The sequence below is a fragment of the Helicobacter pylori genome (genome assembly GCF_015904775.1).
In the GTDB taxonomy this organism is placed as follows: Bacteria; Campylobacterota; Campylobacteria; order Campylobacterales; family Helicobacteraceae; genus Helicobacter; species Helicobacter pylori_DM.
Map to the genome: position 1 here is coordinate 1 of NZ_JADZNC010000010.1, position 52,878 is coordinate 52,878.

Here is a 52,878-nt window from a genome sequence, read left to right on the forward strand (position 1 = left end):
GACACGATTTATCACGATAACCCTTTTGTTTTCTATCGTGATTTGCATGAGCCGTTAATATCTATTGATGATTTGAGAGCCGATTATAATAATTTGAGAGCTGATTATAATAATTTGAGAGCTGATTACGATCGGCTTTTACAAAACGCCTCGCTTTTGTTGGAACTCTCTCAAAACACCACTTTTAAAATCTATTACAAAGCTTATCAAAAATCCTTACCCTTGCTATGCACCATAAGGAGATGGGTTAAGAAATTGGGTTTGTAAAATTAGGGGTAATCAAACCCCTTGCGCTATCATCGCAGACGCCACTTTTCTAAAACCAGCGATATTAGCCCCTAAAACAAAATTAGTAGGGTCTTTAAACTCTTTAGCGGTTTGAGAAACATTCTTATAAATCTCTTTCATAATATGGTGTAATTTCGCATCCACCACTTCAAAACTCCAAGGGTGCATGCTCGCGTTTTGCGCCATTTCCAAGCCGCTCACGCTCACCCCCCCAGCATTAGCCGCCTTGCCTATGCCATAAGAAATCTTAGCCTGCAAAAACAATTCAATCGCTTCATTGCTTGAGGGCATGTTCGCCCCTTCAGCCACGCATTTGCACCCGTTAGAAAGGAGGGTTTTAGCGTCTAAAACGCTCAATTCATTCTCAGTCGCGCTAGGAAAAGCCGCAAAACAAGGCACATGCCACACCGCATTCCCTCCTTTGGGGTAATTTTCTGTTGGGGTGTATTTCGTGCTCTTTTTTTCTAAAGCGTATTCTTTGATCCTCCCACGACGGATTTCTTTAATTTCTTTCAAAAGCTCTAAATCAATGCCGTCTTTATCATAAATCATGCCATTAGAATCGCTCGCCGTTACCGGTTTGGCGCCTATTTGAAGCAATTTTTCAATGGTATAAATAGCGACATTCCCGCTCCCAGAAACGCTGCAAACCTTACCCTCTAAAGAGCTGTTCCTTTCTTGTAACATTTCTTCCGCAAAATACACGCACCCATAGCCGGTAGCTTCTTTTCTGCACAAGCTCCCCCCATAAGTGAGTCCTTTACCGGTCAATACGCCCTCAAAACGATTGACTAATTTTTTGTATTGCCCAAACAGATAACCAATCTCTCTTTCGCCCACTCCAATATCCCCGGCTGGCACATCAGTCGTGGCTCCAATGTGGCGGTATAATTCATTCATGAACGCCTGGCAAAAATGCATGATCTCATGCTCGCTCTTCCCTTTAGGGTCAAAATCGCTCCCCCCCTTAGCGCCCCCCATAGCCAAAGTGGTGAGTGAATTTTTCAACACTTGCTCAAAGCCTAAAAACTTGATCACGCTTTCATTCACGCTAGGGTGGAATCTCAAGCCCCCTTTATAAGGGCCAATAGCCGAATTGAATTCAACCCTACACCCCCGATTGACTTGGATTTGATGGTTATCATCTAGCCAACACACCCTAAAAAAAATCTCCCTTTCAGGCTCAATCAAACGCTCTAAAATCGCATGCTTTTCATAGCTTTTATCGCTGTCTAAAAGGGGTTTTAACGAAGTGATAGCTTCATAGACGGCTTGATGGAACTCTTTTTGATAAGGGTATTTTTTCTGTAAAGATTGGAGAATTTTTTCAACATACATGAGCGACATCCTTTATTGTTTTAAGTGTTTTTATTGTAACACTAAAAGGGTAATTAAGTTTTAATTTATCTTAAAAACTTTTTAAAACGCCCACAAACCCTCTATCAAAGCCGCTCAAATCCTTGTAAAACTCTGCATCATAACCGCAAAATTCCAAGCATTCTTTCAAGCTTTTTAACTGGTCATACCCCATTTCACAAGCCAAAAAAGGGATTTTTAATTTAGCGGCTAAAAAAACGATTTCTTTTAAGATCTCATCGCCTTTAACCCCCCCAAAAAGGGCTTCGTGCGGTTCTTTGAGAACGGATTTTTCCAAAGGATAATTTCTAGCGATATAGGGCGGGTTAGAGACAAGCATTTCTATCATGGGCATATGATCCCAAAGGCGCGTTTGTTTTAAAAAAACACGCTCTTTTAAATTAAAGCGTTCAATATTTTTTAACGCCACTTCTAAAGCTTTGGGTGAAATATCGCTCGCATAAATACAAAGTTTAGGGTTTTCTAAAGCCAAACTCACAGACACGCATCCGCTCCCTATGCCGATTTCGCCTATTTCTTTTAAATGGTATTGAGAAATAATATCAAGGGCTTTTTGGACTAAAATCTCGGTTTCAGGCCGTGGGATTAAAACATGCTCATTCACAAAAAAAGAACGCCTATAAAAATCACAGCTTCCTAATAAATACTCTATGGGGCAGTCATTCAAACGCTTTCCTACCAATTCAAAAAAGCGTGCCTCTTCTTTGTGGGTTAATTCCAAATGCTCATGCGTGTGCAAAAAAACCCTTTCTTTTTGCAAGACAAAGCCTAATAAAATTTCAGATTCTAATCCCCCCCTAAAGCCTTTTGGCGATAATTCTTTTTTGGCTTTATTTAGGGCTTGTGAAAGGGTCATTCATTTTCATAATCCAAAGCTTTCAAGCGTTCTAATAGCGGCGGGTGGGTGAAATGCAAGAAAACATAAAAAGGGTGCGAATAGGGGAACGCTTTATTCTCGCTCACAATGGACACTAACGCTTTGGCTAAAACCTCTTTAGAGCTTAAACTCGCCCCAAACTTGTCCGCATTGTATTCGTTCTTTCGGCTAAAAAACCCGATCAAAGGCATGGCGTAAAAGGAAAACACCGGCAAAAACAAGAGTAAAATCGCAATCAAACTCGCTGGCGTTTGCGAGACATTGAAGCCTTCAAAAACCAACGGTGGCAAATGAGCGATCAGAGCAAAAACAAGAGCGAGCAAGCCTCCCATAATCCCTAAACTTTTCAACAAATCCTTATTTTTGAAATGCCCTAACTCATGCCCTAAAATGGCTAAAAGCCCTTCTGTCCCAACTTTAGAGATCAAAGTGTCAAACAACACCACCCGCTTGTTTTTGCCCAAGCCTCCAAAATACGCGTTCAAACGCCCATCCCTCTTGCTAGCGTCCATCACAAAGATGCCTTCGGATTTAAAACCCACCTTATCCATCATGCTTTCAATTTGACTTTCCAAATCCCGGTTATTCAAGGGGGTGAATTGGTTGAAAAGCTGAGCGATTTTAGGGTAAAAAAGATTAGCCAATATCATAAAAACAAACACGACAAAAAACGAGCTAATCTCCCAATGTTCCACATGTTCAATGATCATAATGAGGGTGTAAATCAACAACAATCCCACGCCTAAAGTGAGCGATAACCCTTTGAAAAAATCCTTAAAAACAACGATAAGCTCACCTTAGAAAAGCCAAATTCCTTATCCAAATGCATGGTGGTGTAGTAGCTAATGGGTAAAGCTAAAACGCTTTGAATCGCTAAAAACAACAAGGCAAACACCAAGTAGCCTAGCGTTTCAGGAAGGTTTAAATAATGCGTGAGATCTTCTAAATGCGTCAAACCAAAAAAGACCCAACTAGCAAAGATGATCCCGTCTAAAATTTGAGAAATAATGGATAATTGCATTTTCCTAATGACATAATTTCCCGCTTCTTCATAATCCTTTTGTGGGAGTAAAACAGGCTTCTCGCAGAGCTTTTGGCGGATAAATTTCAATTGCAAAATATCGCCTACAATGTAAGGAGTCGTAAAAAAGAGCAAATAGAAAATACAAATTATCATATCTATCCATATATCAAGCATATTCCAAACCCCTTTTTTAATCAATTTGCCAATAAAAGTGTAGGAATTATAACAATTTTTCAAAAATTTACCATAAAATTAAATAAGTATGGTAGAAAAAAGAGGCTGTTTTTGAGCGTTTTTAATCCAATCATAAAAAAGCTGTGTTATCCAACCCGCTATCAATAAAAAGGTCCGTCATGCCCTATTCTTTTAAAAAGCGTTTTTTAATCATTTATACCCTTTCTACCTTGCTTTTAGTGGGGGTTTTGTTAGCGTTATTTTTCTTTTATGCAAAAAATAACCTTTTGGAAAACACCCAAATACGCATGCAATACACCGCTGATGCGATCGCTAAAAGCCTTTTAGAATTAAATAATGCCTCTTCTTTAGAGCCTTTAAAAATCTTAGAAGAACGATTCAAAAACACCCCCTTTGTCTTATTAGATGCGGATAACAAAGTCAAGTTTTCTAATATCGGGGCGTTTGTGGCCTCTTTTAAAAATGACGCCTTGATCAAAACCCCTTATTTTGCGCTTAAAAAACAGGGCTTTTATCTCACAGACAGCGCCCCAACTAACCGCTTAGGGGTTTCTAAAATCATTATTGCAGAAGAAGAAATTCAAAAAAATTTTATCCCCCTTTATAAAATGATAGGCTATGTGTTTTTGGGCACGAGTTTGTTTGTCGCGCTAATAGCCATGTGGCTTTATCAAATCCAATCAAACTATAAATTTATTTTCAAATAAGGATAGTTAAAACGATTACTTTTCCACCAACGCAGGCTTATTTTTAAAGCTTTTAGTTGCATTTTCAAGCTGTTTTAGGGCTTCTTCTTTCGTTTTATAAGGGCCAATCAAATAATGCGTGAGGGAGTCTTTTTTCTTTATTTGGTAAGGGAAAGTTTTGAGCGTTTGCAAAAAATCCTTACTGGGCGCGTTCAAAAAAGCCCCAATTTGCAAGTAATACCCTTTAGGGATACTCGTATCTTTTAAGTTAGGTTTTACTAAGCTTTTTTTATTCTCGTTCTTGGGTGGCTCTTTTGTTAGGGGCTGGGATTGATTAATAGCGGTCTCTTGCTTATGGGCTTTTTTGATTTTTCTTTTCACCTTTTTGCTTTCTATATAAAAATCATATAAATCATGGATTCTTTGCTTCACATAAGCTTCATAGCAATTCTTATAAATCGGGCTATTTTCAATAGAAACTTTGGGACTTATTAGCATAACCAACGCCACGCATTCTTCATGGGCGACTTTGAGCCATTCTTCTTCGCTTTGCTCTAGGATTTCTTTGATTTTAGGGAACTCATATTGCGTGCTTTTTCCCATATTATCTAACATTTTGATAAGATCTTCATGGGCTTGGTCAAGCCTTAATTGGATAGGGGGTAAATTTTTGGGCGTATTTTGAACGCTTTTAAGATCCGCTTTTTTGTCCTCTAAACCAACAGCGTTTCTTAAAAAGAGGAAAACCAACAACAGAGTCATTTTTAATATACTTTTTTGCATTTAACACTCCCATGTCAAGCTTTCTATCTTGTTGCTTTATGGTAATCAAAAATACCAAATACCACAATAAGAATGGTTTAAAACATGGGGTTTTAGTTACTTTATTTAAGGGGATAGGGGTATTTTGCGATAATTTAATAGCTTTGATATAATAACTTTCAAAAACCATGAAAGGCTTATGATGCAATCTTTAAGTTTATTGAACCAGTTGGGTGCTAAAATTGATGAATTGATTGAAAAAATCAAAAAACAAGAAGAAGAGTTGAACGCTTTACGCCAAGCAAACACCACCCTGAATGCGCAAAATGAAGAAAAAGACATTCAGATCGCTATTTTATACGATGAATTGAGCGCTAAAGATAAGGGCATTCAAGGTCTTTATGACAAAATCTCTGATTTATTGTCATAAACCATTAAAAACATGTCTTTAGAAAACGATAGCTTAGAAATCACTTATTTAGGAAAACGCTATAAAATCTCTCTCAATAACACCTTTAGCGATGAGATGAAACGCACCCTAAAGGAGCGTTTCCATAACCAAGAATTAAACGCCTTAGAGCTTTTAAAGGATTATTTGCATGAAAGTTGTCAAAACGAGTATTTGCATAATGAACTCCAAAAGCTTTTAGAAAAAATCTCATCATGTTCTATCACTTAATCGCTCCTTTAAAAAATAAAACCCCCCCTTTAACTTACTTTTCTAAAGAGCGACACCTTAAAGGAGCGTTAGTCAATATCCCTTTAAGGAGTAAAACGCTTTTGGGCGTCGTTCTTGAAGAAGTTTCAAAACCCTCTTTTGAATGCCTAGAGTTAGAAAAAACCCCTTATTTTTTACTCCCCTTTCAAATAGAGCTCGCTCTATTTATCGCTCAATATTACTCGGCTAATCTTTCTTCAGTCTTAAGCCTTTTTACTCCTTTTAAAGAATGTGATGGAATGGGGTTAGAAAAAATTGAGCCTGTTCTTAATATATTAAGCCAAACGCAAACAAACGCTTTAAAAGAATTGCAAAAACATCCAGCAAGCTTGCTCTTTGGCGATACGGGTAGCGGGAAAACCGAAATTTATATGCATGCAATCGCTCAAACTTTAGAGCAAAAAAAAAGCGCTTTATTGTTAGTGCCAGAAATCGCTCTCACCCCTCAAATGCAACAACGCCTTAAAAGGGTCTTTAAAGAAAATTTAGGCTTGTGGCATAGCAAACTCTCTCAAAATCAAAAAAAACAATTTTTAGAAAAGCTTTATTCACAAGAAATCAAATTAGTGGTAGGCACACGAAGCGCGTTGTTTTTACCCCTTAAGGATTTGGGTTTAATCGTTGTAGATGAAGAGCATGACTTTTCTTATAAGTCTCATCAAAGCCCTATGTATAACGCTAGGGATTTATGCTTGTATTTATCCCATAAATTCCCTATTCAAGTGATCTTAGGCTCTGCTACGCCAAGTTTGAATAGTTACCAACGCTTTAAAGATAAGGCTTTAGTGCGCTTAAAGGGGCGCTACACCCCCACGCAAAAAAACATTATTTTTGAAAAAACCGAGCGTTTTATCACGCCCAAACTCCTAGAAGCGCTCAAACAAGTGATAGACAAAAACGAGCAAGCCATTATTTTTGTGCCTACAAGGGCTAATTTTAAAACCTTGCTGTGCCAAAGTTGTTACAAAAGCGTTCAATGCCCCTTTTGCAGCGTGAATATGAGCTTGCATTTAAAAACCAACAAACTCATGTGCCATTATTGCCATTTTTCAAGCCCTATCCCTAAAATTTGCAGCGCATGCCAAAGCGAAGTTTTAGTGGGTAAAAGGATAGGCACCATGCAAGTGTTGAACGAATTAGAAGGCCTTTTGAAAGGCGCTAAAATAGCGATTTTAGATAAAGATCACACCAGCACGCCAAAAAAACTCCACAATATTTTAAACGATTTCAACGCTCAAAAAACGAATATCTTAATCGGCACTCAAATGATAAGCAAAGGGCATGATTACGCTAAAGTGAGTTTAGCGGTTGTTTTAGGCATAGACAATATCATTAAATCTAATAGTTACAGGGCTTTAGAAGAAGGCGTGTCGTTACTTTATCAAATTGCTGGGAGGAGCGCTAGGCAAATTTCTGGCCAAGTGTTCATTCAAAGCACTGAAACGGATCTGTTAGAAAATTTCTTAGAAGATTATGAAGATTTTTTACAATACGAATTGCAAGAAAGGTGCGAACTCTACCCGCCTTTTTCAAGGCTGTGTTTGTTAGAGTTCAAGCATAAAAACGAAGAAAAAGCCCAACAATTGAGCCTAAAAGCCTCCCAAACCCTTTCTTTGTGTTTAGAAAAGGGCGTAACGCTCTCCAATTTCAAAGCCCCCATTGAAAAAATCGCCTCTTCTTACCGCTACCTTATTTTATTGCGTTCTAAAGACCCTTTAAGCCTAATCAAAAGCGTGCATGCGTTTTTAAAATCCGCCCCTAGTATCCCTTGCAGCGTGAACATGGATCCTATAGATATTTTTTAAAACACTTAAGTTTTCTATATTCTTTAAAAAACTTAAGTCTTCTATATTCTTTAAAAAACTCAAGCCTTCTGTATTATTTTAAAAAACTCATGTTTTTCTGGCGGCTAACAGCGTGAAATTCACCCATTTAAACAGCGCTTCCACATGTTTAAACCCCACGCTTTCCAAAAGCGCGATATTTTCTTTCAAGCTATAAGGCACAAGCACATTTTCTAACGCTTCTCTTTTGAAAGCGATTTCATTGTGGCTGTAGCCTTGATTTTGTTTATAAAGGTAGTATAGTTCTATCATTTGCTTGTCCAATATCCGATCCTCGCTCATGATCTTTTCGCCCACCAATAAAACCCCATTCAACGCAAGGCTGTTATAAATCTTTTTGAGCAACACCTCTCTTTGCATGGGGCGGACAAATTGCAACACAAAAAGCAATGAAAACGCGCTCGCTTCTTTAAACTCAACCTCTAAAAAATCCATGCATTCAAAACGGACATTGTTAAAATCTTTTAATTTTTCTTGCGCTTTTTTGAGCATGGGCATGGAATTGTCAATCCCTACAAGCTCAATATCTTGTTGGATTTGTTGGTTAAGCGCGATAAAAAAGTTTCCGGTAGAACAGCCCAAATCATAAATCAAGGGCTTAGGCAAGGACTTAGGATAGATATTTTCTTTTAAATTTTGAGCGATAAAATACACCCCCAGATTCAACATTTCATGATAGTAAGGAATGGAACGCTCCAGCATGTCGTCAAAAACATGAGCGACTTTCTCATCAAAGCAAAAGCGTTTGTTTAGAGATTGATTAAACAGAGTGTCTTTCATTCAAAAAAGAAGCGTGGTTTAAAAATCTTTAAACCACAATAGCCGTAACACTTAAGCTTTTTTATGCACCAACTCATTGATGTAATAATCCACTGAGCCTAAGCCTTCTTTTTTCGCCCACTCATAGCATTGAGAGACAAAATGCCAATTGATATGCCCATAGAACTTTTCCAAATACACAGGGCGCGCGTTTTTGTGATCAATATAATAAGCATGCTCCCACACATCCACCACTAAAAGCGGCACTTTTTTATCCGTAACCGGGGTTTGAGCGTTGCTCGTTTGAATGATTTCAATTTTTTGAGTGTCTAAATTATACGCTGCCCAATTCCAGCCAGAGCCAAACAGAGTGGTCGCGCTCTTAATGAAGTCCTCTTTAAATTTTTCTAGTGAGCCGAAATCTTTTTCTAAAGCCCCTTTTAACTCATCGCTTAAGGCAGTCGCTTTGGGGCTTAGGCAATCCCAATAAAAATCGTGGTTGTAAATTTGAGCGGCGTTATTGAACACGCCTCCGCTAGACTTCGTCAAAATATCAAACAAAGAACTTTTCTCAAAATCCGTGCCTTTGATTAAGTTATTCAAATTATTCACATAAGCTTGATGGTGTTTCCCATGGTGGAAATCAAACGCCACAGGGCTTAAAAAATCTCCCATGCTGTCTTTAGCAAAAGGCAACTCTCGTAATGTAAACATGTTTTCTCCTTGTGATCAGATAGCCGTATTGTAATCATTTTTTAATACTTTTTGGTAAATCTTTTCTTAAAAATGGATCGTTATGCAAATTTTGTAGATTTTAAGGGGTTTTTTAAAATGAAAACGACTTTTTAAACAAATTTTTTTTAAATTTTTTGAAAGTTAATCTTAATGGACTATTATTCTAACGCAATATAATATAGCAATTCATTAGAAAGGATTTAACCATGCAAAAAGTTACTTTTAAAGAAGAAACATATCAATTAGAAGGGAAAACCTTAAAGGTGGGCGATAAAGCTCCTGATGTGAAATTGGTCAATGGCGATTTGCAAGAAGTCAATTTGTTGAAGCAAGGCGTGCGTTTTCAGGTCGTTAGCACGCTTCCTAGTTTAACCGGATCGGTTTGCTTGCTCCAAGCCAAACACTTCAATGAGCAAGCCGGCAAACTGCCTTCTGTGAGTTTTAGCGTTATTTCTATGGACTTGCCTTTTTCTCAAGGGCAAATTTGCGGCGCTGAAGGCATTAAGGACTTAAGAATTTTAAGCGATTTTAGGTATAAGGCTTTTGGGGAAAATTATGGCGTGCTGTTGGGCAAAGGCTCTTTTCAAGGCTTGCTCGCTCGATCGGTGTTTGTTCTTGATGATAAGGGAGTGGTTATCTATAAAGAAATCGTTCAAAACATTTTAGAAGAGCCCAATTATGAAGCGCTTTTAAAAGTGTTGGAATAGGAAATCCTTAAAAGGAGGGGGCTACAATTTAGTGAATCTCAACGCAAAAAGCCCCACTTGTTAAAAAGCGTTGGTGATAAAAACTAAAAAGTTCTTTTTAATCCACTTAAAAAATTTTCACGCTACTTTTAAAAGAAAAGATTGAAAAAGACTCTGTTTTTAGTGCATTACAAGAGATGCTTTATTTTAATCAAGCTTTTAATGGAATAAATCTTTCACAAAACCCATAAGGGTTTGATAGAAAAGGTTTTTAGAAGTCTTTTTTTAAGATTTCTTCCACTCTTAAAATGGTTACGAGTCTGTCGTTTTGTTTCCCAATGCCATAAGTTAAATTATTGTTATCGCTCAAAGTTTCTGGCACCGGGTCAATATCCGTTTGCTTGATGCGAATGGCTTCAGTTAAGCGATCAATGAAAAACCCAGCGATCTGATCGTTGTGTCGCACCACCAAATAACGAGTGTCTTTATTTTGTTTTTCAGCCTTCAAGCCAAACTTTAAACGCAAGCTAATCAACGGGAAGACATTGCCCCTTAAATTGAACACGCCAAGCACATAGTTTGGGGTTTCAGGGACTCGTGTGTAACCAATGGGTTTGACGATTTCTAAAATATTCAAAATAGGAATGGCGTATTCTTCATCGCCAATAATAAAACCGATGAATTGCAAAATTTCTTCATTGTCTTCTTGTTTAGAGCCTGCATTAGCTTCTTTTTGTCTTTCAAATAAATCTTTTAATTGGTTGCTCACGATTCGCCTCCTTCTAATTTAATGCTGCGCTTCACTACGGTGGTTAAATACTCACCGCTATAAGGTTTGGTGATGTATTCAGTCATGCCGGATTCAACGCCACGCATCCTATCGGTTTTAGTTACCCGACTGGTTACTGCAATCAAAGGCAGGTTTTTGAATTTATTGTATTTACGCACTTCAGAAGCGAAAGTGTAGCCGTCCATCTTGGGCATTTCAATATCCACTAAAATAGCGTCTGGAATCTTATCGCCATTTTTAAGCATTTCTAAGCCCTCTAACCCGTTAGTGGCCTCTAAAAGCGTGATGCCTAATGGTTTTAAACATTTGCGGATAATCGCTCTGTCCGTGCTGCTGTCATCAATCGCTAAGACAATATAATCGCTAGGAGAATTTTTACTCTTCGTGTTCTCGGATTCGTTCATTAAGGTAGTGATATTGACCTTGATGCTTTTTGCCATATCCATCATCGCTCCCACATCTACAATAAGAGTGATTTTCCCATCGCCTCTCACCGTAGCGCCAGCAATGCCTCTAGTGTTTTTAAGATAGTAACCTAAAGACTTGATGACCACTTCTTCTTGACCGATCAAATAATCCACGATCACGCCAATTTTTTGATCAGCCAAGCCAATGATAACCACATACACATCTGAGTTGGATTCCAAAATAGCATCTACTTTAAAAATATCAGAAAGGCGCACCAAAGAAAGCACCTCATCTCTCAAACGCAACACGCTCTTGCCATCAACGGTGTAGATTTCATCTTGGCTGATACGCACGGTTTCTAAAACTGAAGAAAGCGGGATAGCGTAATATTCTTCTTGAACGCCCACGAGTAAAGCTTGAATGATAGCTAGAGTGAGAGGGATTTTAAGCTTTTGAGTCGTGCCTACCCCCACTTCTGAATCAATTTCAATGATCCCATTGAGCTTTTCAATATTGGTTTTCACCACATCCATGCCAACGCCCCTGCCTGAGACATTGGAAACGACTTTTGCGGTAGAAAAGCCTGGCTTGAAAATGAGGTTAAACGCTTCCCTATCGCTCATGCCTTCAGCGTCTCTTTCGCTAATCACCCCTTTTTCAATCGCTTTTTCTTTAAGTATCACAGGGTCTAACCCCTTGCCATCATCAGAGATTTTAATCACAATATGATTACCCTCATTATACGCGCTCAATTGCACTTTACCGGTTTCAGGCTTGTTAAGCCTTCGTCTTTCTTCTAAAGGCTCAATCCCATGATCGCATGAGTTGCGGATAATGTGGATGAGCGGATCGCCAATCTCTTCTACAATGGATTTGTCTAATTCGGTTTCTTCGCCCTCAATGATTAATTCAATGCTCTTGCCTAATTCCCGGCTCAAATCCCTTACCATGCGAGGGAATTTATTGAACACTTTGCCCACTGGTTGCATCCTAGTTTTCATCACCGCAAGCTGCAAGTCTGTCGTTACCGCTGAAATAGAAGAAACCACCTGGTTTAATTCCTCTAAAAACTTTTCCCCATCATAGCGTTCTTCCACATCGCTATAAATCCTGATCAAGCGATTTTTTCCTAAAACAAGCTCACCGATTAAATTCATCAAGTGATCCAAGCGGCGCACATCCACCCTAACGGTTTGCTCCACGCCAATAGAAGGGGCTTTATTTTCTTCAGTATCGGCTTTAGCCTTAGCTTTAGTTTCTGTTTTGGGAGTTTCTTTTGTTGGGGTAACTTCTTGTTTAGGTTTGGCTTCTTGCTTTTTTTGAGCTCTTCGTTCTTTATCGGCTTCTTGGCGTTTGTTAAGTAGGCGTTCAATTTCCGCTTCCACTTCTTCAGCGCTCATGTTAGCATAATCCAAATCCGGCTCATCGGCTAGCGGGTTATCGCTTGCGGGATTTTCTGCAGTAGGGGCTTTTGCCTTGTTTTCTTTCGCTTCTCCTTTCGCTTCTTCTTTCGCTTCTTCTTTATTTTCTTCTTTCACTTCTTTTTCTGGGGCTTCTTTAGTCCCTGAAGTTTCTTTAGCGCCCTCTAAATTTTGACTCGTGATGGCTTGAAGCTGTTTGACCGCTTCTTCAATCTCGTTTTCCTTGCCGTTATTAGTATCTGATCCGGTATCTCTAATCGTTACGAGCAAGGTTTTCATCAAATCAATGGAGCGCAACACGACATCCATAATATCAGGCGTGATTTTGATTTCGCCCTTTCTGGCGCGATTCAAGACATCTTCCATGTTGTGCGTGAGGTGCGTGAGAATGTTGAGATTCAAAAACGAGCTAGAGCCTTTAATGGTGTGAGCGACTCTAAAAATGCGATTGAGCAAGTCCAAATCCTCAGGGTTATGCTCCAATTCCACTAAATCCTGATCCAATTGCTCATTCATTTCAAAGGCTTCAATCAAGAAGTCTTCCATTATTTCTTGCAAATCATCCATTTAAAACCCTTTTTAGCGTTTGAGATAAGAGTATTTTACAATTTTATAAAAAGAATTATGCATTCTTATCTAAAATCTTAGAAATTTCTTCGGTGAATTTCTCTGCGTCAAACTTGACTAAATACGCTACAGCCCCCATTTCTTTAGCCCTTTCAGCGCTGTAATTATCGCAAATAGAAGAATTAAAAATCACAGGAATATAAGCAAACCTGGGGTCTTTTTGGAGCTTAAATAAGAAATGATAGCCATCCATTTTAGGCATTTCAACATCTGAAATAATGAATTTCAAATGTTTCCTTAAATCGTCCCCGTATTTTTTGAACAACATTTCTAATTTGTTCAACCCGTCTTCCCCATCCACAGCTTCCGTGATGCTAAAACCCAATTTACTCAAATGGTTTTTTAAGGTTTTTCTCGCCGTTCTGCTATCGTCTAAAAACAACACTTCGCCTTCAAAACGCTCTTTAGGGGTATCTTTAGCGCTTTTAGCGTCTTCATTAAGCTTTAAATCGTCTAAAATGCTTTCTAAATCCAAAATGAGTAGGGTTTTGTCGTTTTCAATGCGGGTCGTGCCGGTGATATTTTCTTTATTGATGCTATTAGAGGCGCTAAAGGATGCAGGTTCTACATCTTTCCAGCTAATGCGCCTGATACGCCTAGCGGAATGGACTAAAAAGCCCAATTTGACATTATTAAATTCCGTGATAATGACGATTTTTTCGTTTTCCTTGCTTTTATCTGGGACAATCCCTATCCATTTAGCCAAGTCTATAAGCGGAATGATCGTGGAGCGCAAATCAAACACGCCGATAATGTAATCCAAATTCGTGGGGTATTCAAAAAGGGTGGGCATGGGGATAATCTCTTGGACTTTAGCCACATTAATGCCATAAATCCCCTCATAAGGGACGCTCTCTTGCATGCCATAAATACGAAAATCCACGAGTTCTATCTCACTTAGTTTTAAATCGTTAGCTGTTTTTTCTGCCATGATTTAGGCGTCCTTATTTTGAGATGATTCTAAAATGCTTGATGATACCTTAAAAAGGCTTTGTTCGTAATAAAAGGAAGGCAGTGGGCAATAAATAGGTGCATTCAAGGGGATTTTTGCGCCGCTTTTGAGGTGAAAATGCCCCTCTATAATGCCATCAATCCTACCAATGTTAAGATCTTTAATGTAGTTTTGATAGGCTTTTAGGCGCTTTTCAATAAAGGCTTTTAATTCTTTTGGATCTAATTCCCAAAGGCGGATGGGCTTTTGATAGATGCGTTTTTTCAAAAAAGGGTATAAGGTTTTAAAACTTAATAAATTTAAAAAAGTTAAAAAAAATCTAGCCCAAGTGGAAGTGAGTTGCGTGATGTAAAATTCATACGCTTTAGTGATGAATAAATCCCCATGGGCTAGCAAAAAGCGTTTGTTATCATATTGGAATAATACGGGTTGGTTTTGGCGCTCAAAAACCACCACTTTAGAATTGAATACAAAACGCATGGAAAAATCATGGTTGCCTTCAAAATAAAAGACTTGTGAAATTTCGCTTAACGCGTTGATGAGATCAATGATTTTTTGTTGCTCTTTGTCTAGGGGCAAGTAGCCCACAAGAACATGGAAAATATCGCCCATGAAAAAGACTTGTGGGGGTTTGGCGCTTAAAAGTTCTTTAAGCGTGTTGATTAAATGAGGGCTTTTGGGCAAAAAATGCGCATCAGAGATAAAAACAGCCCCATTTTTAAGCGCATAAGTTTCTAGCATCTCACTCTTTGAACAAAAAAGAGCCAATCCTTAAAAGATTCGCCCCGCAAGCAATCGCTAATTCAAAATCATCACTCATGCCCATTGAAAGAACGCTCGCGTTCTTTATTTGGTCAAAAAGTTTTTTGGTGGTGGTGAAGGATTTTTCAATCTTCTTTTCATCATCGGTGTGCGCCCCTATACACATCAGCCCCTTAAGCTTGAGACGCTTGCAAGTTTCACTGATTTGAGAATAAGTTTCTAGCGCTTCTTCAGGCACCACCCCGCTTTTACTTTCCTCATACGCGCTATTAACCTGTAAAAGAGCGTTTAAATTGACGCCCAATATTTCGCAACGCTTTTCTATTTTCAAAGCGAGTTTTAAAGAGTCTAAAGAATGCAAAAGGGCGGGCTTTAAACTCAAAAGCGCATTGATTTTATTTTCTTGTAAAGAGCCTATCATGTGCCATTCAAGGGGCAAATGCTCTAAAGAATGCATTTTAATTTTTAAATCTTGAACTTTATTTTCTCCAAAAGCCCTTTGAGAGCAGTTGTAGTAATGTTGGATAGCTTCTAGGGAAGCGTTTTTTGAAACAGCCACGATTTTGACAATATGGTGCCTTGAATAGGCGGTGCGAGCCTTTTCTATTTTGGTGATGAGGGTATCAATTTTTTGGCGGTAATCTAACATAATCCTTCTTTATGGCTATTCTTTATAGATCTTCTTTGTGCGTGCTGAAAGAATGCGTGAGGTGGAATTTTTGATTTAAAGTTTCAAAATCTTTTAAAAGCCCTTTCTTTTTCAAATTTTCTATGACTTCCATGGAGCAATTGGTTTCGGTGGGCCATTCTCTAAAATGTTTATCCATAACGCCCTTATTGGTAGCGTCTATAAAAAAACAATGTTTAGAGGTGAGGATATCACGCCTGGCATCAATATTATTAACGATGCGCCATAACAGCATGTAAGGGTTGTTCAAATCGTTGCTGGTATGCTCTACAAAGACGACAATGCGTAAATGCTCTTCAAAACCGAGCAAGTTTTTAGCCAATTCAATGACGCTTTTGTCTTTCTTTTCCACGCTAATGACGCAAATGGGGTTACGAGTGTGCGGGTAATATTGCTTCAAAAGAACGATATTTTGCATTTTATCTTGTAAAAGCGCCAATAAGGCACTATCGTTTAAAAGCGTGGGGTAGGGGGTATTGCTTTTAGAAGTCGCATCAATACCGAGTTTCCCCCCCATAGCGTATTCAGGGCTTGCATGATCTAAGGCGTCGCATACGCCTTGAGAGATGAGCGCGTTTTCTTTAGAAAAATTCTCTAGTATATACTCAATGATAGCGTTGGTGTCCCTTAGATTAGGGGCGTCTTCATTGACAAAAATCGCATGCTTGACAAAACTCATCTGCCCCACGCCCCAAAAAGCATGCATGACTTGCTTGGCATGAGCGTTATAGCGCGTGTGTATTTTGGCTAAAATCAAATTATGAAACACCCCATTTTCTGGCATGTAATAATCTATGAGATTGGGGGCATGCGTTTGAAGCAAGGGCAAGAACAAGCGTTCAGTCAAATACCCCATGTATTTGTCTTCTAAAGGAGGCTTACCCACCACAGTGGCTAAGTAAATGGAATCTTTTTTATAGCTAATGGTTTTGACTTCTAAAACAGGGTAAGGCTCAATGGGGGTGTAATAGCCAGTGTGATCCCCAAAAGGCCCTTCAAGCTCTAATTTCTCGCAATCCACAAACCCTTCTATCACAATATCGCAATCGCTTGGCACGCTCAAAGGATTGCTCAAGCATGGCATCACGCGCGCTTTTTTCTCCCTAATAAACCCATAGAGCATGAGTTCATAAATCCCATAAGGTAAGGGGGCTGTCGCGCACCATGTGTAGAGCAAATCCCCACCAATAGCGATACTGACAGGCATTTTGACTTTAGCCTTAGCGTATTCGTGGAAAAAGAGTTGGGAGTCTTTATGGATTTGCCAGTGCAAGCCTAAATGGTTTTTATCATAAACTTGCAAGCGGTACATGCCTAAATTCTTTTTTTTATGATCCAAGCTTTGGGTATAGACTTGCCCCATAGTGATAAAAGACCCGCCATCTTTTTCCCAAGTTTTTAAAACGGGTAGATCCCACAAATTGACTTCTTTGTCTTGCTTGATGATGAGGTCTTTAGGGCGAGTGGTTTTTTTAGGGAAAATGTGTCTTAAATCCCATAAATCTTTTAAGACTTTCAAACCCTCAGTGAAATTTTTAGGAGCACTAAAGTGTAAGAACGCTTGCATGCGTTGTTGCAGGCTTTCTATGGGGGTTTTTAACAAAAGATCCAAGCGCTTGAAAGAGCCAAAAGCGTTCATTAAAACTGGCATGCCAAAGGTTTTGATCTGGTCATGCTCTTTTCTTATGGGTTGCGTGAATAAAAGGGCTTTGCCCCCATTAGGTTTTTTCGCTTCTATATAAGCCAGATGAGCGATTTCTAAATCCACTTCAAGGGGGGTGTCAATGACTTCTAATTCATCATGCTTTTTTAAAAGCTTTAAAAAATCTCGCATCCAACTACCTTAAATAACCACATAATGAACGCTTAAGCACGCAGGAATGTTTTTAAGCTCTTCTAAAACTTCCAAAGAAACTTCTTCATCTACAATAATGAGCGCTAAGGCTTCTTTTTGCGTGTTACGCCCCAAACGAAAATCAGCGATGTTAATGCCATGCCTAGCGAACGCATTCCCCACACTCCCAATAACGCCTGGAATATCCGTATTCCTGAATAAAAGCATCTTGCCCTTTGGCTCTATATCAATATGAAACCCATCAATCTCAGTGAGTTTTAAAATATCTTCTTCAAACACCGTGCCGCTCACGCTGATTGAACCATTGGCCGCATTTAGAGTTAAAGAGAGCATGTTTTTATAGGGCGAAGCGCTTTCTTTAAGGCTAACCTTAATCTCAATGCCTCTTTCTTTAGCCACAAAGGGGGCGTTAATGTAATTGATTTTATCCCCTACAACAGGTTTTAACACCCCAACTAGCGCAAAGGCTACAAGGGCGTCTTTAAATTGGTTGATCTCCCCACAAAGACTGAGCTCAATTTTTTGGCACACGCCCTTATGGATTTGACTGGAAAAATAACCCAGTTTTTGCGCTAAATTCAAGTAGGCTTTCGCGCTTGCATCAAAAGCTTGCATGGGCAAATTCAAAGCATGCGGGTGGCTTGAACCCCTTAAAGATTCCATAACCCCTTGAGCGGCTTGTTTGGAAATTTCTTCTTGGGACTCTAAAGTGTTCGCACCAATATGGGGGGTCGCATAAACATTGGGCAAGTCTAAAAGCTTGTTATGAACGCCAGGCTCTTTAGAAAAGACATCAATGCCAAGCCAACGCACTTTTTTGGTTTCTAAAGCTTCATAAAGAGCGTCTTCATTATAAAGCCCCCCTCTAGCGCAATTAATTAAAATAACCCCTTTTTTCATGCGTTCAATCTCTTTAGCGCCTATCATGTTAATGGTTTCTTTATTTTTAGGGGTGTGGATAGTGATCATATCGCATTGTAAAATGTCTTCAAAATTCTTTGTGTAAATGACCCCTAAATCAGTGGCTTTTGAAGAAGGGATATAAGGATCATAGGCTAAAACTTCCATTTCAAAAGCTTTTGCTCTAATGCCCACCCTAGAGCCAATGTTTCCAAAACCAATGATGCCCAGCTTTTTATTTTTCAATTCCGTGCCATACCAATCTTCTCTTTTCCATAACCTTTGGTGTTTGATTTGATCGTTCGCGCAAGGGAATGAGCGCACTGCATTGATCAAATGCGCCATGGTCAATTCCACGGCGGCAATCGTGTTAGCGGTAGGGATATTCATCACTACAATCCCTTTTTGAGAGCAGCTTTCTAAATCAATATTATCCACTCCCACGCCCGCTCTCACGATGGATTTTAAGTGGGTTAGGGGCTTTAAAAAATCGCTTGTGATAGGGGTCATGCTGCGAGTGATGAGTGCATCCATGGGGGTGAGTTTTTCTAAAAGCTCCTTTTTGGGGCATTTGGAATAATCATGCAAGACAATGTCTTTTTGGGCTTCTAAAATTTGAATGCCTTTAGCATGGATGGGGTCGCAAATGGCTACTTGATACATTTTTATCCTTTGAATTTAAAAAACAGCATGATAGCGTATTTTATAATAGTCTAAATCAGCTAAAAAGCGTTCTTTTTTGTTTTTGTCTAAATAGATGATGAGATTGGGTTGGTTTTTGGTGCTATCGTAAGCGTAATCAATTTGTTCTTTTTTGAGGATTTCTTTTAAACACCACCATTGATAGTCCTTTAAATCCTTAATGATAAGCTTTGAATACTCCCTTTTTTTTTCTTCAAAAGGGATTTCAAAATGATGCTCTATAACGGGGTAATTGATAGATTCTTGCACATCAAGGTTTTGAGAAAGGGCGTTATTGCGATTTTCTTCGTTATGGGAGGCTTTTTCATCGTTAGGGGTATTAGGATTATTGGGGCTTTCTTCTAGGTTGATTTCATGGCTTTTTGCATCTGTTTGAGAGAGGCCTTCATTGGTTTGAGAGATCGCATGTGTTTGAGAGATCGCATGAGAAGCAGTGGGCATTTCTTTTTTAACGCTTAAAAACAAATAGGCTAAAACGCCAAGAGCGATAGCTATGGAAATAAAAGCAACAACACCCTTAAATCTCATGCCATTCTCATGCTTTTAAAATCACTCTTTAGAGTTTTTCTTTAAGAATATCCCCTAAAGTCATTTTATCATCGCTCGTGTTAAAGGCTTGCAATTCTTCTTTTTCTTTTTTGCGCTCTAACCTGTGCACAGAAGCGCGCACCTTGTTGTTAGACTTTTCAATCGCAACCACCACGCAAGTGATTTCTTGGCCTATTTTGATTTCATCTTTTTTCAAGGGGTTCAAATCTTCATTTTTGATCAGCACATCAATGCCATCAGCATTAATGAAAACGCCAAAATCCTTAATACTCACCACTTTGCCTTGAATCACGCTATCTGTTTTATGCTTTTGAGCGAATTCTTCTGTAGGGGAAGTCACCAAGTGCTTCGCGCTCAAAGAAATCTTTTTATCTTTTTTGTTGATTTTAAGGATTTTCACTTTGATCATATCGCCAATTTTATAGTGGTCTTTGCATTTTTTATCTTTATCCCAAAAAGCGTCGTGATTGTGGAGCAAACCATCCACCCCACCCAGATTCAAAAACGCCCCAAAATCCGTTAAAGTCGCCACTTTGCCCTCTACAATATCCCCCACTTGGTGTTTAGATTCAAAAACATCAAAAGGCCTGTTAGTGAGTTGTTTTAAAGAAACCCTTAAGCGGCGGTTTTTAGGATCAATGTCAATGATCTTCACATCAATCTCTTGCCCCACGCTCAAGTAATGGCTAGGGTGGCTGACATTTTTATCCCAAGAGATTTCAGAAACATGCAAAAAGCCTTCAATATCATTACCAATATCCACAAACACCCCATAATGTTCAATATTGCTCACCACCACCTTAATGGCGTATCCGGGTTTTAGCTTGTCTTGGATCTCTTCCCATGGGTCTTCTATGGTCGCTTTTATGGAGAGCGAAAGGCGTCTTTTTTCTGCATCATAAGCGATGGCTTTGACATAGACTTCATTGCCCTCTTTGTAGTATTTTTCAGGGTTGACTGGTCCTTTATGGCTGATTTCAGAATAATGGACCAAGCCCTCAATCCCCTTAGCTTCTACAAAAATGCCAAAAGGGGTGATCTGTCTCACAACCCCTAATACCGGCTCTGTGGCTTCTAACAATTCTTTAGAAACCTCAAGCTGTCGTTTGTCATTGACTTCAAAGAATCGTTTGCGAGAAATATTGATAGAATGGTTTTCCTTATCCACACGAATGATACACGCTTTAATGCATTTGCCGATATGGTTTGCATCATTCTTTAAAGAAGAGTGCGAGCGGGAGAGGAAATACTCCACGCCTTGAGACTCCACGATATAACCCCCTTTATTCTTGCCTACAATCTTGCCTTCAATAATGGCGTTTTCATAGTTTTCGCCTAATTCTTCAATTTTAGCCTGAATCTTTTGTTGGGAAATGGCCTTTTTGTAGGAAACGCTAGGGTGTTCACCTTTTTCGGACACATGCACGATAATGGGGTCATTTTTTTGATACAGCAACCGCCCCTTTTCATCGGTGATCTCGCTTAAAGCCAAACGGCCTTCTGTCTTACCGCCCACGCTCACCATGGCATAACCATCATTCTCATTGATGGAAACGATTAGCCCTTCTTTGATAGTGCCCTTTTCTAGGGTTTCTTCTTTTTCTAATTCTTTTTTAAAGAGTTTTGCGAAGTTTTCCTCCTCGTCATTAAAGTTCTGATCATCTGCTATCTTGCTCATTGACTGCCTTACTATAAAATAAATATAAAATCCTTAAGGGCATTGTATCCTTTTTTGGCTTACAAAATCGTTTAAAAACTAACAATTAGCGGTTTTTTTAAAGAAAATTTTCAAAATGTGTTAAATCGTGCTGATTTTTTGCTTGACATTTTCTATAATCCAATCCGGCGTGGAAGCCCCAGCGGTAATCCCGCACAATTTTTTATCCTTAAACCACACCAACTCTAATTCGTTTTCATCTTCTACCAAGTAGCTGTCTTTGCAATGCTGTTTGGCGATGCTTAAGAGCTGTTTGGTGTTTGAAGAAGTTTTACCGCCCACGACTATCATAATATCCACTTCCTTACTCAAATCCAAAGCGGCTTTTTGGTTGTAGGAAGTAGCGTTACAAATCGTGTTAAAAATACGCACTTCAGTGCATCTTTCCACCAAATAAGAAGCGATTTGCAAGAGTTTTGGGGTTTGTTTGGTGGTTTGAGAAACTAAAGCCACTTTCCGTTGCAATTTTTTTTCTTGCAATTCTTCTAACGAATTGACGACTAAAGCTTGGTTAGTGGCATAGCTTATCACGCCCTTGACTTCAGGGTGGTTAATGTCCCCAAAAAGCACGATTTGATACCCTTCTTTGCTCATGGATTCCACAATCTGCTGAGGTTTGATCACATACGGGCAAGTCGCATCAGTGATTTTGACCCCCTTGTTTTTCAAGTATTCTAAATCCTGCTTAGGAATGCCATGGGTTCTTATGATCACGCTTTTGTTTTTAGGGATTTTTTTAGGATCTTCTTCAATTTTCACATTGAAGTTTTTTTCCAAACGATTGATTTCTTTAGCGTTATGAATGAGCGAGCCAAAAATCAAGCTGTTTTGATTTTTTTCAGCGATTTGTATCGCTCTTTTGACGCCAAAACAAAAACCATAATCTTTAGCCATTTTAATTTCCATTAAGATTCCTTTTTTTGAATTTATTGAGTAGGTGTTTGAATTGCGGGAAAGAAATGTTTGCGCATTCTAAATTATCAATTTCTAAAGGCAACGCTAAAGTTAAAACAGCAAAACTCATCGCAATCCTGTGATCATTGAAGCTTTTGATAAGGGGGGGTTTTTTTTGAGAAAGGTGCTGTTTTAATGGGCTTATATATTCTAATCCCTCTACATAAAACCCGTCTTCAAACTCTTCGCACTCAATCCCTAAAGCTTTGAAATTAGAAATAACCGCTTTAATCCTATCGCTTTCTTTGGCTCGTAAATCTTTAGCGTTTTTAACCATGCTTTTGCCTTTTGCAAAAAGCATAGCGATACTCAAAGCGGGGATTTCATCAATAAGACTAGCGATATTTTGATCAATACTGATCGCTTTTAAAGGGGCATGCTCTATATAAATATCGCCAATCATTTCTAAATCTTTGGACTGAATCGCATACTCTATGGAAGCGCCCATTTTTTTCAAAACCTCAAACGCTTCTATGCGAGTGGGGTTGAGCAAGACATTTTTTAAAAGAAGGCGGCTTTTTGGCGTAATCGCGCAAGCGAGAGCGAAAAAAAACGCGCTAGACGGATCATTGGCTATCGTAAAATCAAAAGCTTCTAGGGGTTTTTCTAGGGGTGAAATTTTTAAAACGCCGTCTTGATTGTGAATGTTAGCCCCCAAACTTTTAAGCATGATTTCTGTGTGGTTACGGCTAAGCTCATTTTCTTTATAGGTGCTTGCGCCTTGAGCTTGCAAAGCGCTTAAAATAAAAGCGCTTTTGACTTGAGCTGAAGCGATAGGGCTTTCATAATTACAAGCTTTTAAAGGATTCCCTAAGATCACTAAGGGGGCGAAATGGTTATCCTCTCTCCCTAAAATCCTTGCCCCAAAAGCTTTCAAAGGTTCAATGATTCTTTTCATGGGGCGTGCGTTTAGGGAATTGTCCCCGCTTAAAACAAAAAGCCCTTTTTGAGCGCTTAAAAGCCCGCTGTATAAACGCATGCTAGTGCCAGAATTGTTGCAATTTAAGATCTTGTTAGGCTCTTTTATAGCCGTTGGGGGCGTGATTTTAAAAGAATTTTTAGCGGTATTTTCCACTTTAGCCCCTAAATTTTGAGCGATTTCTAAAGAGCTTAAACAATCTTCTCCCATTAAAAAATTCCGCACGAAACAAGGCTTTTGAGCGAGTAGGCTAAAAATAACGGCTCTGTGTGAGAGCGATTTATCGCTAGCGTTAATGTCAAGCTCTATCACAATTATCCTTTATATTATCCCTTAAGGCGGGCGTTAAATTCTTTTTCTAAAATTTCAAGCGCTTTTTGCACGGCTGAATTGACCTCTTCATCATTTAAGGTTTTTTCTAAAGAATGGATCACGCAACGCAGACTTAAGGCTATGGTATTATCGCTTTCTTTAAAAACATCAAGGGGTAGAATTTCGCTTAAATTAGGGATTTGAGCGTCTTTTAGGGCTTTTTTAATCCTGCTAAAAGCGGTGTTTTCATCAATAATGAGAGTCAAATCCCTCACACTGCTAGGGTAAATGCTAAAGGGTTTTAATAGCATGGCGGGGCGTTTGAGTTTAGAAGCGTCTATCTCAGCGTAATAGCTTTCAAACAAATCTAATTCCTGGATCACTTTAGGGTGGATTTTAGCGATCACGCCTATGATTTCATTGTTTTGAATGATTTTAGCGCTCTGGTAGGGGTGGTTAATGGGGGTTTGAATGGTTAGTTTTTCCAAGCTGAAATCCCCTATAACTTTTGAAACGCATTCAGCGAAAGAGTAAAAATCCCAAGTCTTGCCTTTAGCGTCAGGGTAGCTTTCTTTTTTTTGTAAGCCGCTTACTAAAAAGCCTAGTTTTTGGATCTCTTCTCTTTTAGAGTTATACACGCTCCCTTTTTCATAAAGGGCGATGCTTTTAAACCCTAAATTTTTATTCCTTAAACTAGCGTCTAAAAGCCCGCAAACAAGGCTCGTTCTTAGGGTGTTGAGATCCGTTGTGATAGGGTTTTGCAATTCTAGGGGATCTTCTAAAACTTCAAAGCCCAATTTTTGCTGTTTTTCTTTAGAGTAAAACACGTAATGAATGACTTCTTTAAAACCGCAAGCGAGAGCCTTGTGTTTAAGGTTTTCAAAAAAGCGGTGCGTGTCATAATGGGGGTTTGAATTTTTGCTACTGACACAATTAAGGGGCTTTGAGATCAAATTATCAATCCCTACAAAGCGCAAGATTTCTTCAGCAATATCTTGGATCGTTTTAATGTCATGCCTGAAATTTGGCACAATAACCTCTAAAATTTGGGGTTTTGAGTTTGGCTCTTTTACGCTGACTTTAAAGCCTAAACTTTTTAAAATGCCTTGAATTTTTTCTTCTTCTACAGCAAGTCCCAAAATTTCGGTGATGTCTTCAAGCTGGAATTTAAGGGCGTGATCTTTTAAAGAATGCTTGGTTTGTTTGCTTTCTAAAATCGTGGCTTTTAAATGAGCGCTTAAAAAATTCAGGCCGTCTGATAAATTAGGGTTGCTCCCCCTAGCGCTTCTATAAATAAGGGCGTTGTCTTTTTGAAGCGTTTTATCTTTTAGGGCGTGCAATTTTAAAGACAGGCTTATCGGATCAATATAACTTGCTTCTAAAAGCAAACACTCGCTCAAATCTTTTTGATCTTGATGCTTGATAGCGATAGTGGAGCGTTTTTGATGGTTGATATAAACGCTTTCAAGGTTGTTTTCATCGTTTTTCACGCTCAAATCCATAGGGGTTTTATTCAGGCTATAAGCGTTCAATATTACCCCACTAAAATGCGCACTAAATTCTATGAAATTGTTCAGATCGTTCTCGCTTAAGGCATTGTTATGAGCGAGCGAAAGTTTGATATTTAAAGGGGTTTTTAAAGAATGATTATAAATCAAATAATAAGCCAGATGCGACTCAATATTTTCACCCACACTAAGCGTGATCAGATCGCTTTTTGGCGTAAAATTTAAAGCCTTAATAGGCTTTAGGGGCGTGTGATAAAAGGCGCTAATCTCTCTAGCAATACCTAAAACGCTCAAGCAATCCCCACGATTAGGAGTCAAGGAAATTTCTAAAACATGCGTGTTGAAAGGGGCGTATTCATTCAATTCTTTCCCTAAAACCAACTCCCCAACGCTCTCATCTAATTCCAAGATGCCATCATTGATTTTAGGGAAACCCAATTCGTTGCTAGAGCAAATCATACCACAGCTTTCAACCCCCCTAAGCTCCGTTTTAGCGATGGTGGTTGAGCCGATTAGCGCCCCGTTTAAAGCGACTGGCACGAATTGGTTTGGCGCGACATTTTTAGCCCCACACACGATTGGCAACACTTCTTTGCCAATATCCACTTGACACACGCTGAGTTTTTCAGCGTTTTTATGGGGGGCTTTTTCTAAAACCTTACCCACAACCACATTTTTAGGAGCGGCACAAGAAACACAGCTTTCCACTTCTAAGCCTAAGCGACTCAAATCCTCACAGAGTTTGGCTATATCTTTAGGCGTATTGACAAAAACATTCAAATCATTGACGCTCAGTTTCATTAAAAGCTCTCCAACACTCTTAAATCAGTTTCAAAAAAACTGCGCAAATCATTGATTTGGCAAGTCAACATGGCTAATCTTTCAATCCCCATGCCAAAGGCAAATCCGCTCACATTCTCATACCCTATGGCTTCAAACACCGCATTATTGACCATGCCACAGCCCAACACTTCTAGCCAGCCTGTGTGCGAGCAAACCCTACAGCCTTCTTGCTTGCAAAACACGCAACTAATATCCACTTCAGCGCTTGGCTCTGTGAAAGGGAAAAAGCTAGAACGCCATCTTAATTTCACGCCGCCAAAGAAATAATGCAAAAAGTCTTCGATCACGCCCTTTAAGTGCGTGAAACGGATATTCCCTTTTTGATCCACGACAAGCCCTTCAATTTGGTGGAACATGGGCGTGTGGGTCAAGTCATAATCGCGCCTAAAGGTTTCGCCTAAACAAATCATCTTAATGGGTGGGGTCTGTTCTTGCATGGTGTGGATTTGCACGGGCGAAGTGTGGGTCCTTAAAAGCTTGTGATCTTTAAAATAGAAAGTGTCTTGCATGTCTCTTGCAGGGTGGTAAGGGGGCAAGTTTAAAGCGCTGAAATTATGGAAATCATCTTCCACTAAAGAGCCGATTTCAAGCTTGTATCCTAATGGGGTAAAAAATTCAATGATTTTATTTTTAGTATAATTCAAAGGGTGAGAAGAGCTTGTTTTGATAGCGTTAAACAAACTCACATCAATTTTTTCTTTTTTCAAGCGTTCTTCTAATTCAAGCTCCAAAATAGCCTTTTTTTTCCATTCAAAGGCTTTTTCAAACGCTTGTTTATAATGGTGGATTTCTTTAGCAAAGGCGTTTTTTTCTTCGCCGTTTAGATTTTTGAGTTGGTTGAATTTATCCGCAAAAACCCCCTTTTTACCCAAAGCATTCAAACGCACTTCTTCTAACTCTTTGCTATTAGTAACCTTTTCTAATCGCTCTATTAAGGTGTGCAATAATGATCCTTATATTTTATTTTTAAAAAGCTATAATACAACTTTAATAAAAGAAAAACCTTAAAAGGGAGCAAAAAGAGCATGAATGTGTTTGAAAAAATAATCCAAGGCGAAATCCCTTGTTCTAAGATTTTAGAAAACGATCGTTTTTTATCCTTTTATGACATTAACCCTAAAGCTAAAGTGCATGCATTAGTGATCCCCAAACAAAGCATTCAGGATTTTAACGGCATCACCCCAGAGCTTATGGCGCAAATGACAAGTTTTATTTTTGAAGTGGTGGAAAAATTAGGCATCAAAGAGAAGGGTTACAAGCTTTTAACCAATGTGGGTAAAAACGCCGGGCAAGAGGTGATGCATTTGCATTTTCATATTTTAAGCGGGGATAAACATTAAAAGCGTTGGTGGTGTTTCGTGCAAGCGTTTTTAAACAGGAGTTTTGCTCCCTTGCTCAATCCTAATGAGAGCGTTTTAGAACAGGTTAAATCCAGTATTATTTTAAAAAAAGGGGTGTCTTATTTTGACTGGGGGGCTTCAGGTTTAGCGAGCGCTTTAGTGGAAAAGCGCGTGAAATCCTTACTGCCTTATTACGCGAACGCTCATTCTGTCGCTTCTAAACATGCGATTTTAATGGGCATGCTTTTAAAAGAATGCCAAGAAAAGTTGAAGCGTTCTTTAAATTTGAGCGATAATCATTGCGTCTTGAGTGCGGGGTATGGGGCGAGTTCAGCGATTAAGAAATTTCAAGAAATTTTAGGGGTGTGTATCCCTTCAAAAACGAAGAAAAATTTAGAGCCGTATTTGAAAGATATGGCTTTAAAGCGTGTGATTGTAGGGCCTTATGAGCATCATTCTAATGAAATCAGCTGGCGTGAAGGTTTGTGTGAAGTGGTGCGTATCCCTTTGAATGAACATGGCTTATTGGATTTAGAAATTTTAGAGCAAACTTTAAAAAAATCCCCTAACAGCCTGGTTTCTATGAGCGCGGCTTCTAATGTAACCGGACTGCTTACGCCCTTAAAAGAAGTTTCATTGTTGTGTAAGAAATATAGGGCTACTTTAGCTTTGGATTTAGCGAATTTTAGCACGCATGCTAACCCTAAAGATTGCGAATACCAAACCGGTTTTTATGCGCCTCATAAGCTTTTAGGGGGCATTGGAGGGTGCGGTCTTTTAGGCATTTCTAAAGATTTGATTGACACGCAGATCGCCCCGAGTTTTAGCGCAGGGGGCGTGATTAAATACGCTAATTGCACACGGCATGAATTTATTGATGAATTGCCTTTGAGGGAAGAATTTGGCACGCCAGGGTTGTTGCAATTTTACAGGAGCGCTCTAGCGTATCAATTGAGAGATGAATGCGGTTTGGATTTTATCCATAAGAAAGAAAACAACCTTTTAAGAGTGCTAATGCATGGCTTAAAAGACTTGCCCGCTATTAATATTTATGGGAATTTAACAGCGAGTCGTGTGGGGGTAGTGGCTTTTAATATTGGAGGGATTTCGCCCTATGATTTAGCGAGAATCTTAAGCTATGAATACGCTATTGAAACCCGGGCAGGTTGCTCTTGCGCAGGGCCTTATGGGCATGATTTATTGAATCTTAACGCCCAAAAGTCAAGCGATTTTAACGCTAAACCCGGATGGCTTAGGGTGAGCTTGCACTTCACGCATTCCATAAACGATATTGATTATTTGCTAGACAGCTTGAAAAAAGCGGTTAAAAAATTGCGTTAAGCTAAAACTATTTTTAAGGAAAAATTTGGATATTTTAGATTTGAACAAAGCGCAAGCGGTGCAACAAAATGAACAAGAGGTAGAGGATAAAGAAAAAGAGTCTAAAGAGCCGGTGGTTTTGGAAGATTTGAGCGCTTTAGCATGGCTTGAATTAGAAGAGTTTAGCCGCCTTTCAGGGATTCCTAAAGAAAGGATCTTAGAATTAGTGAATCTTGGTAAGATTAAAAGCAAAATAAGCCACAACAAGCTTTTAATTGATGCGAGCAGCGGGACAAACGCTCTAATCAAAAAGGTAGAAAACAATTTGATTTCTATGGATATGAACGGGCGTTCTTTAGAGCCTGTGTTTGTGGAAAAGACCATTAACACGATTTTAAACTTGCATGATAAGGTCATTGGCGCTAAAGATGAAACGATTTCAGCCTTTAAAAATGAAAACATGTTTTTAAAAGACGCTTTAATCTCTATGCAAGAAGTCTATGAAGAAGATAAAAAAACCATCGATCTTTTGCGAGATGAACTCAATCAAGCGAGAGAAGAAATTGAATTTATGAAGAGGAAATACCGCTTGATGTGGGGGAAAGTCGCTGACATGAGCAGCGTGAATAAAAAGTAGTTTAAATTAACGCCCATGCTTTGAGGGCTTATTAGCGGTAATTTTAGGTGAATCTATGTTAGAATTTGGGGTATTTTAACAGAATGCAAGCTTGAAGGAGAACCATGTCCATTTCACGCAGAAGTATCCTAACAAAAATCCCAATCGCGCTCGCTAGCACTAATGTTTTAAAAGCTGTTGGTGTTTTTGAAAAGGTAGAATCCATTCCGCATGCAACGCATTTTGGCCCCTTTATCGCAAAGGTTCAAAATGGAGTGATTAAAGATATTGTCCCCCAAAAGAGCGATTATAACCCTACCATGATGTTAAAAGCGATGGCAGATAGGGTGTATTCAGATAGTAGGGTGAAGTATCCTTGCGTGCGTAAGAGTTTCTTAGAAAACAAAAAAAACCACAAAGAATTGCGCGGGAGAGAAGAGTTTGTGCGCGTGAGTTGGGATGTGGCGTTGGATTTAGCGGCTAAAAAGCTTAAAGAAATCCCTAAAGAAAACATTTATAATGCCAGTTATGGTGGTTGGGGGCATGCGGGTAGCTTGCATCGTTGCCATCATTTAGCATGGCGTTTTTTTAACACGACTTTAGGGGGGGCTATTGGCACTGATGGGGAATATAGTAATGGTGCGGCTACAAGAATAAACCCTATGATTGTAGGGGATATGGAAGTTTATTCGCAACAAACCACGCATGAAGAGATGATTAAAAATTGTAAGGTGTATGTCATGTGGGGGGCGGATTTACTCAAGTGTAACCGCATTGATTATTTTGTGCCAAACCATGTCAATGACAGCTACTACCCTAAGTATAAAAGAGCCGGTATTAAATTCATTAGTATTGATCCCATTTATACCGAAACCGCTCAAGCCTTTAATGCTGAATGGATACCCATTCGCCCTAACACTGATGTAGCGTTAATGCTAGGCATGATGCATTATCTTTATACAAGCAATCAATACGATAAAGCGTTTATCGCTAAATACACTGATGGTTTTGATAAATTCTTACCCTATTTGCTAGGAGAGAGCGATAAGGCGCCTAAGACTTTAGAATGGGCGTCTCAAATCACTGGAGTGAGCGCAGAAAAGATCAAAGAATTAGCGGATTTATTTGTCTCTAAGCGCACTTTTTTAGCGGGTAATTGGGCCATGCAAAGAGCTCAGCATGGCGAGCAACCGGATTGGGCGTTAATTGTTTTAGCCAGCATGATTGGTCAAGTGGGCTTATCGGGTGGGGGCTTTGGCTTTTCTATGCATTATGGAGGGAACGCTCAAGCGAGCTCGGGGGCAAGAATTGTTCCTATGATTTCACAAGGGCATAATTCTGTAAAAAGTGCTATTCCAGCATCTAGAGTTTCTGAAGCGATTTTCAATCCGGATAAAGAAATTGATTTTATGGGTAAAAAACTCCAATTGCCTAAAATCAAAATGATCTACAATTGCGGGACGGATTTATTAGGGCATGAAGCTGATACAAACGAGCTGATTCGCGCTTTAAGGACCTTAGATTGCGTGATCGTGCATGAGCCTTGGTGGACGCCTACAGCGAAATTTGCTGATATTGTCTTTGCTTCCACTAGCACTATGGAAAGAGATGATATTACTTTTGGGGGGAGTTATTCTAAGAATGTGGTTTATGCCATGCGTAAAGTGGTAGAGCCTGTTTATGAATCCAAAGACGATTATGAGATTTTCAGGCAGCTTGCTTTACGCATTGGGGGCAATGAAACAGAGCAGAAATTCACTGAATCTAAGAGTTACATGGAATGGATTAAGGGCCTTTATGAAAAAAGCGATGGCCCTACTTTGAAATCGTTTGATCAATTTTGGAGGGATGGCTTTGTGGAGTTTGAAATCCCTGAAAATGCGAGAAAGTTTGTGCGTCATGCGAAATTCAGGCAAGACCCTATTAACAATAAGCTGGATACAGAGAGCGGGAAAATTCAAATTTTTTCTCAAAAATGCGCGGATTTTAAACTGGCCGATTTTAAAGGGCATCCTGCTTGGTTTGAGCCAGCTGAGTGGCTAGGCTCTAAAATGGCTGAGACTTATCCGTTCCATTTAATCTCTCCGCACCCAAAATACCGTGTCAATTCACAGCTTGATAACACTTGGGTTAGGAATGTGTATAAAATTCAAGGCAGAGAGCCTGTAATGATCAACGAACTAGACGCTAATAAATTAGGCATTAGGCATGGTGAAATTGTAGAAGTGTTTAACGCTAGGGGGAGGTTGTTAGCAGGGGCGTTTGTAACTAAGAATATCCGTCAAGGGGTTTTGAGTATCCAAAAAGGGGCGTGGTATGACCCAGAAGATGTGAGAGCTAGAAGCCCACGATGCAATGCAGGGCATGTGAATACGCTCACTTCTTTACGCCCCACAAGCAGCATGACACAAGCCATTTCAGCCAATACCGCCTTAGTTAATATCAGAAGACTCAGAAGGTATGAATTAGTCAAACCCTATCATTCTATTTCAACACCAAGCATCATTGGGGCTTAAACGGAGTGAAAATACTAGCATGAGAGTGTTTTTACCCAATAAAGACTTAATAACTAAAGACTTGACACTAGCCAAGCTAAAGCGTAATTTTCAATTTTTATATTATAATACCCAATCAATGCGTTTAATTTCTGTTTTCAATATTGACACTTAAAGGATAAAAGATGAATATTTTTCAAACGAGTTTGAAATGTTGCGTGGGGTTGGTTTTATTTATGGGGGTCTTATTAGGGGATTCTAAAGCTTTTAAGGTTAGGGTGGATAAAAGTTTGACTCCGCCCTTTTTGAATGTGCTTTCATTAGCTTTTAAACAAGACATGAAAAAAGAGATCATTTTTGTGGTTACCAAAAGCAACAAATTGAGTAAAAAAGTGCTTTGTGATTTTGACGCTTTTTTATTGCCTGAGACTCTGATGAGTGGCATGCCTAAAAAAGCGCTATTCCATAAGGAGTTTTTATTCCAATCTAAAGAAAATAAGACGCTCTATGTGTTTTCGCTGATTGATTCTCAATATTGCTCAAAAGGTGGAAATTACAGATACGAACTAGAAAAATTAGAACGCTGGTTTGTGCAAAAAGCGCCTGAGTTGGCTGAAAGCTATAGGGTGAATTACAAAAATCAATACAATAAAACACAGATCCCACAAAAATAAAGAATGAGAGATGATTTTAGTATTAGATTTTGGGAGCCAATACACACAGCTGATTGCTAGAAGATTGAGAGAGAGCGGGATTTATACAGAAATAGTCCCTTTTTTTGAAAGCGTAGAAAACATTCAAAAAAAAGCCCCTAAAGGTTTGATTTTGAGTGGGGGGCCAGCGAGCGTGTATGCTAAAGACGCTTACAAGCCTAACGAGAAAATCTTTGATTTGAATGTGCCGATTTTAGGGATTTGCTACGGCATGCAGTATTTGGTGGATTTTTTTGGGGGGGTAGTGGCTGGTGCGAATGAGCAGGAATTTGGTAAGGCTGTTTTAGAAATCACTCAAAATTCCGTGATTTTTGAAGGCGTGAAGATTAAAAGCCTTGTGTGGATGAGCCATATGGATAAGGTCATAGAATTGCCTAAAGGCTTCACTACCCTTGCAAAAAGCCCTAATTCCCCCCATTGCGCGATTGAAAACGGCAAGATTTTTGGCTTGCAATTCCACCCAGAAGTCGTTCAAAGCGAAGAAGGGGGTAAGATTTTAGAAAATTTTGCCCTTTTGGTTTGCGGCTGTGAAAAAACTTGGGGGATGCAGCATTTCGCTCAAAGAGAAATAGCGCGATTGAAAGAACAAATTGCTAACGCTAAGGTGTTGTGTGCGGTGAGTGGGGGCGTGGATTCTACGGTGGTCGCTACGCTATTATACAGAGCTATTGAGGATAATTTGATCGCTGTTTTTGTGGATCATGGCTTGTTGCGTAAAAATGAAAAAGAAAAAGTCCAAGCGATGTTTAAAGACTTGCAAATCCCTTTAAACACGATAGACGCTAAAGAAGTCTTTTTGTCTAAATTAAAGGGCGTGAGCGAGCCTGAGTTGAAGCGAAAAATCATCGGCGAAACCTTTATTGAAGTGTTTGAAAAAGAAGCCAAAAAGCACCATTTAAAAGGCAAGATTGAATTTTTAGCCCAAGGCACTTTATACCCTGATGTGATTGAATCCGTGAGCGTTAAAGGGCCTTCAAAAGTGATCAAAACGCACCATAATGTGGGCGGACTGCCTGAATGGATGGACTTTAAACTCATAGAGCCTTTAAGGGAATTGTTTAAAGATGAGGCGCGCTTGTTGGGTAAAGAATTGGGCGTTAGCCAGGATTTTTTAATGCGCCACCCCTTTCCAGGGCCTGGGCTTGCAATAAGGATTTTAGGCGAAATCAGTGAGAGTAAGATCGAGCGCTTGCAAGAAGCGGATGCTATTTTTATAGAGGAGCTTAAGAAAGCCCGTTTATACGATAAGGTTTGGCAAGCCTTTTGCGTGCTGTTGAATGTCAATTCTGTGGGGGTTATGGGGGATAATCGCACTTATGAAAACGCTATTTGCTTAAGGGCAGTAAACGCGAGCGATGGCATGACAGCGAGCTTTTCATTTTTAGAGCATTCTTTTTTAGAAAAGGTTTCTAACCGCATCACTAATGAAGTGAATGGTATCAATAGGGTGGTGTATGATATTACCTCTAAGCCGCCAGGAACGATTGAATGGGAATGATTATCTTAAAAATAGCGCTAAAAGTGGGATTTTTTGGGTAAGATTAGGAATTGATTTTAAATAAAAAGAAAGAAAGGAATTTAATGAAAAAAGGTAGTTTAGCAATCGTTTTAGGATCGTTACTAGCAAGTGGGGCGTTTTATACGGCTCTAGCTGATGGGATGCCTATGAAGCAACAGCACAATAACATGGGCGAGTCAGTGGAGTTGCATTTCCACTATCCTATTAAAGGCAAACAAGAGCCTAAAAATAACCATTTGGTTGTTTTAGTCGATCCTAAGATAGAGGCTAATAAGGTTATCCCTGAAAATTATCAAAAAGAATTTGAGAAGTCTTTGTTCCTCCAACTGAGTAGTTTTTTAGAGAGAAAGGGCTATAGCGTTTCACAATTTAAAGATGCTAACGAAATCCCTCAAGACATCAAAGAAAAAGCGTTGCTCGTTTTACGCATGGATGGGAATGTGGCTATTTTGGAAGATATTGTGGAAGAAAACGATGCGGCGAATGAAGAAAAGGTGATAGACATGTCTTCGGGGTATTTGAATTTGAATTTTGTTGAGCCAAAAAGTGAAGACATTATCCATAGTTTTGGTATTGATGTTTCAAAGATTAAGGCTGTGATTGAAAAAGTGGAGTTGCGGCGCACCAATTCTGGAGGTTTTGTCCCCAAAACTTTTGTGCATAGGATCAAGGAAACCGACCATGATCAAGCCATTAAAAAAATCATGAATCAGGCCTATCACAAAGTGATGGTGAATATCACCAAAGAGTTAAGCAAAAAACACATGGAACATTATGAAAAAGTTTCTAGTGAAATGAAAAAACGAAAGTAGTTTTAAGAAACGAAAAGCTTAAAATCATTGAGAGCTGTTTTTAAAAAGTAGCTTTTTAAAAGGGTGGGGGAGTTGGATTGATATCATTTTTGAGTGCCGCTTTTGATTTCAGCGGTATTTTTGAAAAATTACGCTCAAAAATTAGAAAATTCAGTTATAATAACGCTTCATGTGAAAATTTCGGGGCGTAGCGCAGTCTGGTTAGCGCACTTGGTTTGGGACCAAGGGGTCGAAGGTTCGAATCCTTTCGCCCCGACCACTTTTTTGCGTAGTTTATTGTTCTGTTTAAAATTCTTTGGTAGAATATCGCTTCCTTTCGTTGAATGGTGGGAGTAGCTCAGTCGGTTAGAGCATCAGATTGTGGTCCTGAGGGTCGTGGGTTCGATTCCCATCTTCCACCCCATCTCATTAAATAAGCGTTTTACCAAGTTTTATGTTAGTCATTCCTTTATTTGAATTGTAAGCGTTCGTAGCTCAATTGGATAGAGCACCAGACTTCGGATCTGGGGGTTAGGGGTTCGACTCCCTTCGGGCGTACCACCTAACATTAATACCATTAATGCGCTTGTAGCTCAGCTGGATAGAGCAACAGCCTTCTAAGCCGTAGGTCGCAGGTTCGAGTCCTGCCAAGCGCACCACTTTTGACATTCTTTAAAGAGGAGTTATGGATTCTTTAGAGTGGGGATTGCTCATTTTCTTAATTCTTGTTTTTCTTGTAGGCATAGGATACTACATTTTTATGGTTTTTTCTTCTAAAGATTGATCGTCAAAATAGCCCAATGACAAGTGGTAGGGTTAGAAATCTCTAAAACATAGATCTTATATGAAAACATTCAATAAAAGCGAAAAACATAAAAAGTGAAACATGTAAGAATAAAAGACATGCACATTATCCGTGACTTTATCGCACCGAACAGGGAAAGCTTTTTGACTACGGCCTATGCAAAATCCTACTATAAAAATATTAAATAAAGCAAGACTTGTTAAAAATTAAGGCTCCGTTTTTAATTGAATTTCAATCATAAAATGTAAAAATACTCAAAGCATCGCATCAAGGATATAGTGATCTAAAAAGAGGCTCACAATTGATCTAAAGCCCGCTTTTTAGGGATAAATAAAAAGCGTTTTCAAATTGCATAGGTAACTTTATGGGGCGAAGCGTTTCTAATTTTTGGTATAATCGCTAGAAATTGTGAGAAAGATTTTATCTTGTTTGAGTGGGGTTTTGCATGCGTTTATTATTGTGGTGGGTATTGGTATTATTGTTGTTTTTAAATCCTTTGAGAGCGGTTGAAGAGCATGAAACAGATGCGGTGGATTTGTTTTTGATTTTCAATCAAATCAACCAGCTCAATCAAGTCATTGAAACTTATAAGAAAAACCCTGAAAGAAGCGCTGAAATTTCTCTGTATAACACCCAAAAGAACGATTTGATTAAAAGTTTGACTTCTAAAGTGTTGAATGAAAGGGATAAGATCGGGATTGATATAAATCAAAATTTAAAAGAGCAGGAAAAAATCAAAAAGCGTTTGTCTAAAAGCATTAAGGGCGATGATTTCTACACTTTCATGAAAGATAGATTGTCTTTAGATATTTTGTTGATAGATGAAATTTTGTATCGTTTTATAGATAAAATCAGGAGCAGTATTGATATTTTTAGCGAACAAAAAGATGTAGAAAGTATCAGCGATGCTTTTCTTTTGCGTTTAGGACAATTCAAACTCTACACTTTCCCTAAAAATTTAGGCAATGTCAAAATGCATGAATTAGAGCAGATGTTTAGCGATTATGAATTGCGTTTGAACACTTACACTGAAGTTTTGCGTTACATTAAAAACCACCCTAAAGAAGTGCTTCCTAAAAACTTGATCATGGAAGTGAATATGGATTTTGTGTTAAACAAAATCAGCAAGGTTTTGCCTTTCACAACCCATAGCTTGCAAGTGAGTAAGATCGCGCTGGCTTTGATGATTTTAGCCTTATTGCTGGGTTTAAGGAAGTTGATCACTTGGCTTTTAGCCTTATTATTAGATCGTATTTTTGAAATCATGCAGCGCAATAAAAAAATGCATGTCAATGTGCAAAAGAGCATTGTTTCGCCGGTTTCTGTCTTTTTAGCCCTATTTAGTTGCGATGTGGCTTTAGATATTTTCTACTACCCTAACGCATCGCCCCCTAAAGTTTCTATGTGGGTGGGCACGGTGTATATCATGCTTTTAGCATGGTTAGTGATAGCGCTTTTTAAAGGCTATGGGGAAGCGTTAGTTACGAATATGGCTACCAAAAGCACGCACAATTTTAGAAAAGAAGTGATCAACTTGATTTTAAAAGTCGTGTATTTTTTGATCTTCATTGTCACGCTTTTAGGGGTTTTGAAACAATTGGGGTTTAACGTTTCAGCCATCATCGCTTCTTTAGGGATTGGGGGGTTAGCGGTGGCTTTGGCGGTTAAAGATGTGTTGGCGAATTTCTTTGCTTCGGTCATTTTATTATTAGACAATTCGTTTTCTCAAGGGGATTGGATCGTGTGCGGTGAAGTGGAGGGCACGGTGGTGGAAATGGGGTTAAGGCGCACCACGATCAGAGCCTTTGACAACGCTCTTTTGTCCGTGCCTAATTCAGAATTAGCCGGAAAACCCATTAGGAATTGGAACCGTCGTAAAGTGGGAAGGCGTATTAAAATGGAAATAGGCTTAACTTATAGCTCCAGTCAAAGCGCTTTACAGCTTTGCGTGAAAGACATTAAAGAAATGTTAGAAAACCACCCTAAAATCGCTAATGGATCCGATAGCGCTTTGCAAAATGCGAGCGATTACCGCTACATGTTTAAAAAAGATATTGTTTCTATTGACGATTTTTTAGGGTATAAAAACAATTTGTTTGTCTTTTTAGACCAGTTTGCGGACAGCTCTATTAATATTTTAGTGTATTGCTTTTCTAAAACAGTGGTTTGGGAAGAGTGGCTAGAAGTCAAAGAAGACGTGATGTTAAAAATCATGGGGATTGTAGAAAAGCACCATTTGAGTTTTGCTTTCCCATCACAGAGCTTGTATGTGGAGAGTTTGCCAGAAGTTAGCCTGAAAGAAGGGGCTAAAATCTAAAACTTGCAATTATTGGTAGATGTATTCTTTGGTTAAGGGGAAAGTGTTATCCACGCTGTTGGTTAAAAGCAATTGGAATAAATCTGCACTCCCCACCCTGAAAGCCGATGCGCAAGTCCTTAAATACAGATCCCACATGCGGATAAATCTTTCGTCATAGCCGAGTCTTTTCACTTTATCTAGATTGTGGTTGAAATTGTCTCGCCAAATGTCTAAAGTCTTGGCGTAATGGATGCGTAAGCTTTCAGCCATGAGCAAGTGGAAGTCGCATTCGCTCATCACGCTCATCACTTCTCTTAAAGAGGGCAAGTAGCCACCTGGAAAGATGTATTTATCCACCCATGCGTTAGTCTTGCCTTCAAAACAGCATAAAATGGAGTGGAGCAAAAACATCCCGCCTCTCTTTAACACTTCTTTAACTTTTTTGAAATAAAAGGGCAAATTATCCTTACCCACATGCTCAAACATACCCACGCTCACCACCTTATCAAAGCGGTACAAGCGCCCGTCTAAATCCTGGTAATTCAATAACTTGATCGTTACTTTATCCTCTAACCCTAGCTCTTGAACTCGTTTGTTAGCCTGTTTGTATTGCTCGCTAGAAATGGTGATCCCCATCACTTCCGCCCCGTATTCTTGTGCAGCTTTTACAGAGAGATAGCCCCAACCACAGCCTATATCCAGCAGTTTTTCGCCAGGCTTTAGGTGGAGCTTTTTTAAAGTGTGATCTAATTTTTGGAGTTGGGCGGCATGGAGGGTGTCATCGTCTTTTTTGAAATAAGCGCATGAATAGCTTAAGGTTTCATCCAGCCAGATAGAATAAAAGTCATTCCCTAGATCGTAATGTTTAGAAATGTTGGAGCTTTCTTTGATGGGTTTTTGGATAGCTTTAGCGTTGTCATGTTTGTGCAAATGCTCATAATTGGTTTGCAAATACAAAGAATGCATCACCTCATCCATAGAGCCTTGAATATCAATCACGCCGTCCATATAAGCCTCAGCGATCGTCAAAGACATGTCTTTTTTAATATCGCTAAATTTCAGGGGGCGATGGATTTTAAGGGTGAATTTAGGCGAATGTTCGCCATTCCTATAAACGCTATTATCCCAAAAAACGACCTGATAATCGCCGTTTTTCCACTGCTTGAACATGCTTTTGAGCAAAAATTTTGAAATCATCTGTCTATTCCTTAACTCATTTTTCAATTTTTTGAGCGTTAATTATAATGAATTTTAAGCTAAAAACACCCCATGAATAGGCATAAATTCAACCTTTATTCTCTAAATTTTTAAAAGCATGTTAAAATTAAGAGATTTAAACAAATTTAAGGTAACACGATTATAAAGATGCAAAAATCACTGATCACAACCCCCATTTATTATGTGAATGACATCCCTCATATTGGTCATGCTTATACGACTTTGATTGCGGACACTCTAAAGAAGTATTACACGCTTCAAGGCGAAGAAGTCTTTTTTTTAACCGGCACCGATGAGCATGGGCAAAAGATCGAACAAAGCGCGAGACTAAGGAATCAAAGCCCCAAAGCTTACGCCGATAGCATTAGCACGATTTTTAAAAACCAGTGGGATTTTTTCAATTTGGATTATGATGGTTTTATCCGCACCACAGACAGCGAGCATCAAAAATGTGTGCAAAACGCTTTTGAAATCATGTTTGAAAAAGGGGATATTTATAAAGGCACTTATAGCGGGTATTATTGCGTGAGCTGTGAGAGTTATTGCGCGATTTCTAAAGCGGACAATACGAACGATAAAGTCCTATGCCCTGATTGCTTGAGAGAGACCACGCTTTTAGAAGAAGAGAGCTATTTTTTCAGATTGAGCGCGTATGAGAAGCCTTTATTGGATTTTTACGCTAAAAACCCTGAAGCGATTTTGCCTATTTATCGTAAAAATGAGGTAACTTCTTTTATTGAGCAGGGTTTATTGGATCTGTCCATCACGCGCACGAGCTTTGAATGGGGCATTCCTTTGCCTAAAAAGATGAACGATCCTAAACATGTGGTGTATGTTTGGCTAGACGCTTTATTGAATTATGCGAGCGCGTTAGGGTATTTGAATGGTTTAGACAATAAAATGGCGTATTTTGAACGCGCTAGGCATATTGTGGGTAAGGATATTTTGCGCTTCCATGCTATTTATTGGCCAGCTTTTTTGATGAGCTTGAATTTACCCTTATTCAAACAGCTTTGCGTGCATGGGTGGTGGACGATAGAGGGCGTGAAAATGAGTAAGAGCTTGGGTAATGTTTTAGACGCTCAAAAGCTCGCTATGGAGTATGGGATTGAAGAATTACGTTATTTTTTATTGCGTGAAGTGCCTTTTGGGCAAGATGGGGATTTTTCTAAAAAAGCGTTAATAGAAAGGATCAATGCGAATTTGAATAACGATTTGGGGAATTTGTTGAATCGCTTGCTAGGCATGGCTAAAAAATATTTTAATTATTCTCTAAAAAGCGACAAAATCACCGCTTATTATTCTAAAGAGCTAGAAAAAGCGCATCAAATTTTAGATAACGCTAATTCTTTCGTGCCTAAAATGCAGTTGCATAAGGCTTTAGAGGAATTGTTTAATATTTATGATTTTTTGAATAAACTCATCGCTAAAGAAGAGCCGTGGGTCTTGCACAAAAACAACGAATCAGAAAAACTAGAAGCCTTATTGAGCTTGATCGCAAACGCGCTGTTACAATCAAGCTTTTTACTCTATGCGTTCATGCCAAAGAGCGCTATGAAATTAGCGAGTGCTTTTCGTGTAGAAATCACGCCCCATAATTACGAACGCTTTTTTAAAACCAAAAATTTACAAGATATGATTTTACAAGACACCGAGCCTTTATTTTCCAAAATTGAGAAAATTGAAAAGATTGAAAAAGGGGAGGAAGCCCTAGCAGAAAAAGCAGAAAAAAAAGAAAAAGAAAAAGCCCCACCAACACAAGAAAACTATATTAGTATTGAGGATTTCAAAAAAGTAGAGATTAAAGTGGGGCTTATCAAAGAAGCTCAAAGGATTGAAAAATCCAATAAATTACTGCGCTTAAAAGTGGATTTAGGCGAAAATCGTTTGAGGCAGATCATCTCAGGGATCGCTTTGGATTATGAGCCTGAAAGTTTGGTGGGGCAAATGGTGTGCGTGGTGGCCAATTTAAAACCTGCAAAGCTTATGGGCGAAATGAGTGAGGGCATGATTTTAGCGGTGCGAGATAGCGATAATCTAGCCTTAATCAGCCCTACCAAAGAGAAAATTGCAGGAAGTTTGATCAGCTAAATGCGATTAGGGGTGAATGAAGCCGTAGAATTGAGTTTGGGTGAATTGCAAAACACGCCCTCAATCAGCTATTTTAATTCCATTGTTTTGTCTTTAAATAAGGTGCAAAAAGGTTCTTTATTTGTGGCTAAGGATCATGCTCTCATTCCCAAAGCTTTAGAGTTAGGGGCTTATGGGATTTTATACACAGGAGAATATCCTTTAAGCGATAAGGATGTGGCATGGATCAAGCTTAAAGATATAGAGCATTCTTTGAATCATTTGTTTAAATTCTGTTTGTTGAACGAGCGCGTGGTCGGGGTGCTGTTAAGCCCCATAGAATTAGAGATCGCTTCTAAAATCATCGTGAGCGAATTTGTGTGGTGTTTGAAAGAGAGCCTTGAAGATTTGTTCATTATAGAGGGGTGTAAAATAGCCTTTTTTGATAAATTGGAGTGGCTTCATTTGTTTTACAAGCAAGAGCGCTTGAAAGAAGATTTAAAAGACGATTTAAAAGAAAGCCGTTTGATTGTTCTCAACCAATCGTTTTTTTGCAGCGCTTTAGTCTATGAAAAACAAGAGTATGAATTAAAAATGCCATGCGTCTTTTTAGAGCCTTTAAAAAGGGTCATTCAATTGTGCGAAAAATTAAAGATTGAATTTGATTTGAATCTTTTAAGCAAGAAAGAACCTGCTTTAGATCATTGCAAACCCTTTTTTGTGAATAAAAATTTAGAAATAGCCCCTTATGGCGCAACGGCAAGGGTGGTTGTCGCTGAGACTTCAAAAGAATTGTTTGAAATGATGCTTCAAAAAGCCCTTGAGACTTTATTGTGGGGGAAAATTGTCGTGTTTTGTCGTAAAAACAGCGTGGCTTTCTTTGAAAAAAATAACCCTTATTGTTACACCACTCATAACAACCTTAAAGAGCAATTAAAAAATTTAGCGTTTAATTTCGCTTTTATTTATGGGATTAGCTCCCATCATTTAGAATCCCTTTTAAACCCCCCTCTTTTTAAAAAAACCCCCACGCTATGGTAAGTCATGCTCATTTGTAACGATAATCTCAATCCAAAAACCCTTTTAGAAGAAATCATGGCATTAAGGCCATGGCGTAAAGGCCCTTTTGAAATTTCTCAAATCAAGATTGATAGCGAATGGGATAGCTCCATTAAATGGGATCTAGTCAAAAACGCCACTCCTTTAAAAGACAAAATAGTGGCTGATGTGGGTTGCAATAACGGCTATTACTTGTTTAAGATGCTAGAATATAAGCCTAAAAGTTTGGTGGGGTTTGATCCGGGCGTTTTAGTCAAAAAACAATTTGAATTTTTAGCCCCCTTTTTTGATAAAGAAAAAAAAATCATTTATGAGTCTTTAGGGGTAGAGGATTTGCATGAAAAATACCCTAACGCTTTTGATGTCATTTTTTGCTTAGGGGTGCTATACCATAGAAAAAGCCCGCTAGAAGCTTTAAAAGCCTTATATCATGCTTTAAAGATAAGAGGGGAGCTGGTGTTGGATACGCTTATTATTAATTCGCCCCTAGACATCGCCCTTTGCCCTAAAAAAACTTACGCTAAAATGAAAAACGTTTATTTTATCCCCAGTGTTAGCGCTTTAAAAGGGTGGTGCGAAAGGGTGGGGTTTGAAAATTTTGAGATTCTTAGCGTTTCAAAGACCACGCCTAAAGAACAGCGTAAAACGGATTTTATTTTGGGGCAGAGTTTGGAAGATTTTTTGGATAAAACGGATTATTCTAAAACTTTAGAGGGGTATGACGCTCCTTTAAGAGGGTATTTTAAAATGCTTAAACCAAGCAAGCGTTAAATAAAGGATAAGATAGTGCAAGAATCAGTCGTTCGTGTGGATTATGACTCTTTAGAGACTTGTAAGAATTTCAAACCAAGCGTTGGCACTGAATTAATCGTTTTAGAAAAAGATATAGCCCATGCGCGTTTCAAGGGCAATGAAAGCATGGTGTATGAAGAAAATTTTGTGCATGCCGGGTTTGTGCTTATTGCGTGCAATTATGCGGCCTTGTGCGCGTTGAATAAAAGACACAGCGTGGTGGTTTCTAATAACATTAATTTTTATGCCCCACTAGAATTGAATCAAGAAGCGCTCATTAAAGCACAAGTGATTCAAGATGGCGTGAAAAAAGCTGAAATAAAAATAGAGGCGTTTGTGTTAGACATTCAGGTTTTAGAGGGAATGATAGAAATCGTGGTGTTTGATAAAAAGCCTTTTAAATTCAATTTTAAAGAAGAGTAGTTAAATGGTTATTGTTTTAGTCGTGGATAGCTTTAAAGACACCAGTAATGGCACTTCTATGACGGCGTTTCGTTTTTTTGAAGCGTTGAAAAAAAGAGGGCATGTGATGAGAGTGGTTGCCCCTCATGTGGATAATTTAGGTAGTGAAGAAGAGGGGTATTACAACCTTAAAGAGCGCTACATCCCCCTAGTTACAGAAATTTCACACAAACAACACATTCTTTTTGCTAAACCGGATAAAAAAATTTTAAGGAAGGCTTTTAAGGGAGCGGATATGATCCATACTTATTTGCCTTTTTTGCTAGAAAAAACAGCCGTAAAAATCGCGCGAGAAATGCAAGTGCCTTACATTGGCTCTTTCCATTTACAGCCAGAGCATATTTCTTATAACATGAAATTGGGGCAATTTTCTTGGTTTAACATGATGCTTTTTTCGTGGTTTAAATCTTCGCATTACCGCTATATCCACCATATCCATTGCCCGTCAAAATTCATTGTAGAAGAATTAGAAAAATACAACTATGGAGGGAAAAAATACGCTATTTCTAACGGCTTTGATCCCATGTTTAGATTTGAACACCCGCAAAAAAGCCTTTTTGACACCACGCCCTTTAAAATCGCTATGGTAGGGCGCTATTCTAATGAAAAAAATCAAAGCGTTCTCATTAAGGCGGTTGCTTTAAGCCGATACAAACAAGACATTGTATTATTACTCAAAGGCAAAGGGCCTGATGAGAAAAAAATCAAACTTCTAGCCCAAAAACTAGGCGTAAAAACGGAGTTTGGGTTTGTCAATTCCAATGAATTGTTAGAGATTTTAAAAACTTGCACCCTTTATGTGCATACAGCCAATGTGGAAAGCGAAGCGATTGCGTGTTTAGAAGCCATTAGCGTGGGGATTGTGCCTGTTATCGCTAATAGCCCTTTAAGCGCGACCAGGCAATTCGCACTAGATGAACGATCGTTATTTGAGCCTGATAACGCTAAAGATTTGAGCGCTAAAATAGACTGGTGGTTAGAAAACAAGCTTGAAAGAGAAAGAATGCAAAACGAATACGCTAAAAGCGCTTTAAACTACACTTTAGAAAATTCAGTCATTCAAATTGAAAAAGTTTATGAAGAAGCGATCAAAGATTTTAAAAACAACCCCCATCTCTTTAAAACCTTATCGTAATAAAGGATAAAAAATGCAAGAAGTCCATGATTATGGGATTAATTTTTGGAGCAATAACGAATTTAAGATAGAAAAAGGCTTGGTTAAAGTTTGTCATGGCAAAAACCCCTCGCTTTTAGAAATCGTTCAAAGCGTGCGCGATAGGGGCTATAGAGGGCCTTTGTTGGTGCGATTCCCCCATTTGGTGCAAAAACAAATCAAAAGCTTGTTTGATGCGTTTTCTTCAGCGATTAAAGAGTATCAATACAGCGGGGCTTTTAAGGCGGTTTTCCCTTTAAAGGTCAATCAAATGCCCTCATTTATTTTCCCTTTAGTTCAGGGGGCTAAGGGCTTGGATTATGGTTTAGAAGCCGGGAGTAAATCCGAACTCATCATCGCAATGAGTTACACTAACCCCACAGCCCCTATCACCGTGAATGGCTTTAAAGACAAAGAAATGATTGAGCTTGGCTTTATCGCTAAGAGCATGCAGCATGAGATCACTTTAACGATTGAGGGTTTGAATGAGTTGAAAACTATTATCGCTGTGGCTAAACAAAACGATTTTGTAGCCTGCCCTAAAATTGGTATTCGCATCCGTTTGCACAGCGCTGGCACTGGCGTTTGGGCAAAGAGTGGGGGGATCAATTCTAAATTTGGCCTTAGCAGCACTGAAGTTTTAGAAGCGATGCGCCTTTTAGAAGAAAACGACTTACTAGAGCATTTCCACATGATACATTTCCACATAGGCTCTCAAATCAGCGATATTTCGCCCTTAAAAAAGGCTTTAAGAGAAGCGGGAAACTTGTATGCAGAATTGCGTAAAATGGGCGCTAAAAATCTTAATAGCGTGAATATTGGAGGGGGGTTAGCCGTAGAATACACCCAACACAAACACCACCAAGATAAAAACTACACTTTAGAGGAATTCAGCGCTGATGTGGTGTTTTTATTGAGGGAAATTGTGAAAAATAAGCAAGAAATCGAGCCGGACATTTTCATTGAATCAGGCCGTTATATTTCCGCTAACCATGCCGTTTTAGTGGCCCCGGTGTTAGAATTGTTTTCGCATGAATACAATGAAAAATCCCTAAAAATTAAAGAAAGTAATAACCCCCCCTTGATTGATGAAATGCTAGACTTGCTCGCTAATATCAATGAAAAAAACGCCATTGAATACTTGCATGATAGTTTTGATCACACCGAGTCGCTATTCACGCTTTTTGATTTGGGTTATATTGATTTGATTGACAGGAGCAACACTGAAGTTTTAGCCCATTTGATCGTTAAAAAAGCGGTGCAATTGCTTTATGTCAAGGATCATAACGATATTTTACGCATTCAAGAGCAGGTCCAAGAGCGCTATTTATTGAATTGCTCGTTTTTCCAAAGCTTGCCGGATTATTGGGGTTTGAGACAGAATTTCCCGGTCATGCCCTTGAATAAATTAGATGAAAAGCCCACCAGGAGTGCGAGCTTGTGGGATATTACTTGCGATAGCGATGGGGAAATCGCTTTTGATTCCACGAAGCCCTTGTTTTTGCATGATATAGACATAGATGAAGAAGAATACTTTTTAGCGTTCTTTTTAGTGGGAGCGTATCAAGAAGTTTTAGGCATGAAGCACAATTTATTCACGCACCCTACGGAATTTAGCGTGGTTTTTGATGAAAAAGGCGATTATGAGGTGGAAGATATTTGCGAAGCCCAAACGATTTTAGATGTGTTAGACGATTTGGACTATGACACTAAAGAGATCGAACGCCTTTTAAAACAAAAAATTGAAGACAACAACCAACTAGACATGGAAGAAAAGAAAGAAATCATGGGGCGCTTGTATGTCATGCTGAGCGAAAACGGGTATTTGCGCACGATTTCTTAAACGCAAAAACCCACTAAAAACGCTTTTTGTTGGGTTTTTATATTGTTTAAGATCTTTAAGACTTCTTTAGATTTCATTTAAGGATATTTTCCATGATTTCTTTCACTATTTTAGGGTGCAAGATTTCGCCAGAATGAAAAGGCAAAACCTGCCTGATTTTATCTTTCACATAAATTCTATGGCTGCCTTTTTGCCTAGAGAAAACAAATCCATTCTGCAATAATAGCTTCTCTGCTTCTTTAGCTGTGAGTCGTGGCAATTCAGGCAAAAGCTATCTCAATGGGTGCTATTACAGAATTTTTCTTAGAAAGAAAAGCTAACTCATCGGCTTCTAAATCTCCCAAATAAAGCTCTATGGCTTCTTTAATGTTTCTTAGGGCTTCTTCATAACTTTTCCCTTGTGATACACAGCCTTTTAGAAAGGGGACAAAAGCAAAATACCCATTCTCATCTTTTTCTATGACAGCGTTTATAAGCATGGCACTACCTTTGATTGAATTTCTTATGATTATACACATAATATATTTTAAACAAAATTAAATGGATAGGTTAGAGAGAGAATGGAAAAAGAAAAATAAAAGAATAAAAGAGGGATTAAAAAAAAAGAGAGCCACCCCAAAGGGGGGGGGTTATTCTACCTCTCCCTCATTTTTAAGTTTAAGAGAAGTTGCCTCATCACCCTCTGCGATAACATTCCCCTCATCATCATAAACCTCATCTCTCATTCCATAAGACCAACGATTATCTTTTAACAGATTTTCGGTAAGACCCGCACATGTTAAATCATACTTATTGATACCGCCATCGCATAAGAGTTGCGCTACAAACTTCGCCTCTTTTTGATTTTTAGGTAAAAGCCACGCCCACTCTTCCAAAGAGATACCATTTTTATCGCCATTTTTAGAGTTAAGCGCATAAATCTCCATCGCCTTACAAAAAGTAAAGACATCGCCCATCCCCATATTATCAAAGCTATCAAACATACAATTTTCAGGGTCTCGGCTATCAATCATAGCATTAAACTCCAAATCAGTGTGGTGTTTAAAACTTGAAGCATAAGAGAGCGCATGCAAAATGATTAAACTCGCTTGAAACTCTCCGCCATTATAACTCATAGGAGCGAACAACACACCAAGTCTCGAACCCCTTTTTTCGTTAGAATAAAGCTCCGCAATGGTAAGAAAACTACCCTCATTCTCATCAGCAAAATCAAAGTCCAACTTGAATTTACTTTCTTTCTCTTTAGGAGCAGTAGTCCTATCCTTAACACTCGTTCCGCTCGTAACGATTTTAACATTTTTCAACAAATCCTCTCCGCTTTTTTCAGCGTGATTTTTCGCAACTTCATTCAAAGGCACTTCCTTAAACCATTTTAAGAACTTGTCGCTATTGAAAGTGTATGTGGCTTCATTGCCTTTTTCGCTCCTTAAGGTTACACGATTGAACCCAATACTAATGACTTTAGCTTCCACCACTTTGTTATTGATCGTGGCTTTGACTAACGCCCCTACTTTTAACTTATTTTCGTTTTGAAAACCCATAAAATACTCCTTGGTAAAATTTGTTTTAAATTCCGCTATAATTGTCCGTTCAATGTTTTTTAATGTTTTTATCTTTTTGGCATGGCTTGTTCCTCCTTGTTGTGGTTTTAATTTTGCTTAAAATTTTCATGTCTATCGCCCTTTCTTAAGATCGTTTTGAAGGCGGTAAGCGCCATTAAAAATGGCATCGGTCAATATTTCTTCAATTTGCGATAATTCCGCATTTTTTAGCGCTTCTCTAGGCGTTTCAATGATCAGTTTAGTTTGCGATAATCGCACCCACTCTAACGCTTGCTCTCTAGATTCAAAACTCCCCAATTCCCCAATATGGTTGAGAAACTGCTCGCTCATGGGTCTATCAATGTCAATCACAAGATCAAAGGTAACATAAAGCGACTGAACGCTCAAAGAATCCCCAACAATAAAGGTAAAATCAAGCGTGTTATCAAGCGTGTTATGTTGGATATTGTCTATTAACGCATAGTTAAGCTCTAATTTTTCTACTTGCTTTATCGCTATTACGATGTCTTTAGAAAGAGAAGTGCTAATTTTTTCTAATTGTTTTAACAAATCTTTAGGCGGGATAAAACCACGCTCTGCATCAGCGTCTATCACGCTTAAAATCGTTCTTTTATTAACTACCTTATTACGCTTTAAATCGTTAGCGATTTTGTTGATTTGAAGGTTTTGTTTGTAGCTTTGTTTTGACGCTCTATTTTTTTCTCGCCATTCAATGACTTCCCTCTCTTCTTGTTCTATGTCTGCAACATCAAAGATTCTAGGAAAACCATAACGATTTTTTTTCGCTCTGATAAACTTTTAATACTATCTTCAAGATCCTTGCGAAAATCATCAAAACCATCGCTAGAATGCGGCATATAAAGCGCTTCTATTTGAGTTTTAGCTATTTCATTAAACTCCATGCTGTTATGTTTATCAGGGTGTTTTGAAAAGAATGCAGCTAGCTTGTTCTTAAGAGCGTTGAGGGATTGTTCTAATTGATTGGGCGTTGAAAATTTGATGTCTGAGAAACTATCTTGTGTTTTATTAAAGTCCTTACCCGGTGAAGCGTTGATCAATTCTATAGGGCATTTGCTCTCACAATAACAGATCGCTTGTTGGTTAAATATTTGCGCTAACACCAATAAATAGTCCCTTAAATTAAATATGATAGTAGGCTCATTAGCGAACACCAAAAAGCTTATTTCTTCATCGGGTAAAAAAGGATCTTGCGGGCTGTCCTTCAAAGAGTTAAGCGTTTGAACAAACCCTATAAAATCACGCTTACTCTCTAAATACGATTGCAGCTTTTTCGCTCTTTCTGTATTTTGCTTGGGGGTGTATCGGTATTTAGCGACAAACTCCTTACTAGACATAAAGTCTTTCACGCTCGCCTTAGCGTTATTCTTTAAAAATCTGTCCATAAAATGCTTCCCCAATAAAAAACAAAGCCTTCTATAAAGGTAATTATTGCCTTTAAAGAAGTCCTTAATCAAAATGGGTTTATCCCAATCCACTTTAACAGATTTGTCCTGCCAATAGAGTAAGCGCGTTTTTAACTGAGCCAGTTTATCAGCGCTAGATTGAATGCAACCGCTTTTAGCTGCCCCTATCAGTAATTTTTGCTCATTATGATTGAAATCTCTGTAAAAAGCGTCTTTAAAGGGTTTAAAGGCTGAGATGATCCCAAAGGGTAGCCCGCTTTTGATTTTCTCACACGCCTTTTTAAGATCATAACTTCCAATCGTTTCGCTCCCAATAGCAGAAGCTTTCGTGTTAGAAACTTCAATGGCGCTGTTTTTAGTTTTAGAGACTTTCTCTCTCCCAATGATCTCCTTAACGAATCGCTTCGCTCTGTTTTGAGCCACTTTTAAGGCTTGTAAGTTTTTGATCACTTTTTTAAAATCCTCTTTTGCAAAGCTCAACCCAAAAGCTTCCTCATGCCCACCAGCTTGTATTAAAGGAATGGTTTTAATCTGGCTTAAAAAATCCATATCGCCTCTAGCGCTACCGCTATACCCGTTTTTATTGTCTCTATAGATACAAAGGGAGCGATTGGAAGGGTATTTTTTTAAAAAGTTATTAGCCACTAAACCGCTAACACCTACTTTAATAGAGCAGCTTTCATCTAAAATGGCCACTAATATTTTGTTACAAGAAAAAATTTGAGCGTTTTCTTCGCTTTCTTTCACCATTTTCTTTTTAATGTCGTTGTATCTTTTGAATTCCTTAACATTAAAGACGCTTAAATGCGGATCGTTTATGGGATTGAAATGTTTTAAAACCAGATAATGCAAATAGCTATCATAACAACCCTTAAACTCTCTAGCCCCACTCAAACGGCTTAAAGCGTTGATATAATTGATGCAATTAAAGCCGTATAAGTTAGAAATTCCATCTAAATCGTCTTGGGCTAAAGAAAGATCTTTGTCTTTGAAAAAGCATTTAATGCGGTCATGTTTAGGTTGTGCTAAATTCAAAACCATATCCAAATTATCCCCATGATCCAAATCAATGCGATCGCTTAAAAGCGTGATAGCGATCAATTCTTCTTCTAAAGGAGTGGTTTGCGTTTGAAAGATTTGACTAAACACTAAAGCGCTTGTGAAAGCCCCGCTATAATAGTTAGCGTCTTTTTCATCATTCAGGTTAATGTAGGCGATTTTATTTTTATCAATCAAACCAACTTCAAAACTCTTATGGTGGTCTGTGATGATACATTGTTCAAAACGCTCTAATAAGATTTCTTGCAATTGTGTATCAGCGGCCAAATCCGCCCCCAAGTCAGCGCTAAACAATAAGGGGTCTTTTTGGAATTGGTTTTTAATATAATCTAGGCGGACTAATTGGTTGGTTTTAGGGTTAAAGATACAAGGTTGAGACAACAAATCATTGATAGCTAAATCAGTGAAACCATAACCATGCGCATTCCTTAAGGGGCTAAAGAAAAAGAAATCTTTAATACCCAATCTGTAACACATAGACATTAAAACGCTGCCAGCCAGCATGCCATCACAATCATTATCTGTATAGAAAATAATGGGGCGGTGTTGTTTGGCTTCTTCTAAGAAGTCTTTAAAAATCCTTTTCTTTGCTATCTTTAATGGTTCTTTTTTAGGCATTAATTATCCCCTTTGTTGTTTTTATGCTTGATGATTTTCAATCATTCTAGATCAAAATCATCTTCAATTTCCTCTTCTTGCCATTCTATGTGTAAAATAGGCGTGATAATTTCATACAAAAAGTCGTGTCGCTTTTGGAGAGACTTCTCGTCCCACTTCCTATAGTCGCTATACAATTCTTTAGTGATGTCATAGCAGCTAATCACTTTGCTTGGGTCTTTGCTGCCATAAATTTTTCTTTTTTCATCAAAATCCCCATTTAAGGCTTTTGCGTTCTTTTTACGCTTTAAAAGGGTTAGATTTGCGATATTATTTACCCATTTTTCTCTTTTTTCTTTGTTAAAATCCGCGTTCCATTGACTGCCTCTTTTGGGCGTTTGGGGTAAAATATGCTCCACTTGGGTTTCGGCATCCATAACGATAAAATGAGGTTTCTCTTCATCTGCCATGAAATAGTTAGCCAGGGCTAAGACAGGGCGCACCCATTTGCTAGGATAAACCGAAGAGCTATCCCATAAGTTGTAGTGGTATTGGTTAAAGGTGTTATAAGATTCTATGTTATCCAGTATAAGCTCTTGGATGGTTTCAATGTCTTTATTGCTTTTAACATTTTTGATAATGTTGATACTCGTTTGCTTGATGCGCGTGATCGTGCCTCCTGCAATCCAAGTTTGATAGTAATAAGACACCAAAAGCTTTTTCAAAGCGTCAAAATCAGGGTATTTGACATAAAGGGCTGTCGTTAAAATACTGGCCCAAAATCTGGAAGGAAGGTATCTCAATAAATAAATGTATCGGTCTGGTTTTTTTAACAAATCGGTATAAGATTTCATAAAAGCGCTCACATCATAAATGAACCCGCAAGCGTCTTTTTTGCTGTCTTTGAATACCTTTTTTAATCCCTTATCGGCTCTCTTTTTAGAAATGCTAGGATCAGCGTATTCCAAATACATGTTAAAAAAGTCTTCCAAATCAATATCCACGCCCTCAACGCTCTTGCAAGCTTCAACCAATTTGTCCCAAGTGGTTATAAAATCCTTACGCTTTTCACTATCTTGTTTGATTTCTTGCATCAAACTGGATTTTAAAATATCAATAGGGCTTAAGGGTTGGCCTCTGTCGTTTAACACTTGAAAGATTTGCATCGCACTGTCTTGCTCAAAACAAATGATTCTAGTCACAACAATGTGTTCATAAAACCACTCGACAAAATTATCCATATCGCTTATGGAACCATTTTCCATGCTCTCATTCAATAGCTCCTTGAAATAATAAGCGTTACGCAAATAAGTGTTTTCTTCAAATTTCTTATTCAATTCGCTCTTTTTAATGTTGTCTTCAAACTCTAAATTGTTTAACACCGTGTTTTCAAAAATACTATTGTAATTTTGAGCGGTTAAGAACTTCAGACGCTCTTTTTCTTTATCGTATTTATCATAAATACTCCCTTCAATAAAATCTTTAGATTTTTGCCCTAACCTGTGTTTATAAAGCCTTAAAATCGTGCAAGCTAAGATAATAAAACTTGTTAGCCTCTGTTGGCCATCCACAACATCCCATCTTTTATCTTTTGGATTTTCAGCGATCACAATAGAGCCGCAAAAATACTCATCTTCTTTATTGTTTGTGTAGCTGCTCACCAAATCATCAATCAAAGCCCCTAAATGATCTTTATCCCACACATAAGGGCGTTGGTAATCAGGAACTTGATAAAAATATTCAGCATCCACTAAAATTTGATAGAGTTTTTTTAACTCCACTTCTACTTTTGCCATCATCTCTCCTTTGAATTTAACTCTGTAAGCCCCACTGATTTAAAAATGGGGCTTATGGAATCAAATGGTTGAAAAATGCGGTGTGGG

General features: G+C 38.6%; 43 protein-coding genes, 4 tRNA genes and 4 pseudogenes. 25 read left to right on the forward strand and 26 right to left on the reverse strand.

The features are described 5' to 3' along the window. Positions 1–267 (forward strand): annotated as a pseudogene (locus I6852_RS05675) (glycosyltransferase family 10 domain-containing protein); the annotation flags it as partial. Between the two features lie 12 nt (positions 268–279). On the opposite strand, the gene gdhA reads toward I6852_RS05675, so the two are convergent. From gdhA to I6852_RS05690, 3 genes and pseudogenes are all read right to left on the reverse strand, one after another. Further along, complete coding sequence (gdhA, locus tag I6852_RS05680; RefSeq protein ID WP_197291771.1) at positions 280–1,626, reverse strand: NADP-specific glutamate dehydrogenase; 1,347 nt, start codon at positions 1,624–1,626, stop codon at positions 280–282. 70 nt (positions 1,627–1,696) lie between these two features. Next, positions 1,697–2,521: a peptide chain release factor N(5)-glutamine methyltransferase gene (gene prmC, locus I6852_RS05685; RefSeq protein WP_197291770.1), complete on the reverse strand. Its 825-nt coding sequence runs from the start codon at positions 2,519–2,521 to the stop codon at positions 1,697–1,699. Continuing rightward, positions 2,518–3,740: pseudogene (locus I6852_RS05690) on the reverse strand (M48 family metallopeptidase). Before I6852_RS05690 ends, prmC begins: the two are co-directional and overlap by 4 nt. A gap of 179 nt (positions 3,741–3,919) precedes the next feature. Between I6852_RS05690 and I6852_RS05695 the strand changes: the two are divergent. Further along, positions 3,920–4,468 (forward strand): hypothetical protein, encoded by a 549-nt coding sequence (locus I6852_RS05695; protein WP_197291769.1) that lies wholly within the window; start codon positions 3,920–3,922, stop codon positions 4,466–4,468. A gap of 15 nt (positions 4,469–4,483) precedes the next feature. Here I6852_RS05695 and I6852_RS05700 read toward each other — a convergent pair whose 3' ends face one another. After that, positions 4,484–5,230 (reverse strand): SPOR domain-containing protein, encoded by a 747-nt coding sequence (locus tag I6852_RS05700; RefSeq protein WP_197291768.1) that lies wholly within the window; start codon positions 5,228–5,230, stop codon positions 4,484–4,486. Between the two features lie 181 nt (positions 5,231–5,411). On the opposite strand from I6852_RS05700, the gene I6852_RS05705 reads away from it, so the two are divergent. Genes I6852_RS05705 through I6852_RS05715 form a run of 3 tightly spaced genes read left to right on the forward strand, consistent with a single transcriptional unit; the run spans position 5,412 to position 7,732 of the window. Then, positions 5,412–5,639, forward strand: a complete 228-nt coding sequence (locus tag I6852_RS05705) for a hypothetical protein (RefSeq protein ID WP_001191188.1) — start codon at positions 5,412–5,414, stop codon at positions 5,637–5,639. 12 nt (positions 5,640–5,651) lie between these two features. Continuing rightward, a complete protein-coding gene (locus I6852_RS05710) occupies positions 5,652–5,888 on the forward strand; it encodes a hypothetical protein (RefSeq protein WP_000051172.1) in 237 nt (78 codons plus the stop codon). Further along, positions 5,873–7,732 (forward strand): primosomal protein N', encoded by a 1,860-nt coding sequence (locus I6852_RS05715; RefSeq protein WP_197291767.1) that lies wholly within the window; start codon positions 5,873–5,875, stop codon positions 7,730–7,732. Before I6852_RS05710 ends, I6852_RS05715 begins: the two co-directional genes overlap by 16 nt. Positions 7,733–7,819: 87 nt before the next feature. Here the strand turns inward: I6852_RS05715 and cmoA are convergent, their stop codons facing one another. Together cmoA and sodB are read right to left on the reverse strand one after the other, a co-directional pair. After that, positions 7,820–8,551, reverse strand: a complete 732-nt coding sequence (gene cmoA / locus I6852_RS05720) for a carboxy-S-adenosyl-L-methionine synthase CmoA (RefSeq protein WP_197291766.1) — start codon at positions 8,549–8,551, stop codon at positions 7,820–7,822. A 51-nt stretch (positions 8,552–8,602) separates the two neighbouring features. Beyond that, entirely contained in the window at positions 8,603–9,244 is a 642-nt protein-coding gene (gene sodB, locus I6852_RS05725; RefSeq protein ID WP_000494609.1) for a superoxide dismutase [Fe], read from the reverse strand. Positions 9,245–9,471: 227 nt separating this feature from the next. On the opposite strand from sodB, the gene tpx reads away from it, so the two are divergent. Continuing rightward, entirely contained in the window at positions 9,472–9,972 is a 501-nt protein-coding gene (tpx, locus tag I6852_RS05730) for a thiol peroxidase (RefSeq protein ID WP_023526486.1), read from the forward strand. A gap of 250 nt (positions 9,973–10,222) precedes the next feature. Here tpx and cheW read toward each other — a convergent pair whose 3' ends face one another. From cheW to pheS, 13 genes are all read right to left on the reverse strand, one after another. Beyond that, the gene (gene cheW, locus I6852_RS05735) at positions 10,223–10,720 is read right to left on the reverse strand and encodes a chemotaxis protein CheW (RefSeq protein WP_000070759.1); all 498 of its coding nucleotides are present in this window, start codon (positions 10,718–10,720) and stop codon (positions 10,223–10,225) included. After that, positions 10,717–13,137, reverse strand: a complete 2,421-nt coding sequence (cheAY2, locus tag I6852_RS05740; RefSeq protein WP_197291765.1) for a chemotaxis histidine kinase/response regulator CheAY2 — start codon at positions 13,135–13,137, stop codon at positions 10,717–10,719. The genes cheW and cheAY2 overlap by 4 nt, the downstream gene beginning before the upstream one ends. Before the next feature lie 55 nt (positions 13,138–13,192). After that, the gene (cheV3, locus tag I6852_RS05745; protein WP_197291764.1) at positions 13,193–14,128 is read right to left on the reverse strand and encodes a chemotaxis protein CheV3; all 936 of its coding nucleotides are present in this window, start codon (positions 14,126–14,128) and stop codon (positions 13,193–13,195) included. 3 nt (positions 14,129–14,131) lie between these two features. Next, the gene (locus I6852_RS05750) at positions 14,132–14,890 is read right to left on the reverse strand and encodes a UDP-2,3-diacylglucosamine diphosphatase (RefSeq protein ID WP_197291763.1); all 759 of its coding nucleotides are present in this window, start codon (positions 14,888–14,890) and stop codon (positions 14,132–14,134) included. Between the two features lies 1 nt (position 14,891). Then, entirely contained in the window at positions 14,892–15,560 is a 669-nt protein-coding gene (locus I6852_RS05755) for a YggS family pyridoxal phosphate-dependent enzyme (RefSeq protein ID WP_197291762.1), read from the reverse strand. A 22-nt stretch (positions 15,561–15,582) separates the two neighbouring features. Beyond that, on the reverse strand, positions 15,583–17,433 hold the full coding sequence (locus I6852_RS05760) for a menaquinone biosynthesis decarboxylase (protein ID WP_197291761.1): 1,851 nt from the start codon (positions 17,431–17,433) through the stop codon (positions 15,583–15,585). Between the two features lie 9 nt (positions 17,434–17,442). Beyond that, positions 17,443–19,017, reverse strand: coding sequence for a phosphoglycerate dehydrogenase (gene serA, locus I6852_RS05765; RefSeq protein WP_197291760.1), 1,575 nt, complete (start codon positions 19,015–19,017; stop codon positions 17,443–17,445). 15 nt (positions 19,018–19,032) lie between these two features. Next, complete coding sequence (locus tag I6852_RS05770; protein WP_197291759.1) at positions 19,033–19,584, reverse strand: hypothetical protein; 552 nt, start codon at positions 19,582–19,584, stop codon at positions 19,033–19,035. Positions 19,585–19,612: 28 nt separating this feature from the next. After that, the gene (locus tag I6852_RS05775) at positions 19,613–21,283 is read right to left on the reverse strand and encodes a 30S ribosomal protein S1 (protein WP_197291758.1); all 1,671 of its coding nucleotides are present in this window, start codon (positions 21,281–21,283) and stop codon (positions 19,613–19,615) included. Positions 21,284–21,403: 120 nt separating this feature from the next. Further along, positions 21,404–22,228: a 4-hydroxy-3-methylbut-2-enyl diphosphate reductase gene (locus I6852_RS05780; RefSeq protein ID WP_053577737.1), complete on the reverse strand. Its 825-nt coding sequence runs from the start codon at positions 22,226–22,228 to the stop codon at positions 21,404–21,406. Further along, a complete protein-coding gene (gene aroA / locus I6852_RS05785; protein ID WP_197291757.1) occupies positions 22,218–23,507 on the reverse strand; it encodes a 3-phosphoshikimate 1-carboxyvinyltransferase in 1,290 nt (429 codons plus the stop codon). The genes I6852_RS05780 and aroA overlap by 11 nt, the downstream gene beginning before the upstream one ends. 14 nt (positions 23,508–23,521) lie before the next feature. Further along, a complete protein-coding gene (pheT, locus tag I6852_RS05790; protein WP_197291756.1) occupies positions 23,522–25,816 on the reverse strand; it encodes a phenylalanine--tRNA ligase subunit beta in 2,295 nt (764 codons plus the stop codon). Beyond that, on the reverse strand, positions 25,816–26,802 hold the full coding sequence (pheS, locus tag I6852_RS05795) for a phenylalanine--tRNA ligase subunit alpha (RefSeq protein ID WP_000557112.1): 987 nt from the start codon (positions 26,800–26,802) through the stop codon (positions 25,816–25,818). The genes pheT and pheS overlap by 1 nt, the downstream gene beginning before the upstream one ends. An 81-nt stretch (positions 26,803–26,883) precedes the next feature. Between pheS and I6852_RS05800 the strand changes: the two genes are divergently transcribed. The 13 genes from I6852_RS05800 to I6852_RS05855 all read left to right on the forward strand — a co-directional run bounded on the left by I6852_RS05800 (position 26,884) and on the right by I6852_RS05855 (position 37,774). Then, positions 26,884–27,198 (forward strand): histidine triad nucleotide-binding protein, encoded by a 315-nt coding sequence (locus I6852_RS05800; protein ID WP_001100337.1) that lies wholly within the window; start codon positions 26,884–26,886, stop codon positions 27,196–27,198. 18 nt (positions 27,199–27,216) lie between these two features. Further along, positions 27,217–28,539 (forward strand): aminotransferase class V-fold PLP-dependent enzyme, encoded by a 1,323-nt coding sequence (locus tag I6852_RS05805; protein ID WP_197291755.1) that lies wholly within the window; start codon positions 27,217–27,219, stop codon positions 28,537–28,539. A gap of 25 nt (positions 28,540–28,564) precedes the next feature. Beyond that, a complete protein-coding gene (locus tag I6852_RS05810; protein WP_165558933.1) occupies positions 28,565–29,155 on the forward strand; it encodes a DUF3972 domain-containing protein in 591 nt (196 codons plus the stop codon). A 104-nt stretch (positions 29,156–29,259) separates the two neighbouring features. Next, the gene (locus tag I6852_RS05815) at positions 29,260–31,650 is read left to right on the forward strand and encodes a molybdopterin guanine dinucleotide-containing S/N-oxide reductase (RefSeq protein WP_197291754.1); all 2,391 of its coding nucleotides are present in this window, start codon (positions 29,260–29,262) and stop codon (positions 31,648–31,650) included. Positions 31,651–31,814: 164 nt separating this feature from the next. Beyond that, positions 31,815–32,303, forward strand: coding sequence for a hypothetical protein (locus I6852_RS05820; protein WP_001020235.1), 489 nt, complete (start codon positions 31,815–31,817; stop codon positions 32,301–32,303). A gap of 10 nt (positions 32,304–32,313) precedes the next feature. Continuing rightward, positions 32,314–33,840 carry a glutamine-hydrolyzing GMP synthase gene (guaA, locus tag I6852_RS05825; RefSeq protein ID WP_197291753.1) on the forward strand — a complete coding sequence of 509 codons (1,527 nt, stop codon included), beginning with the start codon at positions 32,314–32,316 and terminating at the stop codon, positions 33,838–33,840. Next, positions 33,797–33,904 (forward strand): neuraminyllactose-binding hemagglutinin-like domain protein, encoded by a 108-nt coding sequence (locus I6852_RS08210; RefSeq protein WP_078215504.1) that lies wholly within the window; start codon positions 33,797–33,799, stop codon positions 33,902–33,904. The genes guaA and I6852_RS08210 overlap by 44 nt, the downstream gene beginning before the upstream one ends. A 19-nt stretch (positions 33,905–33,923) precedes the next feature. Further along, on the forward strand, positions 33,924–34,673 hold the full coding sequence (gene hpaA2 / locus I6852_RS05830; RefSeq protein WP_197291752.1) for an HpaA2 protein: 750 nt from the start codon (positions 33,924–33,926) through the stop codon (positions 34,671–34,673). A gap of 181 nt (positions 34,674–34,854) precedes the next feature. Then, positions 34,855–34,932, forward strand: a tRNA-Pro gene (locus I6852_RS05835). 67 nt (positions 34,933–34,999) lie between these two features. Then, positions 35,000–35,076, forward strand: a tRNA-His gene (locus I6852_RS05840). A gap of 60 nt (positions 35,077–35,136) precedes the next feature. Continuing rightward, positions 35,137–35,213 (forward strand) — tRNA-Arg (locus I6852_RS05845). A gap of 21 nt (positions 35,214–35,234) precedes the next feature. Further along, positions 35,235–35,311 (forward strand) — tRNA-Arg (locus I6852_RS05850). A gap of 591 nt (positions 35,312–35,902) precedes the next feature. Beyond that, on the forward strand, positions 35,903–37,774 hold the full coding sequence (locus tag I6852_RS05855) for a mechanosensitive ion channel family protein (RefSeq protein WP_197291751.1): 1,872 nt from the start codon (positions 35,903–35,905) through the stop codon (positions 37,772–37,774). A gap of 9 nt (positions 37,775–37,783) precedes the next feature. Here the strand turns inward: I6852_RS05855 and cfaS are convergent, their stop codons facing one another. After that, a complete protein-coding gene (gene cfaS, locus I6852_RS05860; RefSeq protein ID WP_197291750.1) occupies positions 37,784–38,953 on the reverse strand; it encodes a cyclopropane fatty acid synthase in 1,170 nt (389 codons plus the stop codon). Positions 38,954–39,121: 168 nt separating this feature from the next. Between cfaS and metG the strand changes: the two genes are divergently transcribed. Genes metG through speA form a run of 6 tightly spaced genes read left to right on the forward strand, consistent with a single transcriptional unit; the run spans position 39,122 to position 46,353 of the window. Further along, positions 39,122–41,065, forward strand: coding sequence for a methionine--tRNA ligase (gene metG, locus I6852_RS05865; RefSeq protein WP_197291749.1), 1,944 nt, complete (start codon positions 39,122–39,124; stop codon positions 41,063–41,065). Beyond that, on the forward strand, positions 41,066–42,085 hold the full coding sequence (locus tag I6852_RS05870) for a ferrochelatase (protein WP_197291748.1): 1,020 nt from the start codon (positions 41,066–41,068) through the stop codon (positions 42,083–42,085). It begins immediately after the preceding gene. A 3-nt stretch (positions 42,086–42,088) separates the two neighbouring features. Beyond that, positions 42,089–42,874 (forward strand): tRNA 5-methoxyuridine(34)/uridine 5-oxyacetic acid(34) synthase CmoB, encoded by a 786-nt coding sequence (gene cmoB, locus I6852_RS05875; RefSeq protein WP_197291747.1) that lies wholly within the window; start codon positions 42,089–42,091, stop codon positions 42,872–42,874. A 15-nt stretch (positions 42,875–42,889) separates the two neighbouring features. Continuing rightward, positions 42,890–43,318, forward strand: a complete 429-nt coding sequence (locus I6852_RS05880) for a hotdog domain-containing protein (protein ID WP_001158310.1) — start codon at positions 42,890–42,892, stop codon at positions 43,316–43,318. A 4-nt stretch (positions 43,319–43,322) separates the two neighbouring features. Then, positions 43,323–44,492 carry a glycosyltransferase family 4 protein gene (locus tag I6852_RS05885; RefSeq protein ID WP_197291746.1) on the forward strand — a complete coding sequence of 390 codons (1,170 nt, stop codon included), beginning with the start codon at positions 43,323–43,325 and terminating at the stop codon, positions 44,490–44,492. Between the two features lie 13 nt (positions 44,493–44,505). Beyond that, a complete protein-coding gene (speA, locus tag I6852_RS05890) occupies positions 44,506–46,353 on the forward strand; it encodes an arginine decarboxylase (RefSeq protein WP_197291745.1) in 1,848 nt (615 codons plus the stop codon). A 73-nt stretch (positions 46,354–46,426) separates the two neighbouring features. Here the strand turns inward: speA and I6852_RS05895 are convergent, their stop codons facing one another. The 6 genes and pseudogenes from I6852_RS05895 to I6852_RS05920 all read right to left on the reverse strand — a co-directional run bounded on the left by I6852_RS05895 (position 46,427) and on the right by I6852_RS05920 (position 52,791). Further along, positions 46,427–46,621, reverse strand: a complete 195-nt coding sequence (locus I6852_RS05895) for a type II toxin-antitoxin system HicA family toxin (protein WP_001114660.1) — start codon at positions 46,619–46,621, stop codon at positions 46,427–46,429. Beyond that, positions 46,614–46,832 carry a type II toxin-antitoxin system HicB family antitoxin gene (locus I6852_RS05900; protein WP_000906664.1) on the reverse strand — a complete coding sequence of 73 codons (219 nt, stop codon included), beginning with the start codon at positions 46,830–46,832 and terminating at the stop codon, positions 46,614–46,616. Before I6852_RS05900 ends, I6852_RS05895 begins: the two co-directional genes overlap by 8 nt. Before the next feature lie 150 nt (positions 46,833–46,982). Further along, positions 46,983–47,894, reverse strand: coding sequence for a hypothetical protein (locus I6852_RS05905; protein WP_197291744.1), 912 nt, complete (start codon positions 47,892–47,894; stop codon positions 46,983–46,985). Between the two features lie 107 nt (positions 47,895–48,001). Beyond that, positions 48,002–49,771 (reverse strand): annotated as a pseudogene (locus I6852_RS08280) (hypothetical protein); the annotation flags it as partial. Further along, positions 49,766–51,016: pseudogene (locus I6852_RS05915) on the reverse strand (single-stranded-DNA-specific exonuclease RecJ); the annotation flags it as partial. The pseudogenes I6852_RS08280 and I6852_RS05915, both read right to left, overlap by 6 nt. 41 nt (positions 51,017–51,057) lie before the next feature. Continuing rightward, positions 51,058–52,791 (reverse strand): DUF262 domain-containing protein, encoded by a 1,734-nt coding sequence (locus I6852_RS05920; RefSeq protein ID WP_197291743.1) that lies wholly within the window; start codon positions 52,789–52,791, stop codon positions 51,058–51,060. Positions 52,792–52,878 lie beyond the last annotated feature (87 nt).

Coding starts and splice junctions, on each gene's coding strand:
- hpaA2 (WP_197291752.1), top strand. CDS start 33,924: ATGAAAAAAGGTAGTTTAGCAATCGTTTTAGGATCGTTACTAGCAAGT.
- I6852_RS05700 (WP_197291768.1), bottom strand. CDS start 5,230: ATGCAAAAAAGTATATTAAAAATGACTCTGTTGTTGGTTTTCCTCTTT.
- gdhA (WP_197291771.1), bottom strand. CDS start 1,626: ATGTATGTTGAAAAAATTCTCCAATCTTTACAGAAAAAATACCCTTAT.
- I6852_RS05900 (WP_000906664.1), bottom strand. CDS start 46,832: ATGCTTATAAACGCTGTCATAGAAAAAGATGAGAATGGGTATTTTGCT.
- tpx (WP_023526486.1), top strand. CDS start 9,472: ATGCAAAAAGTTACTTTTAAAGAAGAAACATATCAATTAGAAGGGAAA.
- cmoA (WP_197291766.1), bottom strand. CDS start 8,551: ATGAAAGACACTCTGTTTAATCAATCTCTAAACAAACGCTTTTGCTTT.
- metG (WP_197291749.1), top strand. CDS start 39,122: ATGCAAAAATCACTGATCACAACCCCCATTTATTATGTGAATGACATC.
- cmoB (WP_197291747.1), top strand. CDS start 42,089: ATGCTCATTTGTAACGATAATCTCAATCCAAAAACCCTTTTAGAAGAA.
- I6852_RS05715 (WP_197291767.1), top strand. CDS start 5,873: ATGTTCTATCACTTAATCGCTCCTTTAAAAAATAAAACCCCCCCTTTA.
- I6852_RS05695 (WP_197291769.1), top strand. CDS start 3,920: ATGCCCTATTCTTTTAAAAAGCGTTTTTTAATCATTTATACCCTTTCT.
- I6852_RS05815 (WP_197291754.1), top strand. CDS start 29,260: ATGTCCATTTCACGCAGAAGTATCCTAACAAAAATCCCAATCGCGCTC.
- I6852_RS08210 (WP_078215504.1), top strand. CDS start 33,797: ATGATATTACCTCTAAGCCGCCAGGAACGATTGAATGGGAATGATTAT.
- I6852_RS05775 (WP_197291758.1), bottom strand. CDS start 21,283: ATGAGCAAGATAGCAGATGATCAGAACTTTAATGACGAGGAGGAAAAC.
- prmC (WP_197291770.1), bottom strand. CDS start 2,521: ATGACCCTTTCACAAGCCCTAAATAAAGCCAAAAAAGAATTATCGCCA.
- I6852_RS05800 (WP_001100337.1), top strand. CDS start 26,884: ATGAATGTGTTTGAAAAAATAATCCAAGGCGAAATCCCTTGTTCTAAG.
- I6852_RS05885 (WP_197291746.1), top strand. CDS start 43,323: ATGGTTATTGTTTTAGTCGTGGATAGCTTTAAAGACACCAGTAATGGC.
- I6852_RS05870 (WP_197291748.1), top strand. CDS start 41,066: ATGCGATTAGGGGTGAATGAAGCCGTAGAATTGAGTTTGGGTGAATTG.
- guaA (WP_197291753.1), top strand. CDS start 32,314: ATGATTTTAGTATTAGATTTTGGGAGCCAATACACACAGCTGATTGCT.
- I6852_RS05820 (WP_001020235.1), top strand. CDS start 31,815: ATGAATATTTTTCAAACGAGTTTGAAATGTTGCGTGGGGTTGGTTTTA.
- I6852_RS05770 (WP_197291759.1), bottom strand. CDS start 19,584: ATGAGATTTAAGGGTGTTGTTGCTTTTATTTCCATAGCTATCGCTCTT.
- I6852_RS05920 (WP_197291743.1), bottom strand. CDS start 52,791: ATGGCAAAAGTAGAAGTGGAGTTAAAAAAACTCTATCAAATTTTAGTG.
- I6852_RS05905 (WP_197291744.1), bottom strand. CDS start 47,894: ATGGGTTTTCAAAACGAAAATAAGTTAAAAGTAGGGGCGTTAGTCAAA.
- speA (WP_197291745.1), top strand. CDS start 44,506: ATGCAAGAAGTCCATGATTATGGGATTAATTTTTGGAGCAATAACGAA.
- I6852_RS05705 (WP_001191188.1), top strand. CDS start 5,412: ATGCAATCTTTAAGTTTATTGAACCAGTTGGGTGCTAAAATTGATGAA.
- pheT (WP_197291756.1), bottom strand. CDS start 25,816: ATGAAACTGAGCGTCAATGATTTGAATGTTTTTGTCAATACGCCTAAA.
- sodB (WP_000494609.1), bottom strand. CDS start 9,244: ATGTTTACATTACGAGAGTTGCCTTTTGCTAAAGACAGCATGGGAGAT.
- I6852_RS05710 (WP_000051172.1), top strand. CDS start 5,652: ATGTCTTTAGAAAACGATAGCTTAGAAATCACTTATTTAGGAAAACGC.
- I6852_RS05855 (WP_197291751.1), top strand. CDS start 35,903: ATGCGTTTATTATTGTGGTGGGTATTGGTATTATTGTTGTTTTTAAAT.
- I6852_RS05760 (WP_197291761.1), bottom strand. CDS start 17,433: ATGCGAGATTTTTTAAAGCTTTTAAAAAAGCATGATGAATTAGAAGTC.
- I6852_RS05780 (WP_053577737.1), bottom strand. CDS start 22,228: ATGGAAATTAAAATGGCTAAAGATTATGGTTTTTGTTTTGGCGTCAAA.
- cfaS (WP_197291750.1), bottom strand. CDS start 38,953: ATGATTTCAAAATTTTTGCTCAAAAGCATGTTCAAGCAGTGGAAAAAC.
- cheV3 (WP_197291764.1), bottom strand. CDS start 14,128: ATGGCAGAAAAAACAGCTAACGATTTAAAACTAAGTGAGATAGAACTC.
- cheAY2 (WP_197291765.1), bottom strand. CDS start 13,137: ATGGATGATTTGCAAGAAATAATGGAAGACTTCTTGATTGAAGCCTTT.
- I6852_RS05750 (WP_197291763.1), bottom strand. CDS start 14,890: ATGCTAGAAACTTATGCGCTTAAAAATGGGGCTGTTTTTATCTCTGAT.
- serA (WP_197291760.1), bottom strand. CDS start 19,017: ATGTATCAAGTAGCCATTTGCGACCCCATCCATGCTAAAGGCATTCAA.
- I6852_RS05755 (WP_197291762.1), bottom strand. CDS start 15,560: ATGTTAGATTACCGCCAAAAAATTGATACCCTCATCACCAAAATAGAA.